The 57107-nt window shown below is 66.1% G+C and carries 53 protein-coding genes and 3 pseudogenes (2 of these 56 running past the window's edge); 34 read left to right on the top strand and 22 right to left on the bottom strand.

Annotated features, from left to right (window positions below; translation table 11 throughout):
• The 5 genes from CBI38_RS28955 to CBI38_RS28930 form a co-directional block, all read left to right on the top strand.
• Positions 1-110, top strand: the 3' portion of a protein-coding gene (locus CBI38_RS28955; protein WP_109334378.1) for a YihY/virulence factor BrkB family protein. It extends 862 nt beyond the left edge of the window; only the last 110 of its 972 coding nucleotides appear in the window; the start codon falls outside the window, past its left edge; the stop codon is at positions 108-110.
• 189 nt (positions 111-299) lie between these two features.
• Positions 300-2648 carry an FHA domain-containing protein gene (locus CBI38_RS28945; RefSeq protein WP_109334374.1) on the top strand — a complete coding sequence of 783 codons (2349 nt, stop codon included), beginning with the start codon at positions 300-302 and terminating at the stop codon, positions 2646-2648.
• 35 nt (positions 2649-2683) lie between these two features.
• Entirely contained in the window at positions 2684-3631 is a 948-nt protein-coding gene (pip, locus tag CBI38_RS28940) for a prolyl aminopeptidase (RefSeq protein ID WP_109334372.1), read from the top strand.
• Between the two features lie 55 nt (positions 3632-3686).
• Positions 3687-4211 carry a DUF2384 domain-containing protein gene (locus CBI38_RS28935; protein WP_109334370.1) on the top strand — a complete coding sequence of 175 codons (525 nt, stop codon included), beginning with the start codon at positions 3687-3689 and terminating at the stop codon, positions 4209-4211.
• Positions 4208-4822, top strand: a complete 615-nt coding sequence (locus tag CBI38_RS28930; protein WP_418328295.1) for an RES family NAD+ phosphorylase — start codon at positions 4208-4210, stop codon at positions 4820-4822. Before CBI38_RS28935 ends, CBI38_RS28930 begins: the two co-directional genes overlap by 4 nt.
• A 129-nt stretch (positions 4823-4951) precedes the next feature.
• Here the strand turns inward: CBI38_RS28930 and CBI38_RS28925 are convergent, their stop codons facing one another.
• The 3 genes from CBI38_RS28925 to CBI38_RS28915 form a co-directional block, all read right to left on the bottom strand.
• Entirely contained in the window at positions 4952-5506 is a 555-nt protein-coding gene (locus tag CBI38_RS28925) for a YceI family protein (RefSeq protein ID WP_109334366.1), read from the bottom strand.
• Between the two features lie 109 nt (positions 5507-5615).
• Complete coding sequence (locus CBI38_RS28920; RefSeq protein WP_109334364.1) at positions 5616-5969, bottom strand: GNAT family N-acetyltransferase; 354 nt, start codon at positions 5967-5969, stop codon at positions 5616-5618.
• Positions 5970-6041: 72 nt separating this feature from the next.
• Positions 6042-6503 (bottom strand): MarR family winged helix-turn-helix transcriptional regulator, encoded by a 462-nt coding sequence (locus CBI38_RS28915; protein WP_109334362.1) that lies wholly within the window; start codon positions 6501-6503, stop codon positions 6042-6044.
• Between the two features lie 135 nt (positions 6504-6638).
• Here CBI38_RS28915 and CBI38_RS28910 point away from each other — a divergent pair, with 135 nt between their 5' ends.
• From CBI38_RS28910 to CBI38_RS28885, 6 genes are all read left to right on the top strand, one after another.
• Positions 6639-7148 carry a VOC family protein gene (locus CBI38_RS28910; protein ID WP_109334360.1) on the top strand — a complete coding sequence of 170 codons (510 nt, stop codon included), beginning with the start codon at positions 6639-6641 and terminating at the stop codon, positions 7146-7148.
• A gap of 48 nt (positions 7149-7196) precedes the next feature.
• The gene (locus CBI38_RS28905) at positions 7197-7985 is read left to right on the top strand and encodes a pirin family protein (protein WP_109334358.1); all 789 of its coding nucleotides are present in this window, start codon (positions 7197-7199) and stop codon (positions 7983-7985) included.
• A 102-nt stretch (positions 7986-8087) separates the two neighbouring features.
• Positions 8088-9059, top strand: a complete 972-nt coding sequence (locus CBI38_RS28900) for an alpha/beta hydrolase (RefSeq protein ID WP_109334356.1) — start codon at positions 8088-8090, stop codon at positions 9057-9059.
• Between the two features lie 9 nt (positions 9060-9068).
• Positions 9069-10130 carry a helix-turn-helix domain-containing protein gene (locus CBI38_RS28895; protein WP_230989996.1) on the top strand — a complete coding sequence of 354 codons (1062 nt, stop codon included), beginning with the start codon at positions 9069-9071 and terminating at the stop codon, positions 10128-10130.
• A 112-nt stretch (positions 10131-10242) separates the two neighbouring features.
• Positions 10243-11253 (top strand): alpha/beta fold hydrolase, encoded by a 1011-nt coding sequence (locus CBI38_RS28890; protein WP_162603299.1) that lies wholly within the window; start codon positions 10243-10245, stop codon positions 11251-11253.
• Between the two features lie 404 nt (positions 11254-11657).
• Positions 11658-12629 carry a TIGR00341 family protein gene (locus CBI38_RS28885; RefSeq protein ID WP_109334352.1) on the top strand — a complete coding sequence of 324 codons (972 nt, stop codon included), beginning with the start codon at positions 11658-11660 and terminating at the stop codon, positions 12627-12629.
• A gap of 68 nt (positions 12630-12697) precedes the next feature.
• Here CBI38_RS28885 and CBI38_RS28880 read toward each other — a convergent pair whose 3' ends face one another.
• Positions 12698-13819 (bottom strand): PQQ-dependent sugar dehydrogenase, encoded by a 1122-nt coding sequence (locus tag CBI38_RS28880; protein WP_230990283.1) that lies wholly within the window; start codon positions 13817-13819, stop codon positions 12698-12700.
• A gap of 537 nt (positions 13820-14356) precedes the next feature.
• Here CBI38_RS28880 and CBI38_RS28875 point away from each other — a divergent pair.
• The 6 genes and pseudogenes from CBI38_RS28875 to CBI38_RS28850 form a co-directional block, all read left to right on the top strand.
• A pseudogene (locus CBI38_RS28875) lies at positions 14357-15514 on the top strand (glycosyltransferase family 87 protein); the annotation flags it as partial.
• A gap of 41 nt (positions 15515-15555) precedes the next feature.
• Positions 15556-16923 carry a TrkH family potassium uptake protein gene (locus CBI38_RS28870; protein WP_257792462.1) on the top strand — a complete coding sequence of 456 codons (1368 nt, stop codon included), beginning with the start codon at positions 15556-15558 and terminating at the stop codon, positions 16921-16923.
• On the top strand, positions 16916-17587 hold the full coding sequence (locus tag CBI38_RS28865) for a potassium channel family protein (protein WP_230989995.1): 672 nt from the start codon (positions 16916-16918) through the stop codon (positions 17585-17587). Before CBI38_RS28870 ends, CBI38_RS28865 begins: the two co-directional genes overlap by 8 nt.
• Before the next feature lie 96 nt (positions 17588-17683).
• Positions 17684-19846 (top strand): acyltransferase family protein, encoded by a 2163-nt coding sequence (locus CBI38_RS28860; protein ID WP_109334348.1) that lies wholly within the window; start codon positions 17684-17686, stop codon positions 19844-19846.
• Positions 19847-20094: 248 nt separating this feature from the next.
• A complete protein-coding gene (locus tag CBI38_RS28855; protein ID WP_230989994.1) occupies positions 20095-22101 on the top strand; it encodes an APC family permease in 2007 nt (668 codons plus the stop codon).
• 250 nt (positions 22102-22351) lie between these two features.
• Positions 22352-23251, top strand: coding sequence for an alpha/beta fold hydrolase (locus CBI38_RS28850; RefSeq protein WP_109335442.1), 900 nt, complete (start codon positions 22352-22354; stop codon positions 23249-23251).
• Positions 23252-23293: 42 nt separating this feature from the next.
• On the opposite strand, the gene CBI38_RS28845 is transcribed toward CBI38_RS28850, so the two are convergent.
• The 5 genes from CBI38_RS28845 to CBI38_RS28825 all read right to left on the bottom strand — a co-directional run bounded on the left by CBI38_RS28845 (position 23294) and on the right by CBI38_RS28825 (position 31418).
• Positions 23294-24895 carry an ABC transporter permease gene (locus tag CBI38_RS28845; RefSeq protein ID WP_109334344.1) on the bottom strand — a complete coding sequence of 534 codons (1602 nt, stop codon included), beginning with the start codon at positions 24893-24895 and terminating at the stop codon, positions 23294-23296.
• On the bottom strand, positions 24892-25806 hold the full coding sequence (locus CBI38_RS28840; protein ID WP_109334342.1) for an ABC transporter ATP-binding protein: 915 nt from the start codon (positions 25804-25806) through the stop codon (positions 24892-24894). Before CBI38_RS28840 ends, CBI38_RS28845 begins: the two co-directional genes overlap by 4 nt.
• A gap of 34 nt (positions 25807-25840) precedes the next feature.
• Positions 25841-26536: a TetR/AcrR family transcriptional regulator gene (locus CBI38_RS28835; RefSeq protein ID WP_230989993.1), complete on the bottom strand. Its 696-nt coding sequence runs from the start codon at positions 26534-26536 to the stop codon at positions 25841-25843.
• A 160-nt stretch (positions 26537-26696) separates the two neighbouring features.
• A complete protein-coding gene (locus tag CBI38_RS28830; RefSeq protein WP_109335441.1) occupies positions 26697-28358 on the bottom strand; it encodes a cation:proton antiporter in 1662 nt (553 codons plus the stop codon).
• Between the two features lie 72 nt (positions 28359-28430).
• Complete coding sequence (locus CBI38_RS28825; protein ID WP_418328294.1) at positions 28431-31418, bottom strand: UPF0182 family protein; 2988 nt, start codon at positions 31416-31418, stop codon at positions 28431-28433.
• 220 nt (positions 31419-31638) lie between these two features.
• On the opposite strand from CBI38_RS28825, the gene CBI38_RS28820 reads away from it, so the two are divergent.
• The 3 genes from CBI38_RS28820 (at position 31639) to CBI38_RS28805 (ending at position 34107) form a co-directional block, all read left to right on the top strand.
• Positions 31639-32724, top strand: coding sequence for a potassium channel family protein (locus CBI38_RS28820; protein ID WP_109335439.1), 1086 nt, complete (start codon positions 31639-31641; stop codon positions 32722-32724).
• Positions 32725-33434: 710 nt separating this feature from the next.
• On the top strand, positions 33435-33866 hold the full coding sequence (locus tag CBI38_RS28810; RefSeq protein ID WP_162603298.1) for an STAS domain-containing protein: 432 nt from the start codon (positions 33435-33437) through the stop codon (positions 33864-33866).
• A gap of 22 nt (positions 33867-33888) precedes the next feature.
• A complete protein-coding gene (locus CBI38_RS28805) occupies positions 33889-34107 on the top strand; it encodes a hypothetical protein (RefSeq protein ID WP_109334334.1) in 219 nt (72 codons plus the stop codon).
• Positions 34108-34159: 52 nt separating this feature from the next.
• On the opposite strand, the gene CBI38_RS28800 is transcribed toward CBI38_RS28805, so the two are convergent.
• Positions 34160-35545 (bottom strand): NAD(P)/FAD-dependent oxidoreductase, encoded by a 1386-nt coding sequence (locus CBI38_RS28800; RefSeq protein ID WP_109334332.1) that lies wholly within the window; start codon positions 35543-35545, stop codon positions 34160-34162.
• A 79-nt stretch (positions 35546-35624) separates the two neighbouring features.
• The gene (locus CBI38_RS28795; RefSeq protein WP_109334330.1) at positions 35625-37715 is read right to left on the bottom strand and encodes an ATP-binding protein; all 2091 of its coding nucleotides are present in this window, start codon (positions 37713-37715) and stop codon (positions 35625-35627) included.
• Positions 37716-37958: 243 nt separating this feature from the next.
• On the opposite strand from CBI38_RS28795, the gene CBI38_RS38560 reads away from it, so the two are divergent.
• From CBI38_RS38560 to CBI38_RS28775, 4 genes are all read left to right on the top strand, one after another.
• Positions 37959-38111 carry a hypothetical protein gene (locus CBI38_RS38560; protein ID WP_204164840.1) on the top strand — a complete coding sequence of 51 codons (153 nt, stop codon included), beginning with the start codon at positions 37959-37961 and terminating at the stop codon, positions 38109-38111.
• Positions 38108-38698 (top strand): PRC-barrel domain-containing protein, encoded by a 591-nt coding sequence (locus CBI38_RS28785; protein WP_109334327.1) that lies wholly within the window; start codon positions 38108-38110, stop codon positions 38696-38698. Before CBI38_RS38560 ends, CBI38_RS28785 begins: the two co-directional genes overlap by 4 nt.
• The gene (locus tag CBI38_RS28780; RefSeq protein WP_109334325.1) at positions 38698-39129 is read left to right on the top strand and encodes a PRC-barrel domain-containing protein; all 432 of its coding nucleotides are present in this window, start codon (positions 38698-38700) and stop codon (positions 39127-39129) included. The genes CBI38_RS28785 and CBI38_RS28780 overlap by 1 nt, the downstream gene beginning before the upstream one ends.
• A gap of 85 nt (positions 39130-39214) precedes the next feature.
• The gene (locus CBI38_RS28775; RefSeq protein ID WP_109334323.1) at positions 39215-39736 is read left to right on the top strand and encodes an SPW repeat domain-containing protein; all 522 of its coding nucleotides are present in this window, start codon (positions 39215-39217) and stop codon (positions 39734-39736) included.
• 325 nt (positions 39737-40061) lie between these two features.
• Here the strand turns inward: CBI38_RS28775 and CBI38_RS28770 are convergent, their stop codons facing one another.
• Complete coding sequence (locus CBI38_RS28770; protein ID WP_109335438.1) at positions 40062-40334, bottom strand: GlsB/YeaQ/YmgE family stress response membrane protein; 273 nt, start codon at positions 40332-40334, stop codon at positions 40062-40064.
• A 641-nt stretch (positions 40335-40975) separates the two neighbouring features.
• Between CBI38_RS28770 and CBI38_RS28760 the strand changes: the two are divergent.
• From CBI38_RS28760 to CBI38_RS28750, 3 genes and pseudogenes are all read left to right on the top strand, one after another.
• Positions 40976-41616: pseudogene (locus tag CBI38_RS28760) on the top strand (superoxide dismutase family protein).
• 249 nt (positions 41617-41865) lie between these two features.
• Positions 41866-42621 carry a potassium channel family protein gene (locus tag CBI38_RS28755; RefSeq protein ID WP_109334319.1) on the top strand — a complete coding sequence of 252 codons (756 nt, stop codon included), beginning with the start codon at positions 41866-41868 and terminating at the stop codon, positions 42619-42621.
• 186 nt (positions 42622-42807) lie between these two features.
• Positions 42808-43974 carry an alpha/beta fold hydrolase gene (locus CBI38_RS28750; RefSeq protein WP_109335437.1) on the top strand — a complete coding sequence of 389 codons (1167 nt, stop codon included), beginning with the start codon at positions 42808-42810 and terminating at the stop codon, positions 43972-43974.
• A gap of 99 nt (positions 43975-44073) precedes the next feature.
• Here the strand turns inward: CBI38_RS28750 and CBI38_RS28745 are convergent, their stop codons facing one another.
• Together CBI38_RS28745 and mihF are read right to left on the bottom strand one after the other, a co-directional pair.
• Positions 44074-44517 carry a PRC-barrel domain-containing protein gene (locus CBI38_RS28745; protein WP_109334317.1) on the bottom strand — a complete coding sequence of 148 codons (444 nt, stop codon included), beginning with the start codon at positions 44515-44517 and terminating at the stop codon, positions 44074-44076.
• A 459-nt stretch (positions 44518-44976) separates the two neighbouring features.
• A complete protein-coding gene (gene mihF, locus CBI38_RS28740; RefSeq protein ID WP_204164839.1) occupies positions 44977-45330 on the bottom strand; it encodes an integration host factor, actinobacterial type in 354 nt (117 codons plus the stop codon).
• A gap of 228 nt (positions 45331-45558) precedes the next feature.
• Here mihF and CBI38_RS28735 point away from each other — a divergent pair, with 228 nt between their 5' ends.
• The 3 genes from CBI38_RS28735 to CBI38_RS28720 all read left to right on the top strand — a co-directional run bounded on the left by CBI38_RS28735 (position 45559) and on the right by CBI38_RS28720 (position 46938).
• Positions 45559-45978, top strand: a complete 420-nt coding sequence (locus tag CBI38_RS28735) for a DUF3052 domain-containing protein (protein WP_162603296.1) — start codon at positions 45559-45561, stop codon at positions 45976-45978.
• A 310-nt stretch (positions 45979-46288) separates the two neighbouring features.
• Positions 46289-46543, top strand: a complete 255-nt coding sequence (locus CBI38_RS28725; protein WP_109334309.1) for a hypothetical protein — start codon at positions 46289-46291, stop codon at positions 46541-46543.
• Entirely contained in the window at positions 46540-46938 is a 399-nt protein-coding gene (locus CBI38_RS28720) for a hypothetical protein (protein ID WP_109334307.1), read from the top strand. The genes CBI38_RS28725 and CBI38_RS28720 overlap by 4 nt, the downstream gene beginning before the upstream one ends.
• A 200-nt stretch (positions 46939-47138) precedes the next feature.
• Here CBI38_RS28720 and ectB read toward each other — a convergent pair whose 3' ends face one another.
• The 8 genes and pseudogenes from ectB to CBI38_RS39395 all read right to left on the bottom strand — a co-directional run.
• A complete protein-coding gene (ectB, locus tag CBI38_RS28715) occupies positions 47139-48407 on the bottom strand; it encodes a diaminobutyrate--2-oxoglutarate transaminase (RefSeq protein WP_109334305.1) in 1269 nt (422 codons plus the stop codon).
• A complete protein-coding gene (locus CBI38_RS28710) occupies positions 48404-49345 on the bottom strand; it encodes a phytanoyl-CoA dioxygenase family protein (protein ID WP_109334303.1) in 942 nt (313 codons plus the stop codon). Before CBI38_RS28710 ends, ectB begins: the two co-directional genes overlap by 4 nt.
• A 653-nt stretch (positions 49346-49998) precedes the next feature.
• Positions 49999-50433: a MarR family transcriptional regulator gene (locus tag CBI38_RS28705; RefSeq protein ID WP_230990280.1), complete on the bottom strand. Its 435-nt coding sequence runs from the start codon at positions 50431-50433 to the stop codon at positions 49999-50001.
• Positions 50434-50794: 361 nt separating this feature from the next.
• Positions 50795-51256, bottom strand: a complete 462-nt coding sequence (locus CBI38_RS28700) for an SRPBCC family protein (protein ID WP_109334299.1) — start codon at positions 51254-51256, stop codon at positions 50795-50797.
• Positions 51257-51925: 669 nt separating this feature from the next.
• Complete coding sequence (locus tag CBI38_RS28695; protein ID WP_109335436.1) at positions 51926-52144, bottom strand: LapA family protein; 219 nt, start codon at positions 52142-52144, stop codon at positions 51926-51928.
• A gap of 322 nt (positions 52145-52466) precedes the next feature.
• On the bottom strand, positions 52467-53006 hold the full coding sequence (locus CBI38_RS28690; protein WP_109334297.1) for a superoxide dismutase family protein: 540 nt from the start codon (positions 53004-53006) through the stop codon (positions 52467-52469).
• A gap of 177 nt (positions 53007-53183) precedes the next feature.
• On the bottom strand, positions 53184-53441 hold the full coding sequence (locus CBI38_RS39400; protein WP_230990279.1) for an LGFP repeat-containing protein: 258 nt from the start codon (positions 53439-53441) through the stop codon (positions 53184-53186).
• Positions 53442-53559: 118 nt separating this feature from the next.
• Positions 53560-53754: pseudogene (locus tag CBI38_RS39395) on the bottom strand (trehalose corynomycolyl transferase); the annotation flags it as partial.
• A gap of 300 nt (positions 53755-54054) precedes the next feature.
• Here CBI38_RS39395 and CBI38_RS28680 point away from each other — a divergent pair.
• From CBI38_RS28680 to CBI38_RS28665, 4 genes are all read left to right on the top strand, one after another.
• Positions 54055-54465 carry a PRC-barrel domain-containing protein gene (locus CBI38_RS28680; RefSeq protein WP_109334295.1) on the top strand — a complete coding sequence of 137 codons (411 nt, stop codon included), beginning with the start codon at positions 54055-54057 and terminating at the stop codon, positions 54463-54465.
• A gap of 115 nt (positions 54466-54580) precedes the next feature.
• A complete protein-coding gene (locus CBI38_RS28675; RefSeq protein WP_109334293.1) occupies positions 54581-55825 on the top strand; it encodes a cation:proton antiporter domain-containing protein in 1245 nt (414 codons plus the stop codon).
• A gap of 85 nt (positions 55826-55910) precedes the next feature.
• Positions 55911-56438, top strand: coding sequence for a DUF421 domain-containing protein (locus CBI38_RS28670; protein ID WP_109335435.1), 528 nt, complete (start codon positions 55911-55913; stop codon positions 56436-56438).
• A 100-nt stretch (positions 56439-56538) separates the two neighbouring features.
• On the top strand, positions 56539-57107 hold the 5' end (the start) of the coding sequence (locus CBI38_RS28665) for a DUF2254 domain-containing protein (RefSeq protein WP_109334292.1). It continues 781 nt past the right edge of the window; only the first 569 of its 1350 coding nucleotides appear in the window; the start codon lies at positions 56539-56541; its stop codon lies beyond the right edge, outside the window.

The raw sequence follows: 57107 nt of genomic DNA, 5'->3' as shown, positions 1-57107 counted from the left end.
TCATCGAAGGGGACAAGCGCACCTTCAGCGACCAGGCGCAGGCGCAGCGTGCCGTTGCCCACGAAGACATTCAGGTCACGTTCGACGACAGACGCGCCGACCGCAGCTGACGATGGATACTGACGAGATCCGACGACGACGACGACGGCACACCGGCGTGGCTCGCCACAATCTCGCGGATCTGAACGGTCGGACCGGCCGGTTCTGGTGATCGCTTCGTCCGCGAGCGACCGCGGCTGCGTGAGACGATGGACGAGTCGACATCCGGACGCCGGACGACGCTGACGGAGGCCTTGGCTATGGACGACGCGGCGGATACCGGCCCGCGGGTGGTGGTCGAGACCGAGCACGCCCGCATGAGCTACGACGCGGGGAAAACCGTTCGCATCGGCCGTGACCCGCAGATGGAAGTTACGGTGATCGATCCGGCGGTGTCGCGGGAGCATGCGCGCCTGAGCTGGGACGACGGCTGGCAACTCGTCGACGCAGGCAGCAAGAACGGGTTCTTCGTCGACGGTAAGCGCAGGGAGCGGCTCCGCGTCACCGATCCCGTCACCGTCCGCCTCGGCAACGCGTCCGACGGACCCGTGGTGCGCATCTTCGTCGAGGATCCGGAGGCGACGCAGCAGGCGGTCGGCCCGCGATGGAACGAGTCGACGGTCGAAGTCGGGGCCAAGCGTGACGACGCGGTCCCGACCCGTCCTCAGGATCAATTAGTTCCCGCCGGATCCGTCACGGTGGGTCGAGCGCCGGACAGTGACCTGGTCGTCCGCGACGTACTCGCCTCACGCAGGCACGCTGTCCTCCATACACGGAAATCCGGACTGGAGATCGAGGACCTCGGGAGCGTCAACGGAACATTCGTCGGTGGTGCCCGGGTAACTCGCGCCCGGCTGAACGACGGTGACGTCGTCACGATCGGCAACACCGATTTCAGCGTGGAGGGCGATCGGCTCGTTCCGCGGCGAACGACGGCACCGGCCGTGAGCGGACTGCACGTGCAGGGCGTGGGACTGACCATCGAAGGCGGGCGTCGACTGCTCGAAGAAGTCGATCTCATTGCAGGGCGGGGCACCCTCACCGCGGTGATCGGCCCGTCGGGTGCGGGCAAGACCACGATGGCCACCATTCTCTCCGGCTCACTGACCCCGACCGAAGGTGTGGTCGACTTCGAGGGCCGAAGCGTCCACGCCAACTATCAAGTCCTGCGGTCCCGCATCGGGTTGGTCCCGCAGGACGATGTCGTGCACCGGCAATTGACGATTCGGCAGGCACTGGGTTACGCCGCCGAGCTGCGGCTGCCACCGGACACGACGCGGGCGGACCGCGAGGACGTGATCGCGTCGGTACTGGCCGAGCTGCAACTCACCGAGCACGCGGACACGCGGGTCGATCACCTGTCGGGCGGCCAGCGTAAACGGGCATCTGTGGCGCTGGAGTTGCTCACCGGGCCGTCCCTCCTCATCCTCGACGAACCGACCTCGGGCCTCGACCCCGCGCTCGACCGACAGATCATGGGCACGTTGCGCCGCCTCGCCGACTCGGGCCGCGTCGTCGTCATCGTCACGCATTCGCTCTCGTACCTCGAGATGTGCGATCAGGTTCTCCTCCTCGCACCGGGCGGGAAGACCGCCTACGTGGGTCCGCCGGACGAGGTCGGGTCGATGCTGGGCAGCTCCGACTGGGCCGATGTCTTCGCCCGGGTCGCGGCCGAGCCCGACAAGGTGTTCGCCGAGTACCGTGCCCGCCGCACCTCGGTCGACGTGGGTCCACCGCCGCCGCCCGGACCGTTGGGGAGCCCCGCGCACACCTCGAGGTGGAGGCAGTGGAGCACCGTGTCGCGAAGGCAGATTCGGCTGATTCGCGCCGACAGGGGATATCTGATCTTCCTGTCCTTCCTGCCCTTCGTCCTCGGCGGGTTGTCCGTGCTCGTGCCCGGCGACACCGGATTCGGTCCGGCGCCACCCGAGTCGAGCGAGTTGAACCAAATCCTGGTCGTTCTGATTCTCGGCGCGACTTTCATGGGTTGTTCGCTGACCATCCGCGACCTCGTCGGTGAGCGCTTGATCTACCACCGGGAACGCGCCGCCGGACTGCTCCCATCCGCATACCTGACGGCGAAGATCGTGGTGTTCTGCGCCGCGGGGGTCGTGCAGTCGGTGGTGATGGTGACGGTGGTCTTCGTCGGCAAAGGGCTGCCGGGTCCGGGGACGGTCATCCCCTCGGGCGCCCTCGAACTGATCGTGGACATCGCCGTCACCACCTGCGCCTGCGTGGTGCTCGGTATGGCGTTGTCGTCGGTGGCGCGCTCGAACGAGCAGGTGATGCCCATGCTCGTCATCGCGATCATGGTCCAGCTGGTGATGTGCGGCGGCATGATCACCATCACCGGCCGCGCCGTGCTCGACCAGTTGTCGTGGCTGTTCCCGTCCCGCTGGGGCTTCGCCGCCGCCGCCTCGACGGCGGATCTACGCACGAACTCCCCTGGCACGGAGGACGACCCGCTCTGGCAACACGTTCCGTCGTGGTGGCTGTTCAGCATCGGCATGCTGGTGCTCATCGGTGTCGTCCTCGCAATCGTCAGCTACAGCAGGCTTCGCCTCCGCCGCCCACGTCGCCGAGCACCGGAGGTCCCGGCAACCGGGTAGTCGGTCACCTCACGCTGCACTGTCACACTTGGTCAATGGTGGCGCTGTATCCAGCTGTCGAACCCTACGACTCCGGATTTCTGGGTGTCTCCGACGGTCAGGTCCTGTACTGGGAGAGGGTCGGTAATCCTGCGGGTACTCCGGTGGTCTATCTGCACGGCGGCCCCGGCTCTGGTTGCACACCCGGAATGCGCCGGCTCTTCGACCCCTATGCGTTTCGGGCGGTGCTGTTCGACCAACGGGGATGCGGCCGTAGCCGGCCACTGGCGGATGATCCGGGCGTCGACCTCTCGACGAACACGACGGCGCACCTGATCGAAGACATCGAACGACTGCGGGAATACCTCCGAATCGACAGATGGGTCGTGGCGGGTGCCTCGTGGGGCGTCACGCTCGGGTTGGCCTACGCGCAGCGTCATCCCGACCGTGTGATCGGCATGGCGTTGGGTGCAATCACCACGGGCACCCGCGCAGAGGTCGAGTGGATCACCCGCGACATGCGGAGGGTGTTCCCGCGCGAGTGGGAACGGTTCGTCGAACCTGTGCCGGACGGCGAACGCGGGGGCAACCTTGCGGCCACATACGCACGCCTGCTCGCTCATCCCGACCCAGCCGTTCGCGAGAACGCCGCACTGCGGTGGTGCGAGTGGGAGGACACCCACGTTTCCCTGGCGCCGGGGTGGACACCGAACCCTCGATACCACGACCCTGCGTTCCGTATGGTGTTCGCACGCCTGGTCACCCACTATTGGGGTCGAGATCATTTCCTCGCAGACAACCAGCTACGCGAGGGAATGGACCGATTGACGGGTATCCCCGCGGTACTCGTCCACGGCCGACACGACGTATCCGGTCCGCTGGACACGGCGTGGGAGCTCTCTCGCCTCTGGAAGAGCAGTCGACTCGTCGTCGTCGACGATGGCGGCCACGGTGGTGGCAGCTTCACCGACCAACTCATCGCTGCGATCGACTCATTCGGTTGACGAGGTTGACACCATAGGACACCGTAGTTGACAAGGTTGACGGAAGGGGTGGGCGATGACGTCGCTGATGGAGCAGGAGAAGCGGCTGATGGAAGAGCTCTCGCAGCGGGTGCACCGTACGTTCGCTGCGGCCGCTGCGGCTGGGGTGTCCACTGACGCGTTCGCGGATGTGAAGGCGATCGCAGATGCGATGTCGGCTGCGCTCCCTATTCACCATGTCTACGACCAGGTCGTCGGTCCGTTCTACGATACCGCCGGCCTGACTCGGTGGTGGAATGTCAGTCGTCAGGCGGTGAGCAAGAAGGTTGCGACCGGGGCGGTGATCGCCTGCCAACTAGAGGAGGGTCAATGGGTCTACCCGGTGTGGCAGTTCACCAGCAGCGGCACCGTCGACCCGGCGCTGGTGCAGGTGTGGCGTGCTCTGCGTGCTGGGGCGGACCCGTGGACGTGTGCGCTGTGGCTGCGGGCACCGCAGGACGCTTTCGGTGGTAAGACCGCGGTGGATTGGTTGACCGAGGGTGGCCGGGTCGACCCGGTGCTGGCGGCGGCTCGCGCGGATGTGCAGCGGTGGGCGGCGTGAGGGAGGACGTTGCTCTGCGGGTGCCCGGAAAGCGCACGCTGACGGGGTTTCCGAGGTGGCGGTTGACCGGGAGGCGGCAAGTCAAGCGTGGACACCGGGTTTCGAATGGACCGTGGTGGTTTTCTTCTTCGGGTGGCGGACGATTCGATCTGTCCGCACCGCGGGGTACGTGTTATGTCGCCTTCGATGAGACGACGGCGATCCGCGAAACGGTGGGGGAGGCGTTGGCCTCGCTCGGGGTAATCGCCCACGACTTCGCGGCCGAGCGGGTGCTGTCGACTTTGCGGATACCGGGTGCCCATGACCTCGCGGACACCTGCGCCGGCACGGCTGCCGCGTTCGTGCTCACGCGGGAGATGTGTTCGATGACCCCGTATGACATTGCCCGGGCGTGGGCGGCGGCGTTTGATGTCGAGTTCGACGGCATCCGGTATCAGACGCGATTCACGACCGGCCCGTCGGCGAATGCGGCCGCAGTATTCGGTCCGGCCGGAGAAGCGCCCTGGCCTGTGGATCCCCGGACAGACTCTTTCGCGGCGGCGGCGAGACGTTGCGGTATTGCGGTACAGCCGCTTCCGAGGTCGGTCCGGGTCCTCGATCCGCCAACCTGACGATTCGGGGAACCGGCGTTCCGGGTTCCCGCCTCTTCGACTCGACGCACGAATGTCACAGTAGCCCAAGCGAACTGGGCTACTGCGACATTCGGTGCGCGCGCTCCTGTGGTGAGCGCGGGGGTGGTGTCAGGCCTGGAGGCCGGCTTCGATCTCGAGGCTGATGGTGATCTTGTCGCCGACGACGGCTCCGCCGCCTTCGAGGGGCATGTCGATGCTGATGCCGAAGTCTTTGCGGTTGAGGACGGTGGTGGCTTCGAAGCCGGCGACCGGGCCGTTACCCATGCCGGGGTTGACGCCGTTGAATTCGAGCGCGAGCTCGACCGGGCGGGTGACGCCGCGGAGGGTGAAGTTGCCGTCGACCACGTAGTCGTCGCCCTTGGTGCGGATGCCGGTGGAGGTGAAGGTGGCGGTGGGGAACTGCTCGGCGTCGAAGAAGTCGGCCGACTTGATGTGGGCGTCGCGGTCGGCGTTCTTGGTGTCGATCGAGGCGACCTGGATCTCGGCGGTGACGGAGGCGGTGCCGTCCTCGGCGACGGTGATGGCGCCGGTGAAGTCGTTGAACGTGCCGCGGACCTTGCTGACCATCAGATGGCGGACGGAGAAGCCGACGGTGGAGTGGACGGGGTCGATGGCCCAGGTTCCTGCGGTGAGGCCGGGCAGCGTGGTGATGGCGGTGGTCATAGTGAACTCCTCGAGAGTGGTCTACCGGGGCGGTGAAGAATCTGAAGTAATTGAACTTGCAACTACAACGATAGGGGGATGTCGTTGCGATGTCAACTAAAAATGAAAACTACTGGGTCGACGAGCGAATGAACTCGAGGATCTCGGACGTCACCGGGTCGGTGATGTCCTCGAAGTCGTCGTGCTTCTTCAGGTAGGCGGCCACCAGTGGGCAGACCGCGGCGATACGCAATCCCGAGCGGCGCACATCGTCGAGTGCATGGCGGATCAGGATGGAGCTGAGGCCGTGGCCGGAGAATGCGTCGTCGATTTCCGTGTGGAAGAAGATGCGGCGACCGTCGTTGTCGCGGTATGCGGTGAATCCGACGGGTTGTCCCGAGACGCCGAGCTCGTAGCGGTGCCGATCGGGCACGTGCGTGACCGTGGTGTCGAGTGCGGGAGAGGTGTTGTCGGAGTGCGTCATTGATCGTCCTTCTTGCTCGGTGACACTGCGGGTGGGTGGAATTCGGGAGTTCGGGTGGGTGGAATCTGCCGTTCAGGTGTTCTCGAGCATGTGGGTGCGCATCTCGCTGTAGTCGTGGCCGAGAATCGCGACGTCCCGGGGGCTGAGCAGGTCGAACATGTTCCGGCGAACCTCGGCCACGTGTCCAGGGCTTGCGGCGGCGAGCTTGTCGGCGCCGGCATCCGTCAACTCGGCCATCATTCCGCGTTTGTCGTGCTTGCACTCCACGCGGCGTACCCACCCGGCGTCGACGAGCCTGCTGATTGCCCGCGTCGCCCCGCTGCGAGTCGTGGTGACGGCCTCTGCCAGTTCGCTCATCCGCAGTCGCCGCTCCGGGGCCTCCGAGAGGACGACGAGCAGTTCGAAATCTGTGAACGAGATGCCCGCATCACGGGTGAGTTGCCGATCGAGCGCTTGCAGCAGCAGGCGAGTGGCGTCGAGATAGGCACGCCACGTCTGCTGTTCCTGCGCGCTGAGCCACCGAGTTGTCTTCACATATCAACAATACCCCGAGTAGTTGACAGCGCAACTACTTGGGGTATTCTCAAAGTAGTTGAAGACGCAATCACTCCGATTGGCCCGAAAGCTGACCGGCGTCCTCGTCGCCACCTCGCGAAAGGAATCACGGCTATGAACACCACGCCCGAGCAGAAGAGCTCCGAGGGGTTCGCGGCGCAGCGCGACCGAATCCGTGCCGAGCACCTGAAGCCGGTATCGACGCGGCCTGCGTCGTCGGCCCGCGGTCTCCATCACACCGCATTGATCAGCGGGGACGTCGAGCGCACGGTGCGGTTCTACCAGGATGTGCTCGAGTTTCCGCTCACGGAGCTGATCGAGAATCGGGACTACCCCGGGTCGTCGCACTTTTTCTTCGATATCGGAAACGGCAACCTGCTGGCGTTCTTCGACTTCCCCGGACTCGACATCGGCCCCTATCAGGAGGCTCTCGGCGGACTGCATCATGTCGCGATCAGCGTCGAACCCGAACGATGGGAACACCTGCGCCGCAAGCTGACCGACGCCGGCATCGAGCTGATCGAGCACAGCGAGGTCTCGCTGTACTTCCGCGACCCCGACGGTGCCCGCCTCGAACTCATCGCCGACCCGCTCGGGGAAATGTACGGGTCACACGTTCTCTGATCGAGAGCCCGTAACCACCACTCCCACATCTCGAAAGGTGCTCCGATCATGACCACTGCCGTAACTCGTCCCCCGTTGGATGTCCGCAGGGCCGACGACCGCTTCAAGACCCATGCAGGCTGGCTCGATTCCAAGCATTCCTTCTCGTTCAGCCGCCACTACGACCCCGCCAATACCCACCACGGGGTGTTGATGGTCAACAACGATGACATCGTCGTTCCGGGGATGGGTTTCGACACCCACCCGCATCAGGACATGGAGATCGTCACCTGGGTGCTGCAGGGTTCGCTGGTTCATCAGGATTCGATGGGGCATTCCGGGGTCATCTACCCGGGCCTGGCTCAGCGGATGAGCGCGGGCACCGGCATCTTGCACTCCGAGAAGAACGACTCGTGGCGTCTGGGCGGTGTCGCCGGTGCCCATGCCGACCAGCACAGCGACCCGGTGCACTTCATCCAGATGTGGGTCGTTCCCGACGAAGCCGGTATTACGCCCGGTTACGAACAACTCGAGATCGACCACGAATTGCTGGCCGGGGGACTGGTGCCGGTCGCGTCGGGCATGCCCGCGTACGCCGACCACTCGGCGATTCGGATCAAGAACAAGTACGCCGCAATGCACGTTGCGCGCATGCAACCCGGGCAGGCGCCGATCGCCCTGCCCGACGCGCCGTTCCTCCATGTGTTCGTGGCGCGCGGTGAGGCATCGCTGGAGGGCGTCGGGGTGCTCGGCGAGGGCGACGCCGTACGGGTCAGCGGCGGTGGAGGTCAGCAACTGACTACCGAAACCGGTGCCGAGGTCATCGTGTGGGAGATGCACGCCGAGATCGCCGGGTAGTCGGTCGGGGTTCCGGGGCGTCCGACACCCGTCGGGCATTCCCTCGCCAACTTCCTCCAGCTGTTGGGTGACCTGGGCCACATTCGGACTCATGCTGGGTGCATGACATCATTTCCCACGCTCGACCCCGAACTCGCGGCCGCGGTCACCATGCTCCCGAATCTCGATTTCTCCGACCTGCCCTCCGCACGGGCGACCTTCGACTCTCTGGTCGGCTCCCTGTTGGCTGATCTGTCGTTCGACGGAGTCCGTGTTCAGGAGTTGTCGGTCCCAGGCCTCGGCGACGACCCGGACGTCGGTGTCCGGTTCTTCACGCCGGAGAACACGGGGGGACCGCTGCCGGTTCTTCTATGGATCCACGGGGGTGGGTTCGCGATCGGAACGGCGGCCTCCAGCGACCCCTTCTGCGTCGAGGTGGTGCGGGAACTCGGGTGCGCCGTCGCAAGCGTCGAATACCGGTTAGCTCCGGAAACGCCCTTTCCGGGTCCGCTCGACGACTGCTACGCGGCTTTGACTCACCTCCACGCCCACGCGGACGAGTGGGGAATCGATCCCTCCCGCATCGCGGTCGGTGGTCAGAGCGCGGGTGGTGGGCTCGCCGCCGGAACCGTCCTGAGGGCGCGTGACGAGGGCGTCGTCCCGGTCGCGTTCCAGCTTCTTGACATTCCCGAGCTCGACGACCGGCTGACCACCGCCTCGATGACGACGTTCATCGACACCCCGTTGTGGCACCGCCCCAATGCGATCCTGTCGTGGCAGTACTACCTCGGGGCGTCCTACACCGGATCGGAAGATCCGAATGTGTCGATCTACGCGGCGCCGGCCCGCGCAACCGATCTTCGTGGCCTGCCCCCGACCTATCTCTGCACGATGGAATTGGACCCGCTGCGTGACGAGGGGATCGACTACGCCCTCGGCCTGCTCCGCGCCGGTATCAGCGTGGAGCTGCATTCGTTCCCCGGCACCTTCCACGGGTCCGGATTGCTGGCGACGGCGGAGGTCAGCAAACGCGCGATGGCGGAGGCACTCGACGCGCTGCGGAGAGGCTTGCGCGTGGTGTCACCAGCCTCGTAGCGTTGCTGGATGCAGGGACTGATGTACCGGCTCGCCGAGCTCGATGCGGACTCGGCGGGACTGGTACGAGTGATCGACTATTTCGACGCGCTGGTCCGACACGGCGCGGACACGGCGTCGATGCTCCGGGCGAGTGCCGCGCTGGCCGACTGCGTCGTCGGTATCGACATTTCTGGGTGGTCCGGCAGTTCCGAGCCGCGCCGCTGCGACCCTCGCGGGCGGTGGTCTCCGCAGCCCCGGCTCGCGCCCAGTGCATCGAAGGACGTCGTGGTCGACGATGTGGTGGTCGGGTCTGTCTGGATAGAGAGACCGGGTGCGAGTCTGCCGCTCGACGACATGCTCGTCGATCGGATGGCCTTGACCGCGGCGATCATCCTGCAACCGCGCCGTGTGCTCAGCGACGCCGAGCACACACGCAATCTTCTGTTTCCGATGGACGAGCTGGCGGTGCTTACCTCATGCGCTGCGCTGCGGATCGAACCGTCGACTCCGGTCCGTGTGCTCGTGTACACGGCCCGCGGCGGCGCGCGCCTACCGCTACCCGGTGAGCTCGCACCCGGCCGCTCCACCGAGATCGAGGTGGACGGCGATTCGCTGATGCTCCTTGCGGAATCTTGCGAGCCGACAAAGGAATTCGCCGACGTGGCCCGCTCTCGATCCGTGCAGGTGGGTCTCTCACTGGCGGGCCCGGCGTCGGACGCGAACACACTTGTCGGCACAGCGAAATTCGCTCGTAGTCAGGCTTCCGGACTTGAACCGATCGGAAACGCGGACGACCTCGGCGCCCTCAACCTACTGGTCGCAGGACAGAGCCTCGCACACGCCGCGATTCCCGATCTTGTTCACGCCGCCGAACTGCGCGACTCCGAACAAGGGGCGGAGTTGCTGGCGACGCTGCGGGTGTATCTGCGGTCGGGAACACTGCGGGCCGCGGCGGAGAGCATGCACCTGCACCACAGCAGCGTTGCGCACCGGCTGACCAAGCTGTCCAGGCATCTGGGTTTCGCTGTCGACGCGATCGAGAATCGGGCTCGTGCGACGGCACTGATGATGGTGATCGACAACCGGTGACGAGCTCACCCCGCGGCGGCCGGCGGCTCGGTGATCACTTCCCCCTCCTGATCGACTACTTGTCGAAAACTCGCTGGTCGACTCCCATTGAATGAGGAGGAAGGGATACACCGTGCGATACGACGACTGGGCCGCCCGGTCGCAGCAGTGGGCGGGGTTGCGCAGCGTGTCGACGAGCGTGTGCGGCGTGCCCGTGCACTATGTCCGAGCGGAGCCCGCTTCGACCGCGCCTCCCGACGCGCCAGTTCACCTGCTGGTGCCCCCGATGACCGGTAGCGCGAGCATGTGGATTGATCTCGTTCCTCACCTGCGCCGGCTCGGGCCGGTGATTTCCGTCGACGTCCCAGGGACGATTGCCGGCCACACCGGTGATCTGTATCGGCACGGGCCACGCGCGGACCTGGACGCTCGCTTCGTGGCGGCCTTCGTCCGGCAGCTCCGCCTCGAGAGCCAGCTGGTGCTGCACGGCTGGTCGATGGGTGGTTTGGTGGCGGCGCTGGCCGCCACGATAATGCCCGAGAATACGCTGGGAGTCGTCTTGGCGGCTCCGACGCTACCGTGGCGCCGGACGTCGCTAGCCGAGGCACTCGGGTGGCAGACGCTGGGGCGCCTCGTCGTCGCAGCCGGCCCGCCGACGACGCGGATAATATTGCGACTGACGGGCGGGCGCATACTCGACGCCAAGCGAACCGCGATCACAAACGCGGGCTCCATCTCAGGTCTCAGAACCGGCCTCGTCGGTGGCAACCCGGCTCGTGTCTCACGAGCACAAGTCGAGCTGTGGCTCGATGGCCTCGAGGCGGCCCGCGAGCACCCGGAACGGCTTGGGGGCACGGCCACGGCATTCGCGTCGATCGTCAAAGCGATGTTCATCACGCAAAGACAGACGAACGAGGCGCTCGATTGCGTGCGGGTGCCCGTGCTTGTGCTGTGGGGAAGGGACGATCACATTGTCGACCCCACGTCGCTCATGCAGCACGCCCGACGGCCGGGCTGGACGCCCCGACCCATCGATGACGTTGGACACCTACTACCCGTTGAGGCGCCCGACCTCTACGCGCAGGCGGTCCGCTGGTGGCTCGCCGACAGTCTTGGAATGCCCGGATTCGGAAGCCCTACGTAGGTGGGTGCCTTCCCGGCCCCAGCACAACGGCTCCGCGGAGGCCAGTTCCTCGCCGCTCGGACGGAGAATCACCCACCACGGATGAAGCAACGGCCAGCGGGTGATGACAGGGTCGAGCCCACGTCGACACGTTTGGATACTGCGTGTTGACGTGACGAACCGACCGCGATCGTCGGGGATCTCGCCGTCGACGGTCGTGTTCTCGTGAGAGGAGAACCATGACGAGTCAGGACGCGGCTTTCACCCTGACCAACCGGACCTGCACCGCGCCCTGCTGGGCGAACTGGTCGGCTACCTCGACGACCCGGACCCGAACTTCGCGATCCTGACGCCCCGTCTACTTGGGGATGCGAGGCGATTCGACGGCGAACAGTGGTGTTCGGCCGCGACGGTGAGGGGGTTGTATGCAGAAACTCGTTCCCGATGGGCAACGTCGGACGTTGGCCCAGCTCGACGAACGCCTCAACTTCTCGGTCGGTGATACAGGCGCGAAGCGTTCCGCGTTCTGGGTGATGTTGACCTTGTCGGCGGTGATCGCAGTGGCCGGGGTGGTAGGTGATTCCACCGCCACGGTGATCGGCGCGATGATCGTCGCACCGCTGTCGACGCCTATCCTCGGGGTGGGGTTGGGCATCACTACCGGCAGCGGCCGCCTGATCGCACAGAGTCTGCTTTACGTCGCAGCGGGCATCGTTCTGGTCGTCGTGTTAGGTGTGGTGTTCGCGCAGGTATTGCCGAATCCGACGAACGTGCTATCCAATTCGCAGGTACTCGGCCGAACCTCCCCGACGCTGATGGACCTGGCCGCCGCACTGGCCACCGGCCTGGTCGGTGCCATCGCCATCGCCCGAAAAGATGTCGGTGACGTCCTGCCCGGGGTCGCCATCGCGATCTCCCTGGTACCTCCGCTCGCGGTCGTGGGGGTGTGCCTGGGATCGGGGTCCCCCTCCCTGGCAGCGGGTGCATTCGTGCTGTTCGCATCGAATGTGGTGGCGATGGTTATCACCTCGACGGCTGTGCTCGTGGCCGCGGGATACGCCGGGGAGGTCGACAGTGTCACAGGCTCCCACCGGCGACGGGCCTATACCCTCCTGACGGTGGTGCTGCTCGTGGTCGCGATCCCGATGGTGGTCAACTCCCTGTCATCGGTGTGGGCACGGCAGATCAACACCGCAGCCGAGCAATGGCTGGCCGGCACCCCCGGCGCCGAGGTCACCGATGTCACCTGGCAGGGCGGCACGGCCACGGTCGCGGTCCTCGGTCCCGAAACGCTGCCGTCGCTCGGCGAGCTCGAGAAAACCGTCGAGGCGCTGATCCCCTGGAACCCGGACGTGCAGGTCGTGCACACCGTCGGGAGCCGGCTCGTGGCTGAATGAGAACCGCTCACCGATAGTGGCGATAAGTTTCGTCACGCTTCGGGTGCACCCGCAGGGCAGGTGGGAGCCTATCGTCTGCTGGCGGGGGTGATACGGAGCACTTTGTCGTCGTTTCCGTTGTCGGTGGTGACGAGCAGTGACCCGTCGGCTTGGGCGGCGACGGTGCGGATGCGGCCGAATGTGCCGGTCAGTTCCGGGGGGATGGCCTCGGCGATCACACGGATCCCGGCGGGGTCGAGTCGCAGGAACCGTACCTGGCGGCCCTTCAGTACTCCGACCGCGAGAGCACCGGACCAGGTGCCCCAGCCGGATCCGGTGACGAATGAGCCGCTCGCGGTGGCGATGGTGGCAGGGCCGGAACTCCACACCGCCTCGATCGCCCCGGGTACTCGATCCGGGTCGGTCATCGGCACGGATTCGTCGTAGAAGCCGTCTCCGGTGTCCGGGTGCCAGCCGTAGTTTGCGCCGGGAATCAGCCGGTTCACTTCGTCGTCGCGATGAGTGCCCTGTTCGATGGAGTAGATGTCGCCGGTGTCGGGGCGGATCGCCAGTCCTTGGACGTTGCGGTGGCCGAGCGTGTAGACCGCGCTGTCAGCGAACGGGTTTCCCGTGGCGGGTTCACCGGTGATGGCGTCGACTCGTAACACCTTCCCGCCGAGGGAGTTTGGGTCCTGAGGTGCACTCGCTTGGGTGGCGTCACCGGTGCCGATCAACAGTGTTCCGTCGGGATGGGGGAGGAGGCGGCAGCCACCGTGCCGGCCGCGGACGCTCAGCGGAAGTCCGGTGACCAAGACTCGGGTCGGGGCCAGCACGGTCCAGTCGAGGTCCGCGGTCCAGGCTTGCACCCGGATGTCGGTGACCTCGCCGGTGGTGTGGGTCTGGCAGGTATACAGGGTGCGGGTGGCGGCGAAGTCGGGGGCGAGGGCGATTCCCATCAGGCCGAGTTCGTCGTGGACGACGAGGTCGGACACATCCGCCGCGAGCACGCCCGTGCTGCCGTCGGGTCGTCGGACGGCGAAGCGGCCGGAGCGCTCGCCCGTCAGTAGGGTGCCGTCCGGGGCGGCCACTACGTCCCAGGGATGGTCGAGCCCGTCGATCTCGGTGACGACGTCGAGCGCGGGAAAGGACTCCGCATCGTGAGACGGCGCTGGACCGCATGCCGTCGCGGCCGTCCAACAGGTCACGATCACGACGACCGATGCCCGTCGCCGGCGGCGGCGACCGACCAGTGACCACACTGAGGGCACCCGACTCACCCTCTAATCATGGCAGCAGGTGCATCGGAAGGGTCGGTGGTCGACACGAAATTTCTGGCACGGCGAGCCCGGCGAGAATCTATGCCAAAGAGGCTTTCGATTAACGGATCGTCAACCACTCGAGACGTACTTCCCCCTCCTTTCAGCCGGAGCGGGAGCCGCCGACGGAGGAGTTCTCGGGCGGGCACCCTACGCGTTGCTGTGCCGCCACCTCCGAAACGGGCGGTTGCGACTGCGGCTCGCCGCCGGACTTCCGAGTCGATGGCGGTTTCTTCGGATGACCCGGCGGCGTTAGAGTGGCCGACGGTGTGCCGGGAAGTCTGGTCGGCGGTGTATTCGGCGAACGCAAGGCAAGGACTTCCGTATGAATTCACGGTGTGTGGTGCACCCGGCTGTTTCCCCCCGATCTCGGGTGCGCTCTTCGGGAGCGGTGTGAGCTCCGCGTGGCGGCCGGTTTCCTGGCGGCGGACGATGGCCGAACTGGTCGAGGGTCCGCGGGATCCGGCTGCCGTGGCCGCTGCGGTGCTGTGGCCGGTCGCGGTGATGACGGCGTTGCACCGGGTGCTGATCAAGGCGGTCGACGGGTACATCACCGACGACTTCGCGCCGGTCTACACGGCGGCGGTGGCGTTCTAGAACCGCCGGGAGGTCTACACCGCGGACTTCTCGTCGGTGGACCCGCACTATCTGTATCCGCCGAGCGGAACGCTGTTGATCGCTCCGATCGCGGTGCTGCCGCCGGAGCTGTCCCGATGGATGTTCATCCTTGCCAACACCGCCGCGATCCTGGTGGCGCTGTACCTTCTGCTGCGCATGTTCGGCCTCGGACTGCGGTCGCTGGCTGCCCCGCTTCTGCTGCTGGGGGCTTTCTTCTCGGAGGCGGTGACCAACACGTTGGTGTTCACCAACATCAACGGTCTGGTTCTGCTCGGGGAGATTGCCTTTCTGCTTCTGCTGCTGCGCCGCCGCGACTACTGGTCCGGCGCCGCGATCGGACTGACGTTCGCGGTGAAACCGATTCTTGCGCCGCTGCTGCTGCTGCCGTTGGTGCGGGGCCAGCGGAGGGTCTTCGTCACCGCGCTCGGGATACCTGTGGTGCTGACCGCTGTGGCGTGGCCGCTGGCGGCCGATCCTGCCGCGTTCCTCACACACACCGCCCCGTATCTGATGCAGTCGCGGGACTACTTCAACAGCGCCATCGTCGGCAACGGCACCTACTACGGTCTCCCGTCGCTGCTGATCACCGGTCTGCGGGGGTTGTTCGCGCTGCTGGTGCTGGGCTCGGTGTGGTTGCTGTGCCGGTATCACCGCAGTGACGAGGTGTTCTTCGTCACCACCACCTCCGGGGTGTTGCTGACCGGGTCGTTCCTGCTCGGCTCGCTCGGGCAGATGTATTACTCGATGATGCTGGTGCCGTTGTTGCTGTCGGTGGTGTTGCCGAACTCGGTGATGCGGAACTGGCCGGCCTGGTTGGCGGTGTACGGGTTCCTCAGCTACGACAGTTGGCTCTCGGGCAGGTTTCCCGAGGCCGGGCGCGCCGCCGAGTACATGAAGACCACCCTCGGGTGGTCGCTGCTGCTGATCGTGATCTTTGGGGTGTTGCTGCACCGCCGGCTCGCGGCTCGACGAGTCGCGCCGGCGTCACCGGCCAAACAAGATGTGATGGTCCAGTGACGCCGACCCGGTTTCTGCCCAGCGCCAGGCACCCGGCCCGGTTGGTGGTGATGGGCTTCGGCGCGGCCACCGTGCTGGGCACCGTGTTGTTGATGCTGCCGTTCTCGTCGGAAGCCGGGGAGGCGACCGATCCGGTGACCGCGCTGTTTACCGCCACCTCGGCGGTCTGCGTGACCGGTCTCGTGGTGGTCGACACCAGCACCTATTGGTCGTTGTTCGGTGAACTGGTCATCCTCGGACTCATCCAGATCGGCGGGTTGGGCATCATGACCCTCGCATCACTACTCGGCCTGCTCGTTGCCCGCCGGATGGGGCTGCGGATGCAACTGGTGGCGCAGACCGAGACGAAGAGCCTGCGCCTGGGTGAGAGCAAACGGGTCGTCCTCGGGGTCCTGAAAATGAGTGTGGCCGTCGAAGTCGTCGTCGCGATCATTCTGACCGCCCGGTTCGCGGCCGGGTATCACCAACCGCTCGGGCAGGCGATGTATTCGGGGATCTTTCACGCGATCTCGGCGTACAACAACGCCGGATTCGCTCTCTACGCCGACAGCCTGACCCGGTTTCAGACCGACGCGTGGATCATCGTCCCAGTGATGGCCGCCCTCGTCATCGGTGGTCTGGGATTCCCGGTGATCTTCGAGGTCACCCGCTCGATGAGGCGCACTGCCACACGGAATCGAACTGCGTCGCATTGGTCGCTGCACACCAAGATCACCCTGCTCACCTACGGTGTCCTCGCCGTGGTCGCGGTGCTGTCGATCACGGCGATCGAATGGGCCAACCCGCACACCCTCGGTCCGCTCGGTGTGCCCGGCAAGCTCCTGGCCGGGACGTTCGCCGGTATCTCGCCGCGGACGGCGGGCTTCAACTCGGTCGACATCGCCGGCATGCACCCGTCGACCCTGCTGCTGACCGATGTGCTGATGTTCATCGGCGGCGGCAGCGCGGGCACAGCGGGTGGGATCAAGGTCACCACCTTCGCGTTGTTGGCGTTCGTGATCGTCACCGAGATCCGCGGGGAACCCACCGTGCACGTCATGGGCCGGCGGTTGTCGGCGATGGTGCAGCGGCAGGCGATCACCGTGGCCCTGCTCGGGGTGGGCGCGGTCATGGCCGGCACCCTGACTCTGCTGTTGCTGACCGACTTCGATCTCGACGCTGTCCTGTTCGAGGTCGTCTCCGCATTCGGCACCGTCGGCCTGTCGGCGGGGATCACCGCCGACCTGCCGGCGGCCGGGCAGATACTGCTGGTGGCGCTGATGTTCGTCGGGCGCCTGGGCCCGATCACCCTGGCCTCCGCGCTCGCCCTGCGCGAACGTGGCCGCCGCTACGAACTACCTGAGGAGAGACCCATCGTTGGCTAGAACACCGAAACGCCACGTCCCCCGCGTCACCGTGATCGGGCTGGGACGCTTCGGCGGCTCCCTCGCCCGGGAACTGGTTGTCCGCGGCTCCGACGTGCTGGGGGTGGACTCCGACCCGGAACGGGTGCAGCGCTACGCCGACGAGCTCACCCACTCCGCCGTCGCCGACACCACCAACCGGGACGCTCTCGAGCAGCTCGGGATCCCGGAGTTCCGGCACGCCGTGGTCAGCATCGGCACCGATCTCGAATCGAGCATCCTGACCACCTCCCTGCTGGCGGACTTCGAGATCGCGAACATCTGGGCGAAGGCGACCAGCCGCCAGCACGGACGCATCCTGGAACGGGTCGGCGCCCACCATGTCGTGCTGCCCGAACACGACATGGGTGAGCGGGTCGCGCACCTGGTCACCGGACGGATGCTCGACTACATCGAGTTCGAAGAGGACTATGCCATGGTCAAGACCCTGGCCCCACCGGCGATCATCGGGTCCCCGCTGGCCGAGAGCGGGATCCGCAGCAAATACGGGATCACCGTGGTCGCGATCAAGCATCCCGGCGAGGACTTCACCCACGCGGCCCTCGACACCGTCGTGCGCGACGGGGACATCCTCATCGCCGCCGGCCGTAGCACCCAGGTCGAACTCTTCGCCGACCTGACCTGACCCGCCAGCTGACATCTGAACCTCCCGGTCCCGTTTCCCTTGTCGGACGACGAGTTCCAGGGACCGGGTCGACGCCGGCCGACCGAAAAGACACCGATGAACACCGATCCCCACCCCCACGGCAGACCCGTCGGGGGCCAGAACACCGGCGCGAGTCCGGAAACCGGGCACCGGCCCAGCGCCCCGGTGTCCGCTACCCGCGCCGACCCGCACCGGTACCGACACGATCTCGATGGGCTGCGGGGCCTGGCGATCGCTTTGGTGGTGATCTTTCATCTGTGGCTCGGCCGAGTGTCCGGCGGTGTCGATGTGTTCCTGGTGCTCTCTGGGTTCTTCTTCACCGGCATGCTGCTGCGGCGATCCGGTGCCGGGGGTGGCCCATCGATGCGAGCGGTACTGGGGAGAACCGCCCGCCGGCTGCTGCCGGCGCTGGTGGTGGTGTTGGCGACCACCGCGGCCGTCACCGTCCTCACACGACCGTTCACTCAGTGGAGTGTGGTCGCCGAGCAGCTGGTCACGTCGCTGCTGTATGTGCAGAACTGGCAGTTGGCGACCACGGCCGCCGACTATCAGGCCGCCGACGCCTCGGTTTCCCCAATGCAGCACCTGTGGTCGATGTCCGTGCAGGGCCAGTTCTATTTTCTGATCCTGATCGTCGTGGTGATACTCGCTGCCGGGTGCCGCCGGGCCGGAATCGCGGCGGTGGTGCGGCCGGTCACCGCCGCAGTGATCACGGCAGCCGGTGCGGTGTCGCTGCTGTATGCGGCAGAGGTCTCCCGCACCCACCAGGGGTGGGCGTACTACGACACCGCTGCCCGGGTGTGGGAATTGCTGGTCGGCGCCCTGCTGGCATGTGTGATCGGCCGGGTGACGCTGCCGCCGGCAACTCGTGCGGTGCTCGCCGGGACCGGCCTGGCGACGATCGTCGTGTGCGGGCTGGTCGTGGACGGGGCACACCTGTTTCCGGGCCCGGCCGCACTGATCCCCGTCCTTGCCACCGCCGCGGTGATCCTGGCCGGCGCCGGGATCGACGCCCACACCCCAAACGCGCCCACGGTGGTGCGGTTCCTCGCCGCACGGCCGCTCGTCGAGCTCGGTGCGATCGGGTATGCCCTGTATCTGTGGCATTGGCCGGTATTGATCTTCTACCTCACTTGGCGTGAACGGCCCGCCGTCGGGCCGGTGGGTGGGCTGATCGTGCTCGCCGTTTCGCTGGTCCTGGCCCGGCTCACCCACGTGTGGGTGGAAACACCACTGCGCCGCGGATCGGCGTCACCCTCGGCCGCGCGACCCGGCCGCGGTCGCCCTCGAATCGTCACCACGGTCGTCACCGCTGCCGGGGCTGCGGTGATAGCCGCAGCAGGGGGCTGGCAGTGGTATCTGTCGCACAATCCGGAAACCGCGGCCCGAGTCGGTGAGCTCGACCCGAAAATCTATCCCGGTGCCGCGAAACTACTCGATGGCGCGTTCACCCCGCACGCCAAAATGCGCCCCACCCTCCTCGAGGCACCTGGCGACCTACCCCCCTCCAGTTTCGACGGGTGCATCTCTGACATGAGCACCAGGGACGTGATCACCTGCACCTACGGCGATCCCGCCGCCGACCGGACACTCGCGGTGGTCGGCAGCTCCCACGCCGAACATTGGCTCACCGCCCTCGACGCCATCGGAAGTACCCGCGGTGTTCGGATCGTGTCGTATCTGAAGATGGGCTGCCCACTCACCCTTTCCGACGAACCGATGCTCGGCGATCAGCCGTACCCCGACTGCCGGGACTGGTCCGCCGAGGTCCTCGACCGCCTCCGCGACGACCGCCCGGACGCGGTGCTTTCGACCGCGACCCGCCCGAACCCGGACGGGCCGGGCGACATCACCCCGGACGACTACATTCAGGTCTGGACCCGGTACGCCGACTACGGGCTGACGTTCCTCGGCCTTCGGGACACCCCCTGGCTGCATCGCGACGGGGTTCCGTATCGGGCGATCGACTGCCTGGCGGAGGGCGGAGACGTCGATACCTGCGGGATGCCGCGCGATGCGGTGTTGGCCGCTCACAATCCCGCCCTCGCCCCGGCCGCAGAGTTCCCGCTGGTCTATCCGCTCGATCTGTCCGACGCCGTGTGCGATGTGTCGCTCTGCCGGGTCGTGGAAGGCAACATCCTCATCTACCACGACTCCCACCATCTCTCGGCGACCTATGTGCGCAGCCTCGCCCCCGAACTCGACCGGCAGATCGGGGCTACCACCGGCTGGTGGTAGCCCAGCCCCCACCGCACGGCACTGACCGGACGACGGTGCCCTTCGATCCACACGGGCAACTGTGTGGCGACCACCCCGGGGACCCCGTGCCTCTGGCGAACTCGCGTCGGGATCTCGCACGCCCGCGACGATAGGACCCCGCCGTCCCCTGCAGGGTCTCGACGGGCTTCGCGCACCGACGATTCTTTACGGGATCTCTATGTCCGAACACCGCCATGGCCGCCCGAGTGAATCTAGGCTCGATCGTTGTGGCCTCCACAGCGTCGGTGCTCAAAAGGGTGTTGCTGGGGCGCCCGTTCCGTAGTGATCGGCTCGGGCGCACCCTGCTGCCGAAGCGGATCGCGCTGCCGGTGTTCGCCAGCGACCCGCTGTCGTCGGTGGCGTATGCGACGCAGGAGATTCTGCTGATCCTGACCCTGGGCGGGTTGACCTATCTCTACCTGGCGCCGTGGATCGCCGGCGCCGTCGTCGTGCTTCTCGCGGTGGTGGTGTTGTCCTATCGGCAGGTGGTGCGGGCCTATCCCAGTGGAGGTGGCTCCTACGAGGTGGCTTCGGAGAATCTGGGGCCGGTTGCCGGGCTGATCGTCGCGGCCGCGTTGCTGGTCGACTACGTGATGACCGTCGCGGTGTCCGTCGCGGCTGGGGTGGACAACATCATCTCGGCATTCCCTGATCTCAACGCGCACCGGGTCGCACTGTGCCTGGGTTTCATCGTGCTGCTCACGGCGATGAATCTGCGCGGGATCCGTGAATCCGGGCGGGCGTTCGCCGCTCCGACCTACGCGTTCGTCGCCGGAGTCCTGGTGATGATGGTGATCGGGCTTTCCCGGGCGCTGCTGGGCGATCCGCCGGTCGCGGAAAGCGCGCAGTATCAGATCCATGCCGAACAGGTCGGTCTGAACAGTCTGGCGGTGGCGTTTTTGGTGCTGCGCGCGTTCTCCTCCGGGTGTACTGCACTGACCGGGGTCGAGGCCATCTCCAATGGGGTCCCCGCCTTCCGTAAACCCAAGGCCCTCAATGCTGCCCGCACGATGGTCGCGATGGGTGCCATCTCGATCACCATGTTCACCGGGGTGACCGCGCTCGCGCTGGTCTCGCATACTCGGGTCACCGAAAACACCTGCGATCTCATCGGATTCGCCGGGGACTGTGCCACCGATCCGCAGCGCACCGTCATCGCCCAGATCGCTGCAGCGGTGTTCGGTAGCGAGAGCATCTTGTTCTTCTATATGCAGGCCACGACGGCGCTGATCCTGATCCTGGCCGCGAACACCGCCTACAACGGGTTCCCGCTGCTGAGTTCGATTCTGGCCCAGCACCGATATCTTCCTCGTCAGCTGCACACCCGTGGGGACCGGTTGGCCTACTCGAACGGCATCATTGTGCTCGCGGTGATCGCCGGCACCCTGATCTACGCGTTCGACGGATCCGCGACTCGGCTGATCCAGCTCTACATCGTGGGGGTGTTCACCTCGTTCACCTTCTGTCAGGCCGGGATGGTGCGCCACTGGAACCGCGAACTCGTCGGCGCTCCCACCCCGGTGGACCGGCGCCGCATCTACCGCGCCCGCGGCATCAACGCATTCGGGGCCTGTTTCACCGGCATCGTCCTCGTCGTCGTCATGGTCACCAAGTTCACCCACGGCGCTTTCCTGGTCGTCATCGCCATTCCGGTGTTGTGCCTGCTCATGCACGGCATTCACCGGCACTACGCGGCGGTGCGGGCTGAACTCGAGTCCGACGGCGACGACGAGGAGACCTTGCCCAGCCGGGTGCATGCCGTGGTGTTGGTCTCCGGCTGGCACAAGGCCACCAACCGGGCGATCAAGTTCGCCCGTGCCACCCGCCCGGACACCCTCGTCGCCCTGACGGTGAATGTCGACGACGCCGACACCCGCCAGCTGCACCGGGACTGGGACAGTCACGAGGTCAGCATCCCGCTCACCGTGATCGAGTCCCCGTACCGTGACATCACCCGGCCGGTCGTCGACTACGTCAAACGACTCCGCCGCACCAGTCCCCGCGATGTGGTGGCCGTCTATATCCCCGAGTACGTGGTCGGGCGGTGGTGGGAGAACCTGCTGCACAACCAGAGCTCACTGCGCCTGAAAGGACGGTTGCTGTTCGAGCCGGGTGTGATGGTCACCAGCGTGCCCTGGCAATTGCACTCGACCGGCCGCCGGGATCTCACCCACATCGAGCACAGCCCCGGGGAGGTCCGCCGCGGCATCACCGGCACGGACTCCCCACCCTGACCACCTTTGTGACCACCGCGGTCGACGGCGGCACCCACCGCCGCGGGACGTCCCCACCGGCGGGGCGGTGTCCGATTTTCCGTCGGCCACGGTAGGGTGAGGGTGGTGCGCCGGGAAGTCTGGTCGGCAAAGTGTTCCGCTCTATCCCGACCAGGACAAGGACTTCCGCCATGTGGATCGCGCCGTACCGTTTGCCTGTTCCCGCCCGATCACCGTTCGGCTCGGAACGCCCGGGCCGGCGGTGATGAGCATGAAGTACCTTCCCGTCGGTACCCACGGCATTTACCACGAGACCGAGGACCGGGTCCCGGTCCGGCGCGCCTGCCGCGACCGCCTGCAGCACTGGCACCTCCCGCACGCCCTGACCCGGTTCGACACCGCCCTGGGCTCGACCACCGTCCTGACCGCGGGCACCCACACGGGTAGGCCACCGGTGGTGCTGCTGCCCGGTGCGGGCCTGAACGCATCGACAACTTTGGCCGCTATCGCCGCCTTGGGGGAAAATCATCGAGTCCTTGTCCCTGACTTGCCCGGCGAGCCGGGTCTGAGCTCGTCGCGCCGCCCGCACCGGCACTGGCACCACCTGTACGGGCAGTGGCTCGACGAAGTACTTCCCCAGCTGAGCACCGATCCGGTGATCGTGGTCGGGCACGCCCTCGGGGCGGCGATCGCGCTCGCCGCCACACCGGGTGACCGTGTGGCGGGACTGGTCTTGGTCAATCCGGCCGGAATCGCCGCAATCAGACGCACCTGGCAGTTGACCCGGATACGTGCGCAGTGGATGTACAGTCCCACCCTCGACCACAGCGAACAATTGCTGTCGTATCTGCTGGCGCCTCGGTTCATTCCGGATGTGGGCCTGGTCTGCTGGTACGCCATGATCGCCGAGCACTGCTTCCCTGGTCGGTTGCCGCGGCCACTTCCGGCCCGCACGGTCGGTCGCTGGGCCGAGCGGGTGCCGGTGATCGTGGCCACCGGTGAGCACGACCGGTTGGTCGGCCCGGACCGGTTGCGCGGGCGGGTGCGCTCGTTGCTCGGCGTCGACGTCCAGATCCTGCCCGGTTGCGGGCATCTCGTCCTGCGGGAAGCCCCCGAATCGGTGGCGGACCTGACCTCCTCGATTCCTCCCAGTGAGAAGGACACCGTGTGAGCACTCGTTCCCGGTTCGGGCGCCGCTGTACCCTCGTGTGATTCAGGTGGCGGCGACGTCCCGGCCGTGGAAGGCGACCAGTCCCGCGGCCGCGGCCACGGCCGCGAGCGCGGCGAGGACCACCAGCGGTGTCGCAGTGAATGATTCCAGCGGCATCTGCGGGATGTAGCCCAGCGGGGACAGGCCCTGCACCCAGCCCGGCAGTTGCAGGAGCGGGCCGAAGGTGCCGACCAGGTACCCGAACACCGGCAGAATCCACACCAGGGCGAACGCCTTCGGTGCGAGACCGAACAACAGCGCGGCTACCGCGGCCACGACCAAGACCGCGGGGGTGTGCGCGAGATACGCGAGCTCGAGCGTGATGACGTAGCCGGTGTTCCCGGTCACCAACGCCGCCCCGATTCCGGTCGCGACGCCGGAGAGGCCGAGTAGCAGCACCGCCCCCGCAGCCGCCGCGCCCACCCCCGATCCCATCCAGGTCAGTCGGCTGGTTGCGGTGGCCAGCACCGGGTCGGCTCGCCCGGCCGTCTCCTCGCTGCGCAGGCGCCTGACGGACCCGATCGCGAAGCAGGAAGCGAGGAACGCCATCGTAAAGCCCATCAACCCGAGGTAGCCGTCGACGAGGTTGCCGGTGGAGCCGCCCATGATCACCAGGATGTCGTCGGGCAGGTCCCCGAACGCGTCGGCGATCGATTCGGTGAAGGCCCCGTAGAACAGCCCGGCCACACTCAACCCGAGCGCCCAGCCGATCAGGCTGCCGCGCTGGAGTCGCACCGCCAGCGCGAACGGATTCGTCAGGGCCGCCGATGCGTCGGCCCGCCCCAAACGCGGGGCCAGCAGACCCGCCCCGATATCGCGGCGGGCCACGAGCCGGTAGGCGCAGGCCAGGGCGAGCGCGGCGAACCCGGCCGACAGTGTCAGCGGCCACCAGCGCGGGTCGACGAACACCCGGGTCTGCTGCGACCAGGCGATCGGGGACAGCCAGGACAGGGCGCTGCCGTGCTCGGCGGCAAGGTCACCGACCCCCCGCACCACGAACGCGGCCCCGAGGACGGCGCCGGCCCACCCGGTGGCTGCCCGCGCGTGCTCGGTCAACTGAGATGTCAGCGCTGCGACCGCAGCGAAAACCATTCCCACGGCGGCGAATCCGGATAGAAGCAGCAGCGAACCGGAGGCGTCGAACCCGGTGCCGGCCAGGGCAGCGGTGCCGGCCACGATCAAAGCGGTGTTCGCGACGAGGGCGGTGAGCATCGCCGCAGTCAGCGGCGCGAATCGGCCGACCACCCCGGCCAGGACCAGTTCGGTACGCCCGTCTTCCTCCTCGAGCCGGGTGTGCCGCACAACCAGCAGAATATTCATCAGCGCCGCCGCGACCATCAGATAGAGGGCGTACTGGTTGGCTAGGAACGCCTCCAGGGTGGGGGTATCCATGCCGTAGCCGGGGCCGGACATCATGATCGCGGCGGGGCTGCGGGCGAAGGAGGCGACGTTCGCGATGTCCTGCTCGGTGGGGTAGGCCAGTTTCAGGGCATTGGCGAAATACATCGTCATTACCGCGATCCCGAGCACCCAGGCGGGCAGCTTGATCCGATCCCGCCGCAGAGTGAAACGCAGCAGGGTGAGGGTGGCGCGCAGGGCGGTCATCGCACACCCCCCACGACGGCCGCGGTGCGAGCGTCGCCGTAGTGGCGCAGGAACAACTCTTCGAGTGAGGGCGGGGCGCTTTCGAGACTGCGCACCCCGTAGTCGGCAAGAGCCCGGACGATGTCGCCGAGGTAGGCATGATCGGCCTCGAAGACGGTGCGGCCGCGTTCGATCCGCAGTTCGTGTACCCCGGCCAGCTGGGCGAGCCCGGCGGGATCGCGGTCGGCGGTGACGGTGATCGTCGAACGGGTCAGGTGCCGCAGCTGGTCGAGCGTTCCTCTTTCCACCGTTCGCCCGTCCCGGATGATGGTGACGGTGTCGCAGAGCTTTTCGACCTCGGCCAGGATGTGACTGGACAGCAGCACCGAGCGGCCGGCCTCGGTGGCCTCGTCGATGCACTGCTGAAAAACCTGTTCCATCAACGGGTCCAGCCCGGAGGTGGGCTCGTCCAGAATGAGCAGTTCCACATCCGAGGCCAACCCGGCGATCAGGGCGACCTTTTGCCGGTTGCCCTTGGAGTAGGTCCGGCATTTCTTGCGGGGGTCGAGTTCGAAGCGGTCGATCAGGTCGGCGCGGCGGGCAGGGTTGACGTGTCCGCGCAACCGGCACAGCAGATCGATGGCTTCACCGCCGGTCAGGGTGGGCCACAGGCTGACATCGCCGGGCACATAGGCCAGGCGCTGGTGCAGCTGAACGGCGTCGCGCCACGGATCTAGTCCGAGTACGGTCGCCTTCCCGCCGTCGGGGCGCAGCAACCCGAGCAGGATGCGGATGGTGGTCGATTTCCCGGCCCCGTTCGGGCCGAGGAACCCGGCCACCTCGCCGGCGCCGACCGCCAGGTCGAGGTGGTCGAGGGCGGTGACGGGTCCAAATTTTTTGCTGAGGCCGACGGCCTCGATGACAGTGCTCATGGAGGTTCCTGATGTCGGAAGGGATCGGCAGTTGTCAGGGAGTTACGGCGGCGTCGCCGTCGCCTGCCCCGGCAGGGGGATCAGTCACATACATCAGGTAGTCATCGAGCATCTGCCGGTCGGTGAACAACCCGTCGGCATAGAGTTCGAGGGCGGGTGCGGTCACCGCGTCCGACAATTTCTGGAAGAAGCCGGTGAAGTCACCGCTGCGGAGCATCTCCGCCTGCAGGGACATCTCCAGCAGCATCGTCCCGACACTGGAGCTGGTGAGGAACCGGGCCCGCGCGTAGGGATCGCGGGAGGGTTTGATCACCCCATTGCGCACTCCCTCGGCGAGATAGGCGACCGCGTCGTCGACCAGGTGGTCGAAGAATGCGGTGGCTCCGGGACCTCCGGCCTGCAACGAGCGGGCCACGTACATCGCCAGCGGCGCATAGGATTGGAGCTGCCCGAGTTGGGCCAACCAGGGGCCGGTATCACCGGAGGCGACCACCTGCTGCTTCGATTCGCGGATCTGCCGCAGCACCCACTCGTCGCAGACCCGGCGTAGACCCTCCTTGGAGCGGAAGTGGTGCACGATCAACCCGCCGCTGACCCGCGCGTCCTCGGCAATGACCCGCAGGCTCGCACCGAAACCCTCCCGGGCGAACCGCGCAACTGCCGCATCCCGGATCCGCGCCGACGTGGTCAGGTCGGCGTCGTCCCTCCCAACCCCACGGATTGAATGCACAATCAGTATATTAAACGCACGTTCAGTCCGGGGCAATGGTGTGGGGTGCGCTTCTTGTGAGCCCAGAAAGTCCGGGGGCGACGTCGAGGCGGTCGGTGCCGCGACTACCCGGCGATCGATGCAGGCGCCGCTGCGTAATGGGCGCAAAGGTAAACAAGATTCAGTCATCGTTTCGGTCGTCGCTGTCGGCGTCTTCATCGATGAGGCGGCCGAGTATCTCGGTGGTGGCTTCGACGGCGAGGGAGAACGGTTCGAGGATCGCCTCGGCATCGGCGGCGCGCAGCTGGGCAGCGTCGTGGACGGTGTGCGCGGTCAGGGCGATGTGTCCGCGGTAGTCGTGGTGACGCAGGCCGTGCAGGAGCGCCTGATTGGTCTCGAGTAGCGGGATGGTGCTGATCACGAACCGGGCCTGGTTCAAAGGCAGCGTTTCGAGGAAATGCAGGTCCTCGGCGCTGCCGTAGACCGCGGTGACCCCGTCCCGGGTGTTGGCACCCACCCGGTGGGGGTCGAAGTCGACCGCCAGTACTCGGTGCCCGGCACGGCTGAGGTGGTCGGCGACGTGTCGGCCGAAGCGGCCGAGCCCATAGAGAATCGCGTACACCTCGGCATCCTTATCGGCGATGTCGACTGTTCGGGTCCCGGCCCGCTCGAACACCCGCAGCCACCGCTCGAGTCGACGGTAGAGCTTGTGCGAGTAAAGGATCAGATAGGTGGAGCCGCCGATGGTGAGAAGCCCGACGACCGTGATCAGGCTGACGGTGGCGGTGGTGATGTGGCCGAGGCTCGCGCCCAACGCGGCGAGAATCAAGGAGAATTCCGAGATCTGGGCGAGGGGAATTCCGGTAGAGAATCCGACCTGGATCGGATATCGCAGCGCGGCCATGATCACCGTGACGATCAGCGGTTTGCCGACCAGGACGAACAGTGAGAAGACCGCTATCTTCGCTACCTGCCCGGCTGTGTCGGCGAAGTTCAGCCCGGCGCCCAGGTCGAGGAAGAAGAACAGCAACAGGAAATCACGCAAGCTCACCAGACGTGCCCCGAGCGCGTCGCGGTAGGCGGTGGCGGCGAGCGAAACCCCGGCCAGGAACGCCCCCACCTCCGAAGAGAATCCGAGCGCCTCGGTCACCGCCGCGACCGAGGCCGCATAGGCAACGCCGAAGAGCACCAGCAATTCCTGTGACCGGGCAATCTGCTTCAGCAGCGACGGCAACACGCATTTCGCCAGTATGGCGACACCTGCCAACAGTCCCGCACCCTTGGCTAGGACTACCACGATGCTTACCGTCACAGCATTGTCGGTGCGCTGATCGAGCGCGTTGATCGCGATCATGACGACCACCACGATGATGTCCTGCACGATCAGCAGGCCGACCGCGATGCGGCCGTGGATCTGTTCGAGCTCACGAGTGTCGGAGAGAAGTTTGACGATGATAATTGTCGACGAAAAGGTCAGGGCCAGTGCGACGTACAGGGCGGCGACGGTGTCCATGCCGAAGCCGGCCGCGAGGAGGTATCCCACCACCGAGGTGAAAAGCACCTGTCCGAAACCGGTGATCAGGGCCACCGTCCCGGTGGTGCGGATCAGATGCATGTCGAGCCGCAGCCCGACGAGGAAGAGCAGGATCGCGATGCCCATGCGGGCGAGGAGCTCGACGGTGCTGTCGGCCACCACCCAGCCGGTGCCGGCGGGACCGACAAGGACACCGACCCCGATGAACGCGACAATCATCGGCTGCCGCAGCCGTGTGGCCAGCAACCCGGCCACCGCGGCGATGGCCAGGATGACCGCAATCAAGGCGAAGTCGTGCAACTCCACCATGCTCGACTCCTTCACATCCGCCCGGTCGACGCGGTGAGGCCATCCCATAACCGCGTCACTCCCGGTACGACCTCAATTCGGGCTTCCCCCGGAGGCAAGGTAGCCGTCGATGGCCCGTTGCAGGCGGTCCAGGGCGGCGCCGTAGGAGGTGAAGTCGCCGGTGTGCTGGGCCTCGCGCAGATCCGCCAGGGCGTCGTTGAGCTCGAGGACGGCGGCGGTCAACTCCCGCGAGGGAACGGGCGGCGATACCGGTTCCGCGCCCTCTTGGGGTGGGGTGGCCTCCGAGCCGGGGGGTGGCGGGGTGGCCGCGTCACCGCCGGGCGCGGTCGCGGCCCGACCGGTTCCGGCGCCGAACACCTGGTCGAGCGCTTCGGCGAGGGTGGGGGCGTAGCCGACCCGGACGCCGCCGGTGCCTTGTTCACGGTAGCTGACCAACACCCGGGACAGTTGCGGGAACGTCGACCCGTCCGCGGCGCTCGAGAGCCGTTCGGTGAAAAGCGGTTCGACGTAGAGGACGCCGCCGTCGGCGATCGGCAGGGTCAGCAGATTGCCGTAGTGAATGCGGTTGGACCGCTCGAGCAGGGTGCGTTCGGAGGCGACACGGGTATCGGAGATCATCGAGTTCTGGATCTGCTGCGGGCCTTGGGTGATGCTGTCCGTCGGTAACTGCAGCACCTCGATCTTGCCGTAGTTCTCAGGATCGGAGTGCGCCGAGATGTAGGCGGAGAGGAATTCCCGATTGAATCCGACCATCGCGCTGGCCAGCCGGAACGACGGTGCCGCGGTGTCGGCGTCGCCGACCAGGATGTAGTACGGGCGTTGCTGCCCCGTGGACTCCGACGTCGGATCCGAGGGAACCGACCAGAATGCGTTATTGGTGAAGAACTCTCGCGGGTCGTTGACATGGTATTTTGCGAGGCGTTCGCGTTGGATCCGGAACAGGTCCTCGGGGTAGCGCAAATGCGCGCGCAGATCCGCCGAGATCGTGTCCTCGGGTTGCACGGTGCCGGGGAAGATACTCATCCACGCAGCCAGGACCGGATCCTGCTGGTCGATTTGGTAGAGGGTGACGGTGCCGTCGTAGGCGTCGACGGTGGCCTTGACGGAGTTACGCACGTACGAAATCTCGTCCCGGGGCGGCGGTCGGCCGGTCTCAGGGGCAACGGGTTCGGTCAAGGCCCCGGTCTCCGCGTACGGGTAGTGCTCGAGGGTGGTGTAACCGTCGACGATCCAGGTGATCCGGCCGTCGACGACGGCCGGGTACGGGTTGGTGTCGGTGGTCAGCCACGGCGCAACGTGTTCGACGCGGGTCTTCGGGTCGCGGTTGAAGAGGATCTTCGAGTCGCCGCCGATGGCCCCGGAAAACAGGATGTTGCGTTCGGCGTACTTGGCGGCAAACGCAAACCTGTTGACCCAGTTCCCGATGGGCACTCCACCGGCTCCGGTGTAGGTGTAGGTAGAGGTGTCGGTGTCGTACTCGCGCGGTGGCGCTCCGGGCTGGGCACCGACGATGGCGTAGTCCGGCATATCCGAGTTTGCGAGCACCTCGCCGAAGTAGATGCGGGGTTGCTCGACCGGGATCAGTTGCCGGCCATCGGTTTGGGAGGCGATATCGCTGACGGTGTAGATGGGGTAGCCGCTGTCACTGCTGGCACTCTGGCCGGCCGCATCCCGGACGGCGGCGTTGACCCGGTTCGCCGGGGCGGCGACGAATCCGTTGCCGTGGGTGTACACGGTGTGCCGGTTGATCCACTGGGTTTGGTTGCCGCTGAGGCTGTTCGGGGACAGTTCGCGGGCGGCGACGATGTAGTCGCCGAGCACGCCGTCGACGGTGTAGCGGTCGAGATCCAGGGTCGGGGTGAAGCCGTAGAAGTTCTTCAGTTGCTGCTGCTGGGTGAAGGTCCGCGAGAGCACGTTCGGGTCGAGCAGTCGGGCGTTGGCGATGGTAGTGACATCGGCGGGCAGATCCCGCGGCGGCCGGGTGCCCACCCCCGGATAGTCCCGGTAGTCGACCTGCTCGGGCCCGATTCCATAGGCCAGCCGGGTGGCGGCGATGTTGCGTTCGATGTACGGGCTCTCCCGGTCGGCGGCGTTCGGGCGGACGGAGAACTGTTCCATCAGCGCGGGAAAGACCCCGCCGACGAGGATCGAGGACAGAACCAACAGGGCTGCGGCCATCGCCGGGATTCGCAGATCACGCACCCAGATCGCGGCGAAAAATGCGACGGCGCAGACAATGGCGATCGAGAACAGGATCAGCCGCGCGGGCAGCACCGCGTTGATATCGGTGAACCCGGCGCCGGTGAAGGTGGGTTCCTTCCGGTTGCCCCACAGCAGTGAGTACCGATCGAACCAGTAGGCGACCGCCTTGAGTGCGATGAAGGTGCCGGCGAGGACCGCGAGCTGGACCCGCGCCGCCGGGATCAACGCGGTCTCACGCCCCGCGGTCTCATTCTTCGGTGACAGCCGGATCCCGCCGAACAGGTAGTGCGTTCCCAGGCTGAGGAGGAAGGCAAAAAACACCGCGACCAGCATCCAGGTCAGTACCAGCCGGTAGAACGGCAGGTCGAAGACGTAGAAGCCGATATCGTGCCCGAACTCCGCATCCACCGTGCCGAAGCTGCCCCCATTCAGAAACAGCTGCACGGTCTCCCACCGCGATTGGGCGCTCAGACCGAATGGGAGCGCGAACAGCAACGGGATGCCGATACCGAACAGTCGCGGCCGGCTCATCACCACGGTTCGGTATTCCTCGATCGGGTCCTTCTTCGACACTGCCGCCGCGAACAACGGCCGCGCCCGGTACGCCCACAACAGCACGAGAAAGATCAGTCCCCCCACCAGGGCGGTGACCACTGCAAACGAGAGGAGACGGGTAATGAGGACCCTGCCCCACACCTCACGGTAACCGGCCTCGCCGAACCACAACCACTCCGTGTACACGGCGATCAACCGTGGCCCGAAGACCAGCACCGCGGCGAAGACCGCCAACACCGCCGTCCAGACCATCGCACGGCGTGACAACGGTCGCACCTGCTCGGCCCGTTGCAATTGGCCCACCTCCCGCGGCCCGCACGCGCACGGTGAGCGGCCCGATCGGCGTGAACGGCTCCTACACCGCAGATTGGCTGTCTGTTTCGTCCTATTCTAGGGGTCTTGGCCATCTCCCACCCGGGGGAATGGCGATCAGGAAGTACCCGAACCGCCCGTGCGGGGAACGGTGCGCGGGCGGCGCGTAAGCTGCGCGGCGCGGGAGATGAGAACTGAGGTGATCGACACGATGCCCGGTAGTTGGCGTGCACGGTTCAGCCGGTCCGATGTGCTCACCGAACGCCCCGACTTCGCGCTGGTAGGGATCCTGCGGGTACCCCAGATACAGAACAGTCCCGGCCGGGCCATCGCCCGCAGAATCGGCTACGCGCTGACCGCATTGGCTCTGGTTGTTTTGGTGGTCTACCTCGACCGCGACGGGTATGCCGACTCCCAGGAAGACGGGCTCTCGCTGCTCGACTGCATCTACTACGCGACCGTCTCACTCTCGACCACCGGATACGGGGACATCACCCCGATCACCGAGCAGGCCCGGCTGGTCAATACGTTGATCATCACGCCGTTGCGGATCTTCTTCCTCGTCGTTCTGGTCGGTACCACGCTCGCGGCGCTGACGGAGAATTCCCGCCAGAGTTTCAAGATTCAGCGATGGCGACGCCGTGCCCGCAACCATGTCGTCGTCGTCGGGTACGGGACCAAGGGGCGTAGTGCGGTCGCAGCGATGCTCGGTGATGGGCTGGTGCCGTCCGACATCGTCGTGGTCGACACCGATGCCGTGGCGCTCGACATCGCGGCCGGGCAGGGCCTGGTGACGGTCCAGGGGTCGGCCACGAAGTCCGATGTGCTGCGATTGGCCGGTGTGGAGCACGCCTCGTCGATCATCGTCGCCACGAACCGGGACGATACGGCGGTGCTGGTGACCCTGACCGCCCGCGAGATCGCACCGAACGCGAAGATCGTCGCGGCGGTTCGCGAATCGGAGAACGTGCACGTGCTGCGCCAGTCCGGTGCCGACTCCGTGGTTGTTTCTTCCGAAACCGCGGGCAGGTTACTCGGCGCCGCTACGACCACTCCGACCGTGGTGGAAATGATCGAGGACCTCCTCACCCCGGAATCGGGGCTCGCTATCGCTGAACGCACCGTCGAGCGGGACGAGATCGGTGGTTCACCGCGGTATCTGCCGGACATCGTGCTCGGGGTGGTCCGTGACGGCCGCTTGCTCCGCGCCGGAACGGCGGAGGTCGATGTTGTCGAGGCCGGTGACAAGCTGCTCTACATTCGTCGGGTGATGGATCGCGCCGACCACAGCGCATAACTCGATCATCAGACCGACCTGGGCGGAGGCTGAACGCCACGGCCGAATCTGGCGCGCACACGTCGGGAGCTTTGGGTAAGCCGGCCGAGCCTCATTACGACGACGTGTAACGGTCATCGACTTCCGGCCCGGTAATGCTGAAACTTATGACGCCCTCGTCGTGTGGCGCTCGGATCGGACCCTCGAGCGCGGGGCTGAGGTTCACGTCACTGACCGAGCCCATCGACGGCTGCTGCGCCCCGCGAAGGAGGCCGGCGCAGCCTCGTCGAAGGACGTGGTGGCGGATTCGCCGGCACTCTCGACCGCCTCCGAGGCCCGGAGATCCTTGTGCTCACCGACACTCCGCCGCTGGTGGTGGAGGGGGAGTCGATTCCGCCCGCGCGCGGCTTCCTGGCTGAATGGCTCATTCAGGCTCCGTCGGTGGCGGTAGCTGCCGATGGTCACCGAGGTGGCGTCGCCGGATTCAATGAGCGTGCAATCGGGGCAGCGCAGGAATCCTTTACCAAGATCTTACTTGGGCATTGCAATCGCATAACCATGCGCCCGGTCGGGGTGCGCGGTGTTGGCCACCGCGCCACAGGTCACTAGCGTGATATGGCAGAGACGATCTGCGCACGCCGGTCCCCTGCCGACCGGGCCCGGGGCTGCCTCGGATGTCCGCGTGTGTGGGCACGATGATTCTCAGCCGATCGCACCGAACGGAAGTCGTGGTGAACATCGAATCTTTTTCAGCGTGCACCCCGAACCTGTGGGGGTGGCCGGACCCTGCGTCGAAGACCACCAGCACGGCGCCCATGCTGCAGGTCGGTATCCAGAACCGCACCGGCGGTATTGCGGTGTTGGTCGTGTGCGGCGAGATCGACATCACCACCGCGCCCGTGCTGGCGCCGTACCTGCGGAAAGTGACCGCCGACAGCGGTGACCTGGTCCTCGATCTGACAGGCGTGCCGTTCCTCGGATGCACCGGTATGGCGTTGTTCGACACCGCGGCGAGCCGAGTACGCCGCCGGAACGCCACCCTCACCACGGCCGCGCAACCGCAGGTGCGCCGCATACTGCACCTGACCGGCCTCGACGGCACGCTGGGCTGCTGCGACACGGTCGACGAGGCCCTTGCCGCAGCACGCCGAATCCGCAACTGAGCCTCGTAGACAGGAGAAGACGATGCGAACCCGAAGCCGGCTCTCCGGCCTGCTCGGCGTGCTGGTGCTGATCTGGCTGATCATCGGCGCCGTCGCCGCCGGGCAACGCGGATACTACGACGACGCCTCGACCCACTGCGCCAGCGTCGGCACCATCGCCGTCACCATCGTGGCCGGACCGCTGAACTACGCCGGCATGAACCCCACCGTCGACTGCCAATACCCTCAGCCTGCCTCGTAGGTGAGGCTGGTCCGCTACTCCGGTGGGCGAGCGTTGCAGGTCGATATTCCGGTCATGGGGCGTTCACCCCACTGGCCTGATCCGGTGCTCGGTGGCGAGTGGTGGGGCCGGGGTGAGGCAGATTCTGCCGCAGAAGGCGGAGCATGTTCCTCGGGCTCATCAACCGCTCGGGACGATCGACCAGGGCGGCGACGCGGAGGAAGGCGGTTGCCAGCACGGGATCGTGTGCGGCCGCGGCGTGCAGCCGCGGGATGTAGGCGTTGGCGATCCGCACGCCGAGGCTGCGATCTCCGACCACCTCTGGGAAGGCCAGGTCTGCACCGACCGACATACGCCACGGCACGTCGACCACCTTCGACATGCCGCGGAAGAACGCCCGTGCGTCTACCGGCTCGCGGTGCAGGTGACGGCGCAGCGTGATGGCCTCGAGCGCGGCCACGGTCATTCCCTGCGCATAGATCGGGTTGAAGCTGCAGAAGGCGTCTCCCGTCACGAGGAACCCGGCCGGGAATCGGGCCAGACGCTCGTACCGCCGGCGGATGCTCGCCGGAAATCGGAACGACCGGGGTCGCTCGATCGGGTCGGCGTCTCGGATCGCCACGCAGAGATCCGGGATCGGCAGGGTCCGGGCGAAATCGAGGAAACCGTCCGGGTCGGTGGGTGGATAGTCGCCGAGCATCCCCATCAGCGTCACCAGGAAGCGGTCGCCCTCGAGCATTTGCAGGGCCCCTCCCCGGGGAGCATCGGGTGTCGGACCGATCACGACTCCGAGGTCGCCACCCATCCCCGCCGCCGGGGCCCGGTAGATCCGGGTCGCGTAGCCCAAGCCCACATGCACCCTGTCCTCCTCCGGTTGTTCGAAACCGAGTTCGGTCAGCCACCTCGGAGCGCGTGACCCCCTCCCGGTCGCGTCGACGATCAGATCGGCATCGAGCACCTCCTCCGTGCTGCCGTCGGCATGCCGCACCACCCGGACACCGGTGACGTGGTGGTGGCTGGGGGCGGTGACCAGGCCCAGGGACTCGCAGCGGTCCACGATGGTGACACCGGGCAGTTCGCACACCCGGGCACGCACTCGGTCCTCGAGGAACGGCCGGCTGGCGCTGAGGACGGTCATTCCGCTCTTCGGCTGCGGAAATCTGTACCCGCTCAGGCACCACCGCACGTCGCGCACGTTGTCGAGCGTGGGTACCCCCTGCCCGATCAGTTCCGCGGTGAAACCGGGAAATAATTCCTCGAGAACCTGTTGACCGCGTTCGATCAGGACATGGGTGTGGCGCCCCTGGGGCACACAGCGGCGCGGGACCGCGTCGGCTGGGAGGTGATCATGATCTACCACGATCACCTGCGCGTACGCCTCGGACAGCACCCGGGCTGCGAGTAAGCCGGCGATGCCGGCGCCGAGCACGACTGCTCGGTGTCCGATGTGAGTTGTCATGGGAGCCTCCTCGGGATGTGGCCGACGACTACGAGGAGAATGCGGAAATTCGGTGCTCAACCACCAGTCCGACTACTGCTCACTTCTGTTCACGTCCTGGCCCGTAGATTTCGCGATCCCACAACCACGAGACGATCCGTGCAACACCTTGTGTGAGGTGACGCCGGTACGTGCTGAACGGCAACCCGAGCATCTGGGCGGCGGCCTCCTGGTTCGCGGCCGGGCGCAGATACGTCCGGTCGACTGCGCGTACCAGTTTGTCGTCGCGGGGATCGTCCGCCAAGGCGTCCACCGCGTCGCGGAGCAACGAGTCGAGTTCGGTGACATCAGGTTCGGCGCGGCCGCGATCGCAGATGAGCCGGGTGCGCATCAACGGGTTCCGCCGAAGCAGGTCGAGGCGGTGCCAGTCGTGCAACGCCTGCCGGACCGCCTGCTCGAACTCGGGCTGGGACAGCACCAGCACGTGCGCCGCCGGCGGGGCAGGTGCAGTGGGAGTCTCCGACAGTGCGCGAACGGCGACCTGTTCGAACCAGGCATCGACCGGGACGCGCCGGAAATCGTGCGCGAACAACCCGTATCGGCGTGCACCGACCTCGAAATCGGCACCCTCCGCCCGGGGAAGGTCGGCGACGGCGAAATACTCGTTCCACCGGTCCGGCTCGGCCAGGGTGAGGAAGTCCCAGGACAGCAGTGGGGTGCAAAGGTACCGCTGCATGGTGATGATCGGGATGGCGTTCAGGGTGGGCGACGGGTCCTGGTACGTGGTGCCGTCGACGATGAATCGGGTCACGGTGATCGCCTCCCCACTTCTCGGCGGCGCATGCGCCCGGGCGAAGTTCCAGGCGGCCGCGGCGCCGGGATCCGCGGCCAGGTCGTCGGGGGACGCGCGACTCAGATCGAGGAGGCCGAAGAACCCGCGCGCGCCGCCGTCGGGACGGCGCACGATGAAGAACCCCTCGGGTTGGCGGCCGAACCACGCGGCACAGATCTTCGCCGACTCCGCCCCCTCGTGCGAGCGGACCATCTCGACGATCGTCTCGCGATCCTCCGCGCAGGCAGGCTCCGGATAATGATGGCCCCACGATTCCCAGTCCACCGGGGAGAGGACCCCGGGCAAATTCCGGAACACGAACTTCAGGTCGAAGATCACGCGCTGCTGTTCGCGCCCGCTACACAACGTCAGCCTGCGGCGGAGGTGCCGCCATACGCGGTGGAACACGGTCGTGTAGGAATCGAGGTCGCGCCACCGCAGATCAGCGTCTACGACGTCGCGGGCCAGGTCGTGCGGGAACAGTCCTTCCGGGCCTGCGTCGACGAACGACAAGTGCCGCAGCCAGGCGAATACCTCGTGCGCGTCGTCGAGTTCGAGGACGTCACGCAGCAGGGATTCGGTGGTCACCCGGGCGAGGGCGCACACCTCGAGCGCCCGCCGGTGCACGGGACTGGGCACCACATCGATGAAGCGTTGCATGAGCACACCGATGAGGTCGGGGGTCAACGGGTCGGCGGCGATCTCCCCGCCCCGGGATGCGACATCGGCCACCAGCGACAACGCCAGCGGGTGCCCGTGTGTGACTTCGCAGATCCGCTCGTGCATCTGCGGCGGCACCGCTACCTCGCGTAGGTACTGTCGGCACTGCCGCGGGGTGAGGTTCCGCATCGACACCACGCGTAACAGATCGCACCAGCCCGCATCGGCCCGCCACTGCGGGCCGGGCGGCGTCCGGGACGCGATCACGGTGAGCGCGGTCGCGGGTAGTCGGGGCAGCAACCGAGTACGTACCCATTCGTCGATGGGTGCCAGCACCTCATAGGTGTCGACGAGGACGAAGAGTCGTTCTTCTCCGCGAGCGATCGCCCCGGTGACGGGCACGTCGACGGTTTCGCCGAGTACGTCGAGAACGGCGGCGGGGGAGGGGGGAAGGTCGCGGCCGTCGAGCCGGACGACCGTGGCACCCGCGTCTCCCGCAATCTCCGCCAGCACGTCGAGCAGTGCCGTCTTCCCGATGCCTCCGGGGCCGTGCAGGTACAGCACCGACAGCTGCTGATCGGCCGACTCCAGCCTCGCCCGGACCAATTCACGCTCACCCTCGCGGCCGACGTAGGTGCGGCGGCGACGCACCTTCAAAACGTCGCCGAGAGATGTCGAAGGCTGCGCGATGCCCTCCATGAACCCATATTAGGAGCAGCACCGTATCCACACAGGGCATGATCTGGATGGCTGGCTCTCGCGCAGTCCTGCTGTTTCACCTGTCACCCACGCGAAAAAGGGCGTGGCAGAACACGATGGCCGTCCGCCGCCAGTCCGCCACCAGCGGTGAAAACGCGACATCTCGAGTGCCCGGCCCGCGGTGCGGAGAGTACGCTCGAAAACACCAGGTACATCGGTCTCCCGAAGCGGAGGGTGATCTTGATGCAGTGGTGGAGTTGGCTGATCGTGGTCGCGGCGGTGGTCGCGGTGATCATCGGTGTACTCCTGCTCGTGCAGGCCCGCCGCCGCGCCGGTGGGGTCATCATCGCCCACCCGGACAATCCTGAGGACGCCGGCGGTGGGGGTCGGCGATGAGCGTACTGATGCGCTGCAGCGAGATCATCGCCCGCCCGGTGGTGACGATGGCCGGTGAGGCCGTTGCCCAGGTCAAGGACATCGTCTATGCGCCCACCGGCGGTCAGGTCGCCGGGTTCACCCTCGCCGGGCGGGGACCGTTCTCCGGCCCCCTCGATCGGGGACTGGTGTGGGGGCGTGTGGCCGCGCTCGGCGCCGATGCGGTCATGATCGCTGACGAGGATGCTTTGGGCCCGCTGACGGGGGCCCTCGCGCATGCCTCTTCCCGCCGCGGATCCGGCAGCGATGTCCTCGGCGCCGAGGTGCTCACCGACACCGGCACCGCGCTCGGCGCCGTGGTCGATGTGATCGTGGAGGTCGGCGACCCCGCCAGCGGCCGATGCGATGTCGTGGGCTACGAAATCGAATCGTCGCAAGCTCTGCGGGGCAAGGGAACCAAGATGCTGCTGCCGCTGCCGGACACGCTGGCCGCGTCCGGGGAACATCTGATCGTGCCGGCGAGCGCGACCGGTTTCGTCCGTGATGACCTGGCAGGGTTCGGTGCCGCCGTCGCCGCGTTCCGGACGCAACTGCGAGGTGCATCCTGATGCGTTTCTCCGCCGCGGTGGGCCGGCAGGTCGTCGGCTCCGACGCCGCCGACACGATCGGGAAGGTCGCCGGTTTCGTGGTGGACCCTGCGGTGCGGCGGGTGGTCGCGGTGCAGGTGAAAAAGCCGGGGGAAGGCACCGTGGTGCCGTGGGCGAACATCGGCACATTCGGCGACGATGCGGTCATCGTCGGCGGGCCGGACGCGGTCGGTGAACCCGATGCGGCGATCGCGGCGCTGACCGGCCGCGACCACACCCTGATCGGCAAACGGGTGCTGACCACCGCCGGAAACGAGTGGGGCACCGTCGCCGACGTCGATTTCGATCCCGGCTCCGGGGCGATCACCGCCCTGCTCGGCGAGTGCGGTCAGGTGGCGGGAGTCCGCCTGGTCGGGGTCGGCGCCTACGCCGTCGTCGTCGACGTCCACTGAGATGTCCCGCCGCGCGCTTCACAACCGCAGTTCCGGGCGGCCACCCGAACCCCGGGACGATCGGAGAAAATTAACAAGGAACGACATGATGCGCAGCCACCACCCACCGACCGGACCGCTACCCCTGATCGAGGCCCGCGGCCACCGCGGTTTCGTCGAACGGCTGATGTTTGATTCGGCCGAACGCCCCGATCAGAACGCCCGCTGGCACCAACGGCTCCCCGGCCCGCAGACCCCAGGCATGGTCAGCGCCATCACCATGCTTTTCGGCATCTGGGTCGCGATGTCGCCGTTCCTCTGGCACGAGCCCGGCACCGACTTCTTGTCCCCCGCCCGCTGGAACGAGCTCCTGATCGGGTCCGCCCTCGCTGTCCTCGGCCTCGTCCGGCTGACCCGGCCAGTACGGGTGCTGACCGCGACCGCTGCCGGTGGGGTGGCCGGGGGCTGGTTGATCGTCTCCCCGCTGCTGTTCGACTACGGATTCGGTAGCGGGGCCACCCCCGCCACCATCAACGACGTCCTTATCGGTGTGACCGTCCTCGCCGTCACCGCACTCGGCCACCTCGACGCCCGCGCCGCCCTTACCACCACCGATGACACCGGGTGACCCGACCCCGATGGCGTAACCGGGGATTGACTAGCGCGGCACAGAGATTGCCGCATAGACCTTGCTGGCTCTTCCGGTGTTACGTGATTCCGGCACCCAAGGTCAGGATCATCGCCGAAACATCACCACACGACGAGCACGGGGCGCCGATCCACAGCGGACCCCGGTTTCGTCGACCACGTCGGAGCCCGACTATGTGTCAGGATCTCCGCACAGGGGAGCCGACCGCCCAGGTTGTCCACAGCGTAGCGATCGACGGTGGCGGCAGAGTCCACTGCCGGTGTCGGCTTCCCCCGGGGAAGTCGGCTTCCTCGTCGCTGACCACTTAGCGGTGTGTGCGCCGAGCCATGACGGTTTTGACCACGAAGAGCAGGATAAGGGCTCCGAACAGGCAAGTAAGAAAGCTGAATATCAGTCCCCTCCCTGCGACGTCGACACCGAACAGCCCCACCAGCAACCCGCCGATCAGCCCGCCGGCGACGCCGACCACGATGTTGAGGAGAATGCCTTGTTGGGCGTCGGTGCCCATGATCTTGCTACCGATCCATCCGGCCAGTCCGCCAAGGACGATCCAGCCGATGATTCCCAGTCCGAGCATCATGCGGTCCTTTCCCGCTGCGCCCACGCGGTGGTCCTGCGCGGTGCCGTGCCCGTCGCAACCGACTCAGGCGGGCCTATCTTGTGCGGGTACCCCGGGACACGCCTGCATCATCAACGGATCTGAAAGCGGCGATGGCATATTACGAGCTGCGACGAGGCATCGGATGGTGCCGCAACACATTTTCTCAACAGACACTTTGACGGATAGCGAACTTCTGTCACGGTCTTGCAGTGAGAGTGACCAGCGAAAGCGGGTCCGCGGCTCGCTCGTGGACATCGTCGCCCGACAGCACCGAAACGCCCGCTGGCATCAACGACTCCCCGCCCCGCAGATCCCAGGCGTGGTCAGCACCCTCACCATCCTGTTCGGGGTCTGGGCCGCGACGCCCCGGTTCCTCTGGCACCAGCGTGGCAGCGAACATCGTAATCCCGCGTCCGTTGGAACGAGTACGTGATCGGGCCCACGCGTGCTGCCCTCAGTCTCATCCCGCTGACCCGGCGCTGCGGGCGCACCGCCACCATTCCTCGGGGATGCTTCGGAGCACCCACTTCTTCATCTCCGTGCCGCGGGGTTCCTGGTCCGCAATCCCATTGCGATGTCCTGTGATTCCGACATCCGCCGGGGGGTAATCGCCGAACATGAGCGCACCACGAGCCGCCCTGATCGCGGGCATATCCCTGACCGCGCTCGTCGCCGCGGGGTGCGGCGACGACGGATCAACCGAGACGGTAGAAATACCCCCCACGTCCGCCGAAACCACGACCGATACCGGTCTCCCGACTCCGCTGCCCGGCACACCGGGCGCGGCCTTTCAGTTGCCCGGGGAAGTCGGCGACGACAACGCGTTCACCTACGACGAAGCCGCCGTCCCCGTGGGTTCGACCGTGACCATCGACTCCGAGGAGCAGGACGGCCGCACCACGGTCGCCCTCGACGCGACCGGCCTCACCCCAACCGCGACTTCGGTGTGCATGTACTCACCCAGCCGTGCGGGCCGGCACCCTCGGATTCGGGACCGCACTATCAGAACAATGTCGATCCCGCCGCCACGCCGCAATCCCCGTCGTCGGATCCGGCCTACGCGAACCCGCAGAACGAGATTTGGCTCGACATCACCACCGACGAAAGCGGCAACGCGCAGGCGGCGACGACCGTCGACTGGGAATTACGCGACAACGAGGCCCACTCGGTGGTGCTGCACGCGCAGCGCACCATGACCGGTCCCGGCCAGGCCGGAATGGCCGGTGACCGGCTGGCCTGCATCGACGAGGACTTCTGAGCTGGTCCACACCGTCGAACGCCGTCGACTCAGGTGGCCGGTCGTTCCTTCGGCACCAACAGGGCGAACAGCGCGACGATCAGGCCACGGCGAGGTACAACCCCCAGCGGCCGCCGAGCAAGGTGTCATGTTGTCGCGGACGAGATCGCCGAAGCTCACCGGCGACGGGGAGGAACGCGCCGACCGCGCGTGGGTAGTAGCCGTCCGACCGGTGGTGGCCTCCTCGCGCCCACTCCGTATCTTGCGGCTATGACGTATGCGCAGTGGGAACGGAAGACGGAGTGGCCATTAGCCGGCGCCGCATTGGGCTTTTTGGGAATCTACGCGTGGACGGTGTTGGGGCAGCCGGAGCGGACCTCCGCCGCACTGGCCGAACACGCTGTCCAGGTGATCTGGATTCTGTTCATCATCGACTACCTGACTCGGTTGATGTTGGCCGACAGGCGTGGCCGATGGTTCGTCTACCATCTGCACGAACTCGCCATCGTGGTGCTGCCGATTCTTCGGCCGCTGCGCCTGCTTCGCCTGCTGACGGTGGTCAGTTTCCTTCAGCGCTCGGTCGGCGGGGCGCTGCGGGGCCGTGTGGTGACCTACGCGATCACCGGTACCACCTTGCTGATCGTCGTCGCGTCGTTGGCGATGCTCGACGCAGAGCGTGACGCCTCCGATGCGACGATCACCACCTTCCCTGATGCCCTTTGGTGGGCGGTCGTGACGGTGACTACCGTCGGATACGGTGATCTCTCGCCGGTCACCCCTACCGGACGACTGATCGCCGTCGGGTTGATGGTGGCCGGGATCGCCCTACTCGGTGTCGTCACTGCGACCCTCGCATCCTGGCTGGTGCAGAAGGTGGCCGAACAAGATGAGGCGAACCAGGCCGCCACCCGGCAGCAGGTCGCCGAACTATCCCGGCAAATTCGAGCTCTCCGAGCCGAACTCGGCGGAGAGGACTCCTCGGCCCAGTACACAGAGAGCAATTTCTCCACTGTGAGAAATCGCTGACGTAATCGGCCGCGGTTACTGCTAGCCACGTGTGTGGGTGACGATTTGACGGCCGATGATAGTTGCGTTGGTTCCGGTCGCCGTAGACACGGCAGGGATCAGGATCCTCTCCAAGGTCCTACAGTGAAAGCAGGCCCCACCGACCTGGCCCACGCTCCCGCCGCCGTGCTCGTTGCACTGATTCCCATGCCTGCCTTGCTCCCACGCCACCGCACCACCGTCGCCGACTACAGTGACGAGCGGCGCCGAGCACGGTTGCGACAGACCCGTACCGGGCATCACTGGGTCCGGTTCGGGCGCACCCGCCGCGTGCTGGTGTGGCTGGCGGTGTGGGTACTGGTACCGGTGCTGTGCGCGGGCAGTGTGTATTGGATGCATGACGTGCTGCCCCAGCAGGTCCGGCTCGCCACCACTCAACCGCAGATCCATCCGGTGTATGACGCCCAGCGTTCGTCGGAACGGGACACCGCGGTCGTCGAACTGGTCGGGCTGGGCCACCTCGATGCCACCCGCACAGCCATCTCACTGCCCACGCTCTCGCGCATCGGGCAGGTGTGGGCGGTGCGCTACGACAACAGCGGTATCGACACCAAGGTGATCAGTAACCTGATCACCACCCATGCCCGCGACCGAGATGTCGGCTCCGTCGTGGTGTCCGGGCACAGCATGGGCGGCGTGATCGCCCTCGAAGTCGCTGAACACCTCTATCGCGACACCGATCTGGCCGTCGACGCGGTGATCCTCGATTGCACGCCCCTCGATCTGCACGCGGTCCGCGCGCAGAGCCGGGACGCCGGCGAAGACTTGCTGAGGTGGATCGGCTGGATTCCCGGGGCCCGCGAAAGTCGGGTGCTGCGGCTGTTCGTGGAGGTCGCCGCCCGACAGCACCGATTCGTCGACCCCTCGACCTGGTACCCCCGCATCGACCCGTCCGAGCTACGTGAGGTCATCGGCGAGGTCCTGCGCGAGAAGATCCTCTCTCGCCGGGCGGCGAGCAATGGGTTGATCGAGTCCCAATTCAGAGTCATCGTCGCCTCCGGCGCCATCGACAACCTCGATGCGCTCGCCGACCCGCGCGAGCGCAAACCCCGTCCCGCGATTGTGTTCCTGCGTCCCCGGGTCGCCGCCGCGGACCGGGTCGTCGACGTCGACTACAGCCAGCGCATCCTCATCGACCACTCCGGCGGACCGGAGGGCACCCTGCTGGTGGTCAAACTCGACGGCACCGGTCACGCCAACCCCAACCAGCACCCGGTCACCTACAACGACGCGATCGCCGACCGCATCGTCCCCTTCCTGCGATCCACCACCGACGCCCAGACTCCGCCATCGGCCGCCGTCGGCGAACCCTGACCAACCGGCGCGCCGGCGACCTGCAGATGTGCGGACATGCAGCGGCGGGCGTAGCGGCCGGAGCAGTACGCCCCGACCGAAATCACCGGGTCCCGAGGACTACGTGGTGGTCGAGGGCCACGGCGGTGGCGGTGGCGGATACGGGTAGACGTACCCAGCTGCCCAGAACGGGGCGTATCCGTAATGCTCGTACAGGCGCCGGTAGAAGTCCGAGACCGGCATAACCTGCGGGTCATAGGGGTCACTGCCGGCGACGTGTTCCTTGCTCCGGTCGAGGTGGACCGCGTCATCGGTGATACGGGTGATCGCGTCCACCGGCACCAGTCGGGCGGTCTTGCCGAACCCGAGGAACCCACCCGAGCCGATCCGCAGGAACCGCACCTTCCGCTCCGCCTCGTCGACGATCAATCCCTCGATCTTCCCCAGTTCGTGTCCGTCCCGGTCGTAGACACTGCGCCCACGGATGTCCTCGGCTGGATGCTCGAGCATCAGGGCGGCCTCGTCCAGATCGATCAGCGTGCGCTGATTCTCGCTCTCCGTCATCTGCCTCAGTCCTTCGCCGTCACGACCACCCCCGGTCGACGGGAGCGGGTCACTGCGCTCTGAATTCCCACTTCGCCGCTCTGTCAACCTGACATCCGATATAAACGCCACAGCAAGTATTGCTCGCTACATTTATTCGGTGATGCATTCGTTACCGATGGTCGGGCCTCGGTTTCAGATGCGTGCAGTAGGGTGGGTCATGATGAGTGCACCGGGAGACGAGGTGAACCGATCCCCTCGGCTCACCTCCTACTGGCAACGGTGCATCGACGCCGACACACGGCCCGCTCGCCGCGTACCCGCCCGCCGGGGCGAACCGACACAGCGATTCTCGCTACTGGACTACTACCGATCCCTTCGCAATCTCCGCGCACCCCTTCCGGATGATGGCGACGGCCACCGCCGATAGCGCCGAGTCCCGCCGTCCGCGTCTCGTCGTCTGCGGCATCTACACGCGCGCTAACCGATCCGATCCGACCGCCATCGAATCGGGTACTCGGTGATCTCGGTCAGCGACCGGCGTTGCCGCTCGGTCAGCGCCCCCACTCGCCGGTTCTCGGCGATTCCCGCCCGCGCGAGCAGCACCCGAGAACCCACCGGTCCCACCCCGGGCAACGCGCGCAACACCGCCTCCACCTTGGTCCGAGCCAGCGCACGCTCGGCCTGCGCCGCAGCGAGTAGCCGCGGCACGGTCCACCGCCCGGCGGAAATCTCGGTGAGCGCCCGCGCCCGCACCGTTCGAGCTTCGAGCGCGACCCGGCGTGCGTCGGCACGTTGTTCGGCCGACAGATCCGGCACAGCCAAGACCCTCACCACCCTTTTCGTTCCGCCGTCCCGGCACGTGGACGTACGCGATCGACGGACGTAAATCGAATCGGACATTTACGACAACTCGACAATATGGCACTATGCAAGAGTTGTATATGCGGGGTCTGCGGACGAGCAGTCCGCGGCCCGCAAAGACCTCGGGGTCGCGATGACCGCGCTCGGACTGCTGACGTGGCGCACCACAGCGCACCCGCGAAACGCACTACGTTGAGGATGATGACCGACCGACCACGCTCCGCACCCGCCACCGGGAACCGGCTCGGCGTGCACTCCGACATGCTGATCGCCGAATTCGGCTTCCGTGAGGACGTCGACCACGAATTGCGCGGTGAGATCCGTGAACTCGGCGGCACAACCGTCACCGGCGACGATCTCGACGGACTAGCCGATGCGGCCCTGTTGTGGTGGCGACAACCCGACGGCGACCTGACCGACGAACTTCTCGACGCACAGACCCTCCTCGGCGCGGACGGTTATTTGTGGTTGCTGACCCCGAAAACCGGCCATGACGGCTTCGTCGACCCGAGCGGGATCGCCGAGGCGGCCGAGACGGTCGGTATGACCCTCACCGCGACCCTCGACCGGCCGGATTGGCTGGGAGTGCGCCTGAGCCCGCCACGCCGTCGAGCCTGAGCTCATGAAGCCCGAAATCCTGCGGTGCCCAGCAGCACGGGCCTCGTAACGGCTTACGCGAGCGCCGTCTACCCCTCGGGGGGTCGGGTAACCCCAAAGGGTAAACGTCCTGGCTGTCCACCCTACGACGCCGAACGGACACGGAAGGGACTTCGAGGGATTCCCACCTGCGACACTTGCGGCAACGACTACGACAAGGCCTTCACCATCACCCGCGGTGACCGGTCCGCGGTGTTCGACAGCTTCGAATGCGCCTCGCAGGCGATGGCACCGCGTCGCCGGTAGCCGAGGCAACTACAGGTCGTCTGCCATGACCGGGGACGTCGAGAAACGCTGGTCCGACAGGGCCCCCTGCTGGGCTGCGCGCTATGCGGGCGTGGTGATCGGCGCCGCCCTGATCGTCATGGTGGTCACCGTCGTGCGGGCGGCCGCCGGGGAAGCGGCCGAGTGCACGACGCAGAGACGATGGTTTGGTCCACTGCGGGCCGTCCTAGACACCCGTGCCGGCGCAATGCCGGTTGCCGGTGTTTGCTGCCCGGTGTGGGTGGTAACCCTGCGCTCATGAGGTCCGCCCGCGCGTGCGGTGTCGCCGCCGCCTTGTGGGTGCTGGTTGCCTGCGGCTCCGGCACAGACACCAAATTTGGTGACACCACCACGGCTCCCCCCGAGGCCGCCGGCGCCCAGGACGAGAGAGACCGGGCCGCCGAAATAGCCAGATACAATGCTGATCTCGCTGCGTTCGTCGCTGCTTTTCGTACCCGCTATCCGGAGCTGGCCAGCAACCGCAACGACGACTCGATCGCGCATATCGCCATCGAACCGTGCATCGATCTCGCCAACGGCGCCGACGAGCAGACCGTGACCGCCACGATCACAACGCAGGCCGAAAACCGGGGCACCCTACCGACCCCGGAGCAGGCGCAGCAGATTTATCGCCTGGTAGAACCCATCTGCCCGTGACGACGTCGTACCGTGAGCGGTGACGGCATCCAGGGACGACACCACGAGCGACCGAAGACACGGCGTGCCGCGGTGCGGGGTGCGGAGATCCGCCAGCACCTGTGTCGGACCTGTGATGCACGCGAGCCTCCGTGCTCCGTGCTCACCAAAACGCGACCAGCGTGAGAAGAACTACGACGATTGCCGGGAACGATGCGGTATCAGTGGTGATTGGTGGCCGCGGTTGCCGCGTCGGCGAGTATCCGGATTCCGTATGCGATCTCATCGTCGGTAGCGGTGAGGGGCGGCAGCAATTTGACCACCTCGTCTCGGGGGCCGGAGGTCTCGACCAGCAGACCGTGTTCGAAGGCGTGGGCGCTCACGCGTGCGGCCTGCGCGGCGTCGGCGAAAACGAGTCCCTGAATCATCCCGCGCCCGCGAGAGGACACGGTCGGGAGTGTGGCAGTGAGATCGGTGAACGCCGCGCTCATCATTTCGCCCCGGCGGCGGGTGGCACCCTCTAGGCCGTCGTCGTTCCAGTAGTGTTCGAGGGCCGCCCGCGCCGTGACGAAGGCGAGGTTGTTGCCGCGGAACGTCCCGTTGTGTTCGCCCGGCTCCCAGATGTCGAGATGCGGTTTGAGAAGTGTCAGTGCCATAGGCAGGCCGTATCCGCTGATCGACTTGGACAACGTGACTATGTCGGGTTCGATTCCGGCGTCCTCGAACGAAAAGAACGGGCCGGTTCGTCCGCATCCCATCTGCACATCGTCGACGATCAACAGGATGTCGCGGTCGCGGCAAAGTTGGGCGAGCGCCCGCAGCCATTGCGGCCGTGCGACATTGACGCCGCCTTCGCCCTGCACCGTTTCGACGATCACCGCTGCGGGCTTCTCCAGCCCACTTCCGGAATTCTCGAGGGCGTGCTCGAGCCAGTGGAAGTCGTCGACGGTCCCACCCAGGTAGTGGTCGAACGGCATCGGGGTCGTATGGACGAGGGGTACGCCGGCGCCGGCACGTTTCATCGAGTTGCCGGTCACCGCCAGCGCACCCAGTGTCATTCCGTGGAAGGCGTTGGTGAAGCTGATGATGGTTTCGCGGCCGGTGCATTTTCGTGCCAGTTTGAGTGCGGCCTCGACGGCGTTCGTTCCGGTCGGCCCGGGGAACTGCACCTTGTAGTCGAGATTGCGGGGCGCGAGGACCACCCGATGGAGCGTTTCGAGGAATTCCCGCTTGGCGACGGTGTACGTGTCGAGTGAGTGGGTGATTCCGTCGCGTGCGACATAGTCGACGAGGGCGGATTTGAGCACAGGGTTGTTGTGCCCGTAGTTCAGCGATCCGGCTCCGGCGAAGAAGTCGAGGTATTCGTGCCCGGTCTCGTCGGTCAACCACGAGCCCGACGCCGTGGCGAAGGTGGTCGGCCAACGCCGGCAGTAACTGCGGACCTCGGATTCGAGTTCGTCGAAGACGGAGGGTCGTAGGCCGGCGCTCACCGGCGGTTCCGACCCTGGCGGGTGGCACCGATTTCCGCGGCCGTTGACGTCTCGACAGCTGCCTTCCCGGTCGCAGGGGGATGTTTGGCGAGAAAGGACGGACGTGGGACCGAGCCGGAGAACGGTCGGTCGATCGGATTGTCGACACTGTTGAACACCACGAAGATGTTCGCGCGCGGCAACGGGCTGATGTTTCCACCCGACGCATGCAGGGCGTTGCAATCGAAGACCGTCATCGATCCTGCTGCTCCGGTCAGCACGTCGATTCCGTGGGTCTCGGCCATGTCGGCGATGATGTTTTCAGCGGGGGCACCGACCCGGGGGGCAGTGGTGACCAGGGACTCCCGATAGTAGTCCTCAGGGGTGGCGCCGGCACACTGCACGAACGAACGATGCGTTCCGGGCATGATCATCAACGGTCCGTTGTAGGTCTCGTTGCGGGTCAGGGCGATCGACGCGCTCACCGCGCGTGGGTGCCGCATTCCGTCTTCGGCGTGCCAGGTCTCGAAATCCGAATGCCAGTAGAAGGCACCGCCGTGAAAGCCCGGTTTGTAGTTCAGCCGGCTCTGATAGATGTAGACCTCGGATCCGAGGATCTCTCGGGCGATGTCCTCGGCGCCGGATTCGGCGACCGCGTTCCGCACGATGTCGCTGAACTCGACGATGTCGAAGATGGAACGCACCGCGCTGGTGCCTTCTTCCCGGACGATCCGGGCATCGCCGCGAACTTTCGGATCGTTCTGGAGTCGGTCGATCTCGGCGAGACAGTTCTCGACGGACTCGGTGCTGAGCGCGTGGTCCTGCTGAAGATATCCGCGTTCGGCGAAGACCGCCACATCCGGAGTCGTGGACGTGCCCCACACGACGGGGTGTGGACGCTCGAGCACCTGCGGTATCGCTGACACGCGGGACGTGTACGGATCGGTCATCGTGGTCATTCCAGCAGCACCTGCATTTCGATGTCGGGACCGGCGGTGTGTCGTCGTACCGTCCGGCTCGTCGGGGTCACCGGGCGTTCGCCGCACCGCGCCTAACGGATCCGAGGTCGTGATTCTGCACAGCGGCGTTTCCCGACTCGAGTGGACCTGCGCCCGCGGGTGGGGCGATTGCCGTGCTGGGTCGAAAAGCACAGCTCAGTGACTTTTTTTGTCGTTACGTCCGGTCTCCTCTCGCCCGCTCGGCACGACCGAGCGAATACCCCGGCGCAGCAACTATTGCATAGTGCCATATAAACGCTATGTCGCAAATGTCCGTCTTTCCTCGCGGCCGCCGGTCCGAGCTCGAATGTTCGGGGTGTGGTGTCGGCCACTGACCGGAGTGCTGTTTGCTTTTGCTAATCCCGGCAAACCCGACCCGTCAGCCGCGACGAGTTCTGTTGTGTCTGAGCGTCCGTGTCGACCGGTCGCGAGTCGATCTGCGTCTCGGTGAGGGGAGTGACCGGCTCGCCGCCCAGGCCCGGAGTGCGCGATACACGCGTCGACTGGCCGGACGACAGCATTCGGCAAACGTCATTCGCGACGTTCATGCGATACCACCGTCGGGCCCCCGGGCAGTGCCGCACGGGCAGCGGCGGCGCGGCGCGGGGATGCGATCACACCCAGTACATATCGAGGGATGTCTGCGCGTCCGGTTCCGCGCCGGCCGCGGTGAATGCTTTCAGTGCCCGTACCAAGCCGACGCGAGTGGTCGGTGGCATCTTCTCGACCACGGCTGCGATCTCACGCCGACGGCGGGTCGTGACCTCCCGCACCACCGCCGCGCCACGTCTGGTCAACCCGACCATCAGCTCGCGGCGCGAGTGCGGACTGGCTTCCCGCGTGATCAGGTCGGCGAAGACGAGTCGATCGACCATCCGGGTAGCCGTGGACGGCTGCACGTCGAGATTTTGTGCCAGCGAGGCGAGGTTGATCGGGCCGTGCGTTTCGAGGACGACCAGGACCCGGAACTGCGGAATCGTGATCGAATCGTCCACCGACGCAATGGAGCGCGCCGACAGCGACACCAGCAGTCGCGACGCCGTCAACATCGCGTCTGTTATCGCGTCGACGGTCTCCACAGTGCCGGTTACGGTGCCCGTGGCCGGCCTTGTCTTAGGACTGTGCTGAGTTACCCTCCGTGGCATATTCCTACCATGCACCTTCACGGCAACAATTGCATAGCGCACCCCTGCTCACTCTCCGTTGGGCCGATTCGGTGGCTCACGAACGGTGTCCGAGTTACCGTGGAGCTGGTGCCGTCGGCTGATGGCGAGGGGTCGTCACATCGGTCGCGGCGCCGCACCACACACGCGGCCCGAGACAGACCGGTGCGGGTTGCATGATCTCTCGAGTGCCGTCCGAGCACGGGAGATGCAGCCGGTAAGGACCGACCGACCACTCACGTAGGGGTCAGGTTCTGGGCCGGTCGATGTCGCCGCGCCATCCCGTGGTGAGGGTGTCCTTGTCCTCGACGAAGCTTTTGAATCTCTTCATGTCGTCCTTGACGCGGCGGTCGAGGACACCGAGTGCGTCGGCGACATTCTCGACGAAACCATCGGGGTCAATGTCCATTTGCGCCGTCACCCGGGTGGTGGTGTCGCTGAGGCGGTGGAAGGTGATCACTCCGGCGTGGGACGGCCCCGAGTCGGATTTCCATGCCACCCGCTGGTCGGGGTGTTGTTCGGTGATGGTGGCGTCGAATTCACGGAGGTGCCCGGACACGTCGATCGTCCAGTGGGTGTGGGTGTCGTCGATCTGCCGGATTTCCTCGACCCCTTTCATGAACTTGGGGAACGATTCGAATTGTGTCCACTGGTCGTAGGCGACGCGAATGGGAACCTCGACGTCAATGGCTTCGGTGATGGTGCTCATAGCGAGCGGATACCCGCAATAGCGTCGGCTACCACGCTGATATGTGGAGGCCCGGCGGTCTACCCTGCCGCCGAGTGTGGTTCGTGCAGCACAGAGCGATGGGTGAACGCCGTACGCCGTGGTGTGTGAGGTGGGGCTATTCGGCCGGAGCCTATCTTTCGGCCCTCGGGCGGGGCAACTCACTGTCGGCTTCGGGACTTTCGCCTGGGTTCGGCCGCGCCGCTGCCTGGTCCATCCGATCGAGGTGCGACTTGATCCATTCGGTGCTTGCGGAGGTGGAGGTATGCAGGGTTCTGAAGGTGTCGGTCATGAAGTCCGTTTTCCAGTCCTCGGGGATGTATCTGGGAGCCCGCCTTTGGTAGGTCCTTGAAACCCACGGTACGGGCCGGGGCACATATTTCAAGGCGAAGATGATCCCGACTGAGGGATTCCCTCGCTGCGGGGCGGCACCGCCTGGCTGTTGTTCTGCAGAGGTAGATCTACAGACATGGGTAGCGCAGCATCGCCGGACCAGCGCACATCGTCGCCGGGCCTCGGGGAGTGGGGCGCACCGGCGAGGGCGCCGTTGTAACCCGCGGGAGGCGCGGCCGGCGAAAAATACAGCTCGCTTGTTCTCTGGGTGGCTGATCGGCAGTGCGGCTGGAAGGCCGGGCTGCTTGGCCGCCCGGATCAGCGTTTGTTGTAGGCGTGCCGCAGCTGCCAGATCCTGGCACCGCCAACTAATGCCATCACCAACAGTCCGGCGATGGCGGCGAACAGCAGGGCGATACCAAGTGGCAGGGAAAAATTCCAGCCGAGGAAGGCAATCGCGGTGCGCTCGGTGTTCTGAAGAATGAAGATCAGCAGAGCGAGGAGGATGATGGCGCCAACGGTCACCGCCACCCACATCCTCCCGGTTCGCGTGGGCGCCAAATCTACTTTGGCGGGCGTGGGTGCGGTGGTGCTGCGATCATCGGCATCCTTTCTCGCGGAATCCGGTTCATCGGCAGGCGGATTGCCACCGGGGCCTTTCGTGATCACTTTTCACGCTCCTTTGCCATCATGCGGCCTGCCGCTAGATCGGCAGACTCGTGTCACAGGATGGTTCCTAGATTCCCCTGGAGAAGCGCGGCGACGACGTACAGCGCGATCGCCAGGGGATAGTACGGATTCATGATTGTCACCTCATCATATTTCGGGCGGGGACCACCTCGACCGAGGGAAGTACGTTTTACTCGATGACCGCGCACGCGACCCGGGCACCGGCGTCGCCGGTCGACAACGTTTGCTCGTCCGGGACCGGGTCGCCTCCCGGCAACGAATAGCGGGTAGGGATGTTCGCGAAGTTGTCCGGATCGGCGTGGACGATCACCGCCCGCCCTTGCCCGTCATTGCGCAGATCGTCGAGCGTGAACGCCTCCGACGAGGTGACCAGAGTCCCGGTGCCACCCTCGCGAACGTGTATCGATGTCAGGTCGCCACTGGCGGGATGGCTCGTACGGCCGCCAGCCTGCATGTGTCCACCGGCGGACAAGAAATCTCCGGGCTCTCCGCCGCCGGGCGGTGTCGAGTCGGGTTCGCACAGTCCGCGTTCGTGAATGTGGAAGCCGTGGAAACCGGGCTCGAGACCGGAAACCTCGGCTCGAACCTCCACGAAGCCGGCCCGCTCAACGAAGGTCACCGTCCCCGCAGGTCCACCGTTCGCGTCGAGGAACCCTCTGGAGAGGACGTTGCCGCCCGGCGAATGGCCGGGGGTGGCCGGGTATCTCACCGGTGGTCAAGGGGGCGGTAGAACCGGTCCACACCGGTGGGACGGTTCCCGTCGACTCGGTGGGCTCGGCGTCGGTCGAGCAGCCGGTAACCAATACGGCGGCAACAAGGACGGCAAGAGTGGGCCCAGGTGACCGTTTCCGGAGGGGCGGGGCCGTCCGGGAAGGATCACTGCGGGTCAGGACGTGATGATCTGGTCGCCCTCGTCGAGCCATCGGATCCAGCCTCCCTGAAAGTTGGTTTGCCGGCCGCCGGAAATGTCGAACTCGTCTGTGGTGGGGAACCCGAACCGGCCCTGCTCAAAACCGTGGCGGCCCCATTCGGCGAAGATGGCGCCGTACACCGGATGAGTGCCCGCGGCGGAGGCGTAGATGTTGCCGTGCTGGAAGCGGTTGAATCGTCCCGCATCGCCGGGCGTGGAAAGCTCGCCGCTGATCGGCCATCCGACCGCCGAAGCGGGACCGCCGTCGCCGGCATATTTCTTTCCGATGTCGCCGTAGACTTCCCAGGCCCCCGGTGTCGTTGGTCCAGTACATCGCGCCGTGCTCGAAGTCTTGTATCCGGCCGCCGTTGATCCCGTATTCGTCTTCGGTACAACGGCCGAGGGGGCCGGCCTCGGCCCCGATTTCGGCGTAGCGGGTACCGATCGCACCGTGCGGGCGGCAGTAGTCCGGTTCGTCGGATCCGCAGGCCACTAACGTTGCGGCACAGAAACCGGCCACAGCGGCATAGGCGATCCTCCGGAACATCTGCTCCACCTCCCATCGTCGTTTGTATGGTCATCGGTGGTCTACCCGAGGCGTACCCCCACTCCCATTCGGGTAAACCGGACAAATCGCCCGACGCTCGTCGGTTGACATCGCGTCCGAACCGCGGAAACGTGGCAGGTGCCGGGGCGGTTTCGACGCCGGTCCCGCCATCGGCGTGAGGGGACAGACCCATCATTGCGCTACGGGCCGTGGCACCAGCCTCGATGGGCAGCAACCATCACAGCTCTATCATCCTGGGCCTCAGGTTAATCGAGCGAATCACGAGGAGAGGAGAGGCAGATGGAAGCAGAAAACTATTCCACGCTGATCGATCTCGACGACACGACATTGACACTGACGAATCCACTCGAGGACATCAGGGGGGAGAAGGTGTATGACCGCGAAGGACACGAGATCGGCGACGTCGACGGTCTGCTCGTCGATGAGCGGGAGAACAGGGTCAGATTCCTGCGGATCGGTTCGGGCGGATTCCTCGGACTGGGCAAGACCAAAAGGTTGATACCCGTGGATGCGATCACTCGGCGAGAAGCTGGAGAAGTTCACATCGATAGGACCAAGGAAAATGTCGCGGGAAGCTCTCCCTACGATCCGGAACTCGAGAACGCACGCGAGTATTACGCGGGCCTATACGGATATTACGGTTACATGCCGTTCTGGGCGCCCGGTTATGCCCCGCGGGGCCGTTGGTGATGCGCACTTTGCCGATACCGGCGAGTTGACCCCAACACTCCCTGCCCGTCATGGGAAGTATCGGTATCGCCCTCTCGCCGGGTGAACGAGGCCGCACCTGGGGTACCCGTGGGCAATGGACCTCGATGTCGTACTCGCGGTAGTCGGTGTGCTCGGCGTCATGGTGGCGGCGATATCGGCCAAGATGCGTCGTCTGCCGATCTCGGAACCTCTCCTGGGTCTTGCCGCGGGTGTGCTATTGGGGCCGCATTTCGCCGGTGCCCTCGCGATCGCCCCGCTCACCATCGAGCACACCCTGTTGCACGAGGTGAGCCGGATACTTTTGGCCATCTCCGTGATGGCGATCGCCTTACGTTATCCGGTCCACGACATCCGTCCCCGGGGGCGGGACGTAGTCCTCTTGATGATCATCGCTATGCCTGTGATGGCAGCGGTCTCGGCCGGGTTGGCGTGGGCGATACTCGGCCTGCCGATAGCGGCGGCGTTGCTGTTCGGAGCCGCGCTGAGCCCCACCGATCCGGTCCTGGCGTCCAGTGTCGTCACCGGTGATGCAGCCGAAAAGGACCTGCCTGCCCGCGATCGCCAGATCCTGTCCCTCGAGTCCGGGGCGAATGACGGCTTGGCGCTGCCTCTGGTCATCGTCGCGATCGCGGCGGCGGGGTCACTGTCTGCCGTCGCAGCGGTGGGCGAATCACTGTGGCAGATCCTCGGTGCCGCCGTGCTGGGCGCACTGATGGGGTGGCTCGGTGGCTGGGCACTGCGCTCGGGTGAAAAGCATGGGGCGACAGCGAGCGCACCGGCACTCTTTTTCACCGTTGTCCTCGCCTTGGGCATTCTCGGCCTCGCCGGACTGATACACGTGGACGGGATTCTGGCGGTTTTCGTCGGTGGACTCGCCTTCAATCGGACCGGGACGGGGGCCGATCGCGCAGCAGAGGTGCCTATCGATGAGGCAGTCAACCGTTTCGCGGTGTTGCCGTTGTTCGTGTTGCTCGGGGCAGCGTTGCCGTGGTCGCAGTGGAGTGAGCTCGGTTGGCGTGGCCCGGTTCTTGTTCTGGCGGTACTGGTGTTGCGGCGAATGCCGATCGTGCTGTTGCTGCGGCGGCCGCTGCGTCTGCCGATGCCCGATGCCCTCTATCTCGGTTGGTTCGGCCCGGTGGGGGTGTCGGCGTTGTTCTACCTGACCCTGGAAGCGAAACGGATCGGCGTGGAGGAAACGGTCCTGGCGCCAGGTTCGCTGGTGCTTGTCTGTAGCACAGTGGCTTTCGGTGTGACCGGAGTGCTCGGTCGGGTGCTCTACCGGCGGGCCACCGTGCAGGGCAAGCAGGTCACCGAACTCGGAGACGCCACTCCGAGTTGAGGTGACGAGGTCCTGCGTGGTATCGGGCGTTCGCTGTGCGGTTCCGTTCCGGTTTCGTGCGGAACCGCTCGGGTATGCCGAAAGGATGTGGTTCGACTCGTGGTCTGAAATAGCCCGCACCGCAGCGGTGGGGTCTGCAGCATATGTTGCGTTGATTGCGATACTCAGGATCTCCGGCAAGCGAACCCTGGCCAAGCTCAATGCGTTCGACTTCGTGGTGACGGTGGCGCTCGGTTCAACCCTGGCGACTATTCTGCTCAGTTCCGACGTGTCGTGGACCGAAGGGGCCATGGCGCTGATGGTGCTGGCGGCATTGCAATATCTGGCCGCGGCAGTGTCCTCCCGCGTGCGCCCGGTTCGGGCGGTGATGACCGCCGCGCCGACGCTACTGCTGAACAACGGGAAGTTGCTCGACGATGCCCTGGCCGCCCAGCGGGTCACTGCCGCCCAGGTGCGCCAGGCGATACGCGGCTCGGGTGCGGGGGACATGACCGCCGTCGCGGCGGTAGTCCTCGAATCCGACGGAAGCATGAGCGTAATCACCAGCGCCTCGGTCGGCGATGGGTCCGCACTCACGGATGTCCCTCGATGGCCAGCGCCCAGCCACCGATGATCCAAACTCGACGGAGAAGAACCCATGATCGAGCCGGCACCGAGCGCACCAGAGCCGTCCGCGGCACGTCGCGGCAATCGCCACCAGGTGGGCTCCTAGAATGGGGGGATCTCGCCGACGGTTGTTCGCCGACGCCGTACACACCCGTCTGTGGCCCATTCCCGCAGCCGCCGTCACCGCCGCACTCATCGCCGGTATCTTGCTCCCGGAACTCGATGCCGTCATCGACGACACACTGCCGCCGACGGCCGCAAACCTCCTTTTCGGCGGCAGCGCCGATGCCGGACGCGAGGTCCTCGGGGTAATCGCGTCGTCCCTGATCACCGTCACCGCGTTGACCTTTTCACTGACCCTGGTGACGTTGCAATTGGCCAGCAGCCAGTACACGCCGCGGCTGCTACGTACCTTCGCGGCCGATCGTTTCGTCCAACGCACACTCGCCCTGTTCCTGGCGACATTCGTCTACGCACTGACGGTACTGCGCACCGTCAGAAGCGACAGCGGCGACGACCCCGCGTTCGTCCCCAGAATTGCGGTCACCTTCGCGTTCGTCCTCACCATGCTCAGCGTCCTGGCCCTGGTGCTGTTTCTGGCGCACCTGGTACGCCAGATCCGCATCGAAACCATGCTCCACCACGTCCATACCGACAGTGTCGATGTGGCCCGACG

It is taken from the genome of Rhodococcus oxybenzonivorans (genome assembly GCF_003130705.1).
Taxonomy (GTDB): Bacteria; Actinomycetota; Actinomycetes; order Mycobacteriales; family Mycobacteriaceae; genus Rhodococcus_F; species Rhodococcus_F oxybenzonivorans.
This window is presented reverse-complemented; position numbering and strand designations above follow the sequence as displayed.

What these genes read in the sequence shown, in the direction of transcription:
- CBI38_RS28895 (WP_230989996.1), top strand. Translation starts at nt 9,069, where the DNA reads ATGCAGGGACTGATGTACCGGCTCGCCGAGCTCGATGCGGACTCGGCG.
- CBI38_RS28700 (WP_109334299.1), bottom strand. Translation starts at nt 51,256, where the DNA reads ATGAGCACCATCACCGAAGCCATTGACGTCGAGGTTCCCATTCGCGTC.
- CBI38_RS28770 (WP_109335438.1), bottom strand. Translation starts at nt 40,334, where the DNA reads ATGCTCGGACTGGGAATCATCGGCTGGATCGTCCTTGGCGGACTGGCC.
- CBI38_RS28705 (WP_230990280.1), bottom strand. Translation starts at nt 50,433, where the DNA reads ATGTTGACGGCGTCGCGACTGCTGGTGTCGCTGTCGGCGCGCTCCATT.
- CBI38_RS28860 (WP_109334348.1), top strand. Translation starts at nt 17,684, where the DNA reads ATGAACACCGATCCCCACCCCCACGGCAGACCCGTCGGGGGCCAGAAC.
- CBI38_RS28725 (WP_109334309.1), top strand. Translation starts at nt 46,289, where the DNA reads ATGACCGGGGACGTCGAGAAACGCTGGTCCGACAGGGCCCCCTGCTGG.
- CBI38_RS28905 (WP_109334358.1), top strand. Translation starts at nt 7,197, where the DNA reads ATGACCACTGCCGTAACTCGTCCCCCGTTGGATGTCCGCAGGGCCGAC.
- CBI38_RS28850 (WP_109335442.1), top strand. Translation starts at nt 22,352, where the DNA reads ATGAAGTACCTTCCCGTCGGTACCCACGGCATTTACCACGAGACCGAG.
- CBI38_RS28785 (WP_109334327.1), top strand. Translation starts at nt 38,108, where the DNA reads ATGAGCGTACTGATGCGCTGCAGCGAGATCATCGCCCGCCCGGTGGTG.
- CBI38_RS28795 (WP_109334330.1), bottom strand. Translation starts at nt 37,715, where the DNA reads ATGGAGGGCATCGCGCAGCCTTCGACATCTCTCGGCGACGTTTTGAAG.
- CBI38_RS28780 (WP_109334325.1), top strand. Translation starts at nt 38,698, where the DNA reads ATGCGTTTCTCCGCCGCGGTGGGCCGGCAGGTCGTCGGCTCCGACGCC.
- CBI38_RS28935 (WP_109334370.1), top strand. Translation starts at nt 3,687, where the DNA reads ATGACGTCGCTGATGGAGCAGGAGAAGCGGCTGATGGAAGAGCTCTCG.
- CBI38_RS28800 (WP_109334332.1), bottom strand. Translation starts at nt 35,545, where the DNA reads ATGACAACTCACATCGGACACCGAGCAGTCGTGCTCGGCGCCGGCATC.
- CBI38_RS28745 (WP_109334317.1), bottom strand. Translation starts at nt 44,517, where the DNA reads ATGACGGAGAGCGAGAATCAGCGCACGCTGATCGATCTGGACGAGGCC.
- CBI38_RS28735 (WP_162603296.1), top strand. Translation starts at nt 45,559, where the DNA reads ATGATGACCGACCGACCACGCTCCGCACCCGCCACCGGGAACCGGCTC.
- CBI38_RS28945 (WP_109334374.1), top strand. Translation starts at nt 300, where the DNA reads ATGGACGACGCGGCGGATACCGGCCCGCGGGTGGTGGTCGAGACCGAG.
- CBI38_RS28900 (WP_109334356.1), top strand. Translation starts at nt 8,088, where the DNA reads ATGACATCATTTCCCACGCTCGACCCCGAACTCGCGGCCGCGGTCACC.
- CBI38_RS28670 (WP_109335435.1), top strand. Translation starts at nt 55,911, where the DNA reads ATGTGGTTCGACTCGTGGTCTGAAATAGCCCGCACCGCAGCGGTGGGG.
- CBI38_RS28910 (WP_109334360.1), top strand. Translation starts at nt 6,639, where the DNA reads ATGAACACCACGCCCGAGCAGAAGAGCTCCGAGGGGTTCGCGGCGCAG.
- CBI38_RS28755 (WP_109334319.1), top strand. Translation starts at nt 41,866, where the DNA reads ATGACGTATGCGCAGTGGGAACGGAAGACGGAGTGGCCATTAGCCGGC.
- CBI38_RS28840 (WP_109334342.1), bottom strand. Translation starts at nt 25,806, where the DNA reads ATGAGCACTGTCATCGAGGCCGTCGGCCTCAGCAAAAAATTTGGACCC.
- pip (WP_109334372.1), top strand. Translation starts at nt 2,684, where the DNA reads ATGGTGGCGCTGTATCCAGCTGTCGAACCCTACGACTCCGGATTTCTG.
- CBI38_RS28805 (WP_109334334.1), top strand. Translation starts at nt 33,889, where the DNA reads ATGCGAACCCGAAGCCGGCTCTCCGGCCTGCTCGGCGTGCTGGTGCTG.
- CBI38_RS28845 (WP_109334344.1), bottom strand. Translation starts at nt 24,895, where the DNA reads ATGACCGCCCTGCGCGCCACCCTCACCCTGCTGCGTTTCACTCTGCGG.
- CBI38_RS28775 (WP_109334323.1), top strand. Translation starts at nt 39,215, where the DNA reads ATGATGCGCAGCCACCACCCACCGACCGGACCGCTACCCCTGATCGAG.
- CBI38_RS28885 (WP_109334352.1), top strand. Translation starts at nt 11,658, where the DNA reads ATGCAGAAACTCGTTCCCGATGGGCAACGTCGGACGTTGGCCCAGCTC.
- CBI38_RS28925 (WP_109334366.1), bottom strand. Translation starts at nt 5,506, where the DNA reads ATGACCACCGCCATCACCACGCTGCCCGGCCTCACCGCAGGAACCTGG.
- CBI38_RS28830 (WP_109335441.1), bottom strand. Translation starts at nt 28,358, where the DNA reads ATGGTGGAGTTGCACGACTTCGCCTTGATTGCGGTCATCCTGGCCATC.
- CBI38_RS28695 (WP_109335436.1), bottom strand. Translation starts at nt 52,144, where the DNA reads ATGTGGGTGGCGGTGACCGTTGGCGCCATCATCCTCCTCGCTCTGCTG.
- CBI38_RS28750 (WP_109335437.1), top strand. Translation starts at nt 42,808, where the DNA reads ATGCCTGCCTTGCTCCCACGCCACCGCACCACCGTCGCCGACTACAGT.
- CBI38_RS28675 (WP_109334293.1), top strand. Translation starts at nt 54,581, where the DNA reads ATGGACCTCGATGTCGTACTCGCGGTAGTCGGTGTGCTCGGCGTCATG.
- CBI38_RS28680 (WP_109334295.1), top strand. Translation starts at nt 54,055, where the DNA reads ATGGAAGCAGAAAACTATTCCACGCTGATCGATCTCGACGACACGACA.
- CBI38_RS38560 (WP_204164840.1), top strand. Translation starts at nt 37,959, where the DNA reads ATGCAGTGGTGGAGTTGGCTGATCGTGGTCGCGGCGGTGGTCGCGGTG.
- CBI38_RS28720 (WP_109334307.1), top strand. Translation starts at nt 46,540, where the DNA reads ATGAGGTCCGCCCGCGCGTGCGGTGTCGCCGCCGCCTTGTGGGTGCTG.
- CBI38_RS28820 (WP_109335439.1), top strand. Translation starts at nt 31,639, where the DNA reads ATGCCCGGTAGTTGGCGTGCACGGTTCAGCCGGTCCGATGTGCTCACC.
- CBI38_RS28710 (WP_109334303.1), bottom strand. Translation starts at nt 49,345, where the DNA reads ATGACCACGATGACCGATCCGTACACGTCCCGCGTGTCAGCGATACCG.
- CBI38_RS28920 (WP_109334364.1), bottom strand. Translation starts at nt 5,969, where the DNA reads ATGACGCACTCCGACAACACCTCTCCCGCACTCGACACCACGGTCACG.